Origin of the sequence: Ascidiimonas meishanensis, from assembly GCF_037782385.1 — a bacterium.
Classification (GTDB): Bacteria; Bacteroidota; Bacteroidia; order Flavobacteriales; family Flavobacteriaceae; genus Ascidiimonas; species Ascidiimonas meishanensis.
Window position 1 is genome coordinate 115,343 of record NZ_JBBEXD010000006.1, and the last position, 57,671, is coordinate 173,013.

At 32.5% G+C, this 57,671-nt stretch carries 30 protein-coding genes (2 of these 30 running past the window's edge); 16 read left to right on the plus strand and 14 right to left on the minus strand.

Annotated elements, in window-relative coordinates; genetic code table 11:
* Together WBG07_RS12665 and WBG07_RS12670 are read right to left on the minus strand one after the other, a co-directional pair.
* Positions 1 to 801, minus strand: the beginning of a protein-coding gene (locus WBG07_RS12665; protein ID WP_340201823.1) for a fibronectin type III domain-containing protein. It extends 4,281 nt beyond the left edge of the window; the window shows 801 of its 5,082 coding nt (coding positions 1-801); it begins with the start codon at positions 799 to 801; the stop codon falls past the left edge of the window.
* A gap of 8 nt (positions 802 to 809) precedes the next feature.
* Positions 810 to 3,248, minus strand: a complete 2,439-nt coding sequence (locus tag WBG07_RS12670) for a TonB-dependent receptor (protein ID WP_340201825.1) — start codon at positions 3,246 to 3,248, stop codon at positions 810 to 812.
* Between the two features lie 385 nt (positions 3,249 to 3,633).
* Here WBG07_RS12670 and WBG07_RS12675 point away from each other — a divergent pair, with 385 nt between their 5' ends.
* Positions 3,634 to 4,737, plus strand: a complete 1,104-nt coding sequence (locus WBG07_RS12675; RefSeq protein WP_340201827.1) for a glycoside hydrolase family 3 N-terminal domain-containing protein — start codon at positions 3,634 to 3,636, stop codon at positions 4,735 to 4,737.
* Between the two features lie 77 nt (positions 4,738 to 4,814).
* On the opposite strand, the gene WBG07_RS12680 is transcribed toward WBG07_RS12675, so the two are convergent.
* Complete coding sequence (locus WBG07_RS12680; RefSeq protein WP_340201829.1) at positions 4,815 to 5,849, minus strand: leucine-rich repeat domain-containing protein; 1,035 nt, start codon at positions 5,847 to 5,849, stop codon at positions 4,815 to 4,817.
* 385 nt (positions 5,850 to 6,234) lie between these two features.
* On the opposite strand from WBG07_RS12680, the gene WBG07_RS12685 reads away from it, so the two are divergent.
* The gene (locus WBG07_RS12685) at positions 6,235 to 7,758 is read left to right on the plus strand and encodes a GH3 family acyl-acid amido synthetase (protein ID WP_340201831.1); all 1,524 of its coding nucleotides are present in this window, start codon (positions 6,235 to 6,237) and stop codon (positions 7,756 to 7,758) included.
* Here WBG07_RS12685 and WBG07_RS12690 read toward each other — a convergent pair whose 3' ends face one another.
* Complete coding sequence (locus WBG07_RS12690) at positions 7,759 to 8,409, minus strand: hypothetical protein (RefSeq protein ID WP_340201833.1); 651 nt, start codon at positions 8,407 to 8,409, stop codon at positions 7,759 to 7,761. It lies immediately after the preceding gene.
* A gap of 138 nt (positions 8,410 to 8,547) precedes the next feature.
* Between WBG07_RS12690 and WBG07_RS12695 the strand changes: the two genes are divergently transcribed.
* Positions 8,548 to 8,952 carry an arsenate reductase family protein gene (locus WBG07_RS12695; RefSeq protein ID WP_340201835.1) on the plus strand — a complete coding sequence of 135 codons (405 nt, stop codon included), beginning with the start codon at positions 8,548 to 8,550 and terminating at the stop codon, positions 8,950 to 8,952.
* A 107-nt stretch (positions 8,953 to 9,059) separates the two neighbouring features.
* Here the strand turns inward: WBG07_RS12695 and WBG07_RS12700 are convergent, their stop codons facing one another.
* Complete coding sequence (locus WBG07_RS12700) at positions 9,060 to 9,224, minus strand: hypothetical protein (protein WP_340201837.1); 165 nt, start codon at positions 9,222 to 9,224, stop codon at positions 9,060 to 9,062.
* 34 nt (positions 9,225 to 9,258) lie between these two features.
* Positions 9,259 to 9,423, minus strand: a complete 165-nt coding sequence (locus WBG07_RS12705) for a DUF1328 family protein (RefSeq protein ID WP_340201839.1) — start codon at positions 9,421 to 9,423, stop codon at positions 9,259 to 9,261.
* Between the two features lie 197 nt (positions 9,424 to 9,620).
* Between WBG07_RS12705 and WBG07_RS12710 the strand changes: the two genes are divergently transcribed.
* On the plus strand, positions 9,621 to 10,664 hold the full coding sequence (locus WBG07_RS12710) for a helix-turn-helix domain-containing protein (RefSeq protein ID WP_340201841.1): 1,044 nt from the start codon (positions 9,621 to 9,623) through the stop codon (positions 10,662 to 10,664).
* A 162-nt stretch (positions 10,665 to 10,826) separates the two neighbouring features.
* Positions 10,827 to 11,837: a helix-turn-helix domain-containing protein gene (locus WBG07_RS12715; protein ID WP_340201843.1), complete on the plus strand. Its 1,011-nt coding sequence runs from the start codon at positions 10,827 to 10,829 to the stop codon at positions 11,835 to 11,837.
* Between the two features lie 6 nt (positions 11,838 to 11,843).
* Here the strand turns inward: WBG07_RS12715 and WBG07_RS12720 are convergent, their stop codons facing one another.
* The gene (locus tag WBG07_RS12720; protein ID WP_340201845.1) at positions 11,844 to 12,548 is read right to left on the minus strand and encodes an SOS response-associated peptidase; all 705 of its coding nucleotides are present in this window, start codon (positions 12,546 to 12,548) and stop codon (positions 11,844 to 11,846) included.
* Between the two features lie 264 nt (positions 12,549 to 12,812).
* On the opposite strand from WBG07_RS12720, the gene WBG07_RS12725 reads away from it, so the two are divergent.
* Entirely contained in the window at positions 12,813 to 13,859 is a 1,047-nt protein-coding gene (locus WBG07_RS12725) for an AraC family transcriptional regulator (protein WP_340201847.1), read from the plus strand.
* An 87-nt stretch (positions 13,860 to 13,946) separates the two neighbouring features.
* Here the strand turns inward: WBG07_RS12725 and WBG07_RS12730 are convergent, their stop codons facing one another.
* Together WBG07_RS12730 and WBG07_RS12735 are read right to left on the minus strand one after the other, a co-directional pair.
* Complete coding sequence (locus WBG07_RS12730; RefSeq protein WP_340201848.1) at positions 13,947 to 14,396, minus strand: ferritin-like domain-containing protein; 450 nt, start codon at positions 14,394 to 14,396, stop codon at positions 13,947 to 13,949.
* Between the two features lie 38 nt (positions 14,397 to 14,434).
* Positions 14,435 to 14,620: a hypothetical protein gene (locus tag WBG07_RS12735; RefSeq protein WP_340201849.1), complete on the minus strand. Its 186-nt coding sequence runs from the start codon at positions 14,618 to 14,620 to the stop codon at positions 14,435 to 14,437.
* 230 nt (positions 14,621 to 14,850) lie between these two features.
* Between WBG07_RS12735 and WBG07_RS12740 the strand changes: the two genes are divergently transcribed.
* Positions 14,851 to 15,063: a hypervirulence associated TUDOR domain-containing protein gene (locus tag WBG07_RS12740; RefSeq protein ID WP_340201850.1), complete on the plus strand. Its 213-nt coding sequence runs from the start codon at positions 14,851 to 14,853 to the stop codon at positions 15,061 to 15,063.
* A 63-nt stretch (positions 15,064 to 15,126) separates the two neighbouring features.
* Here WBG07_RS12740 and WBG07_RS12745 read toward each other — a convergent pair whose 3' ends face one another.
* Together WBG07_RS12745 and WBG07_RS12750 are read right to left on the minus strand one after the other, a co-directional pair.
* Positions 15,127 to 16,005 (minus strand): mechanosensitive ion channel family protein, encoded by an 879-nt coding sequence (locus WBG07_RS12745; protein WP_340201851.1) that lies wholly within the window; start codon positions 16,003 to 16,005, stop codon positions 15,127 to 15,129.
* A 47-nt stretch (positions 16,006 to 16,052) separates the two neighbouring features.
* Positions 16,053 to 17,147: a DNA topoisomerase IB gene (locus tag WBG07_RS12750; RefSeq protein WP_340201852.1), complete on the minus strand. Its 1,095-nt coding sequence runs from the start codon at positions 17,145 to 17,147 to the stop codon at positions 16,053 to 16,055.
* Between the two features lie 561 nt (positions 17,148 to 17,708).
* Here WBG07_RS12750 and WBG07_RS12755 point away from each other — a divergent pair.
* The 3 genes from WBG07_RS12755 to WBG07_RS12765 all read left to right on the plus strand — a co-directional run bounded on the left by WBG07_RS12755 (position 17,709) and on the right by WBG07_RS12765 (position 20,723).
* Positions 17,709 to 19,007 carry a DUF2254 domain-containing protein gene (locus WBG07_RS12755; protein WP_340201853.1) on the plus strand — a complete coding sequence of 433 codons (1,299 nt, stop codon included), beginning with the start codon at positions 17,709 to 17,711 and terminating at the stop codon, positions 19,005 to 19,007.
* An 11-nt stretch (positions 19,008 to 19,018) separates the two neighbouring features.
* Positions 19,019 to 19,621: a DUF2652 domain-containing protein gene (locus WBG07_RS12760; RefSeq protein ID WP_340201855.1), complete on the plus strand. Its 603-nt coding sequence runs from the start codon at positions 19,019 to 19,021 to the stop codon at positions 19,619 to 19,621.
* 79 nt (positions 19,622 to 19,700) lie between these two features.
* Positions 19,701 to 20,723, plus strand: a complete 1,023-nt coding sequence (locus WBG07_RS12765; protein ID WP_340201857.1) for a helix-turn-helix domain-containing protein — start codon at positions 19,701 to 19,703, stop codon at positions 20,721 to 20,723.
* Between the two features lie 54 nt (positions 20,724 to 20,777).
* On the opposite strand, the gene WBG07_RS12770 is transcribed toward WBG07_RS12765, so the two are convergent.
* The 3 genes from WBG07_RS12770 to WBG07_RS12780 are packed head-to-tail and all read right to left on the minus strand — an operon-like array spanning position 20,778 to position 21,662.
* On the minus strand, positions 20,778 to 20,978 hold the full coding sequence (locus WBG07_RS12770) for a DUF6327 family protein (RefSeq protein ID WP_340201858.1): 201 nt from the start codon (positions 20,976 to 20,978) through the stop codon (positions 20,778 to 20,780).
* A gap of 7 nt (positions 20,979 to 20,985) precedes the next feature.
* Positions 20,986 to 21,333 (minus strand): hypothetical protein, encoded by a 348-nt coding sequence (locus WBG07_RS12775; protein WP_340201859.1) that lies wholly within the window; start codon positions 21,331 to 21,333, stop codon positions 20,986 to 20,988.
* Positions 21,333 to 21,662: a YtxH domain-containing protein gene (locus WBG07_RS12780; protein WP_340201860.1), complete on the minus strand. Its 330-nt coding sequence runs from the start codon at positions 21,660 to 21,662 to the stop codon at positions 21,333 to 21,335. The genes WBG07_RS12775 and WBG07_RS12780 overlap by 1 nt, the downstream gene beginning before the upstream one ends.
* 169 nt (positions 21,663 to 21,831) lie before the next feature.
* Between WBG07_RS12780 and WBG07_RS12785 the strand changes: the two genes are divergently transcribed.
* The 6 genes from WBG07_RS12785 to WBG07_RS12810 all read left to right on the plus strand — a co-directional run.
* Positions 21,832 to 21,978, plus strand: coding sequence for a hypothetical protein (locus tag WBG07_RS12785; RefSeq protein ID WP_340201862.1), 147 nt, complete (start codon positions 21,832 to 21,834; stop codon positions 21,976 to 21,978).
* 334 nt (positions 21,979 to 22,312) lie between these two features.
* The gene (locus WBG07_RS12790; protein WP_340201863.1) at positions 22,313 to 22,564 is read left to right on the plus strand and encodes a hypothetical protein; all 252 of its coding nucleotides are present in this window, start codon (positions 22,313 to 22,315) and stop codon (positions 22,562 to 22,564) included.
* 504 nt (positions 22,565 to 23,068) lie between these two features.
* Positions 23,069 to 25,426 (plus strand): ACP S-malonyltransferase, encoded by a 2,358-nt coding sequence (gene fabD, locus WBG07_RS12795; RefSeq protein ID WP_340201865.1) that lies wholly within the window; start codon positions 23,069 to 23,071, stop codon positions 25,424 to 25,426.
* Positions 25,427 to 25,490: 64 nt separating this feature from the next.
* Positions 25,491 to 40,661 carry an SDR family NAD(P)-dependent oxidoreductase gene (locus WBG07_RS12800; RefSeq protein WP_340201867.1) on the plus strand — a complete coding sequence of 5,057 codons (15,171 nt, stop codon included), beginning with the start codon at positions 25,491 to 25,493 and terminating at the stop codon, positions 40,659 to 40,661.
* On the plus strand, positions 40,654 to 45,300 hold the full coding sequence (locus WBG07_RS12805; protein WP_340201869.1) for a beta-ketoacyl synthase N-terminal-like domain-containing protein: 4,647 nt from the start codon (positions 40,654 to 40,656) through the stop codon (positions 45,298 to 45,300). The genes WBG07_RS12800 and WBG07_RS12805 overlap by 8 nt, the downstream gene beginning before the upstream one ends.
* Positions 45,301 to 45,350: 50 nt before the next feature.
* Positions 45,351 to 57,671: the 5' portion of an SDR family NAD(P)-dependent oxidoreductase gene (locus WBG07_RS12810; RefSeq protein ID WP_340201871.1), read on the plus strand. Its footprint extends 5,979 nt past the window's final position; 12,321 of the gene's 18,300 nt are visible here — the first part of the coding sequence; the start codon lies at positions 45,351 to 45,353; its stop codon lies off the right edge, out of view.

The window sequence follows — 57,671 nt, forward strand, 5'->3', positions numbered from 1 at the left end:
AAGCCCTACTTCTTCGGCACCGTTGAGCGCCTTCGCCTGAACTCGCCACGCATAGCGTTTATTGCTTAATAGCAACGGATTGGCTGCGCCGTATAAATAAGAGGTATTGGTAGTGGTTACCTGAAATACCGGCGGTGATGATAGAAACGCTGCTTGCGGATCTACCGTATTATCCCAGATCTCTGCGATACTGAGTTCATATTGTACATTACTAACATTAATATGCCTTGGTGTCCATTGAAAAAATAAGTTGATCGGATTTTGCTCGGTAATATTTGATTGGTTAAACGGACTCACCAATAAAGGAGGTTCGTTTTGAAAAATATAGGTGGTCGCACAACTGCGTCTGGATAGCCTCGCACCGCTTAATACATCATAGACTTCAAAACAAAACTGGTAGGAACCTTCTGGAATAATTTGTCCGTATGCGGCAGGAGAGATGCCCGTAATATTTTCAAAAGCAAAGTATGGGGACAGTTCAGTTACTCCCAAATTAAGCGGCACCCCACCATCTAGAAAAAGAGCAGGTGCTCCAATTACGATATCATTACTTTGAAAGGCAATCCCATTTCCCTCAAAAAAGGCTCTGATTCTTACTTCCCGGTTGCTTACGGTGAGATCGTTTAAGGTTAGTTGTAACCTTAGCGGACCATTAATAATACTGGCGTCTGCATACGAAGTAAAATAAATAGGTGCGGGTGCGTTCACCTGAGGTACGGCTGTTACCGGAAATGTTTGCGCATTTGTATGGAGAACAAATAGCAAAAGCAAGCCAACGATATATTTCAAACGCTTGATCATAATTCTGGTTAGTTTTCTTTCTTTTCTATGTACTTAAGTTCAAACTTTTCTGGATCTACTTCCTTTAAGGACTTATGGTAATAGAAATCAATTATTTGGGATTCTAAATATAATTCAATTTTTTTAACATCGTTTTCTTTTTCGTACTTACGATAAGTACTGGCTGCTTCCATTTCTTTAAATTCTCTTAGAAATTTATCAGGGTTTTCTATCGAGTTAACCGAAGTATACTCTTCAAATTTTTGTTCCATCCAACGATGTCCCACCAATTTTTCCTGTCGGTTTCTTAGTTCTTTTTGTTGTTTTTTAATTTCTTCTCCCTGAATGTTGGGAGCTTTTATGACTTCATCCAAAGTAAATTTGGTTTCCAGAAATCGTTTTTCGAGAACAAAATCTATATCTGCCATATCTTCTTTAATTCGCTCTATTACGTTATAAACCAGTTGATCGTAGGTTTTAAGAAAATCATCAAAACTGTATAAAGCTTCCAGAAAAACCAGTGCTTTTTCCTTATAGTTTCCGGGTTTCTTCTGTGCTATCACATCTGCGTATAACAGGGTGAGTTCATCTTGTTTACCTAGTGGAATATTTATAAATTTACTGCTACGTCTAACATCGTTAAGTTGCTGATTCACTTGAGCAAATGTTCCGCTGTAAGTGACCGATCGATATCTGAATTGAACTGAAGGCAGCTGTTTTTTAAGTGCTGTATCTGAGGGGACTCTATTTCTTTTTTTGAATTTTAATCGGAAACTATCAAAAGCATATGAATAAGCTATCGTTGCCGTAAAATCAGTATTGCTTCCAGATGCTTCTGTACTTCTGAAAAGAGAAAGTAAATTGAGACTGAGGTTGTGAGTTTCTAGGAAAGTATAATTTCCACTCAGTCTAAAATTGTAAATATCATTCTGTTTGATTCCGTTATTAAAACCCGTATTGTACGAAGTGGAGAAATTCGTTCTCAGTTTTTTATCCAGAAACGATTTGGTGATTGCTAAGGTAGGTCCTGCAGTTAGATTTTTATCGGGTTCTATGGAGTTATAAGAAACGTTAGCCGCCAGTGAAACTGTCATGGCTCGTTGCGGGAAACCAAGAGCATAAGCGCTGGCGACATTATAGAAGTTAGAAAGACCACTTTCAATAGTTTCTCCGTTTTGTTGATTATTGGTGCCTTGATAGGTAAGATTAAGATTTAAGGATTGTACTTTTTTAGGTGTTTTTTTTAAAGCGTAGTTAATTCCGAGATTTGCATTCTGAGATATTTGCCGATAATTTAACGTATCAATATTATCAAAATCGGCTACCTGATTTATAAAGTCAAATTGATCTTGGATATTTGTATAAGATTGAAAATTGGAGTAGGCAGCATTTAAAGAAAGTTTGTCTGAGGCCGTATAACTCACGTTTATGGAACTTACAATTCTTTGTAATTCTGAACTCTTGCTATTATCTAAATTATCTCTTTGCAAGCCTGCATTTATACTTACGCTAACCTTATTGTCAAAGATGGTCTGTGAAGCATTTATGGTAATATTTTCAAGATCGTTATTAAAAAAGTAGGCACCAAACGTTTTATAATCTGGGTCTACCCGTTCATATCCTACACCTATTGCTCCATTACCGGCAGGATAAGAGAGGTCTGCACGAAGAGCGGTGTAATAATCTGTGGTTATATTAGTATTTAACAGAAATCCGGTGAGGCCTGTTCTTTGCGCTTCTTCGGTGGCTCTTGTATCTTCGGTAACGCCCGAAACCGCATATTCTAAAGAGAATTGAAGTTTATCAAACAGTCTAAAATTAGCCTGAGTACTTAACACCACATTTTCTTTGGGAGCCAGATTGATATCTGCAGGAAAGGGAATCTCAATAGAGTTTTCATCGTCTTTTGCGCGAAAAAAGATCAATCCAATTCTTGCAAAGTCAAATTCATAAGAAGCATTGAAGCCAAACCCCATTCGTTTATAAGCTGGAATGGAAGCAGGTTCTTCTGCATCGTATTCGGTAGCACGAAGAAAACGACCATACATGGCACTAAACTTAAACGGACCTTCCGGTGCGAGATCTACGCCGGCTCCGGTAAACTGATGTCCGTTTAACGTATACGGAGAAAAGGTCATGGCCACATCACCAATATGCGCTGTTACCCATTTATAGGAAGGATGAAGGCTTAACCGATTAAATTTAAACGGATTACTAAAATCGAATTCTTGATTTGAATAGGTAAATGATAATGGTATTGAATATAAGCCTGCTACCGAAAAATTGAGATTCCCACTCACAAAATAAGTGAAAGGATTTCTATTTGCGGTACCTTCATAATAAACTCCATTGGTGGATAAACCTCCCGTAACACGAAATAATTTATCTTGCCCTAAACGATCAAAATTGATGTTTTGGGCAGACATAAAAGTGCTCAAAAAAATAAACGGGATTATTTTTTTTAACAAAAAGTAGGTTATTTAAGTTCGGCTTAAATATAGAGAATAGGATTAAATAGAGGTAAACGTGTCTAAAATAATCGATTAACTGTATGAAAATTAGGAGAAAAAACCTTTTTTTCTCTGTCATAGTTAAGTGGTTTCAGTAGTTTATGCACTCATAATGAGAAGGTTTCTTTATTTAATGGAATTATAAACTATAAAATAGGGCTCTTGTCTACGTTTGTCTGAAACTTGCTTAGCAAGTTTGATTACAGAGAATGAATTGCAGAATGATTGTTTTCTTCAAAACAAAAAACTGCTTACAATTTTTATACTTTTACAGTTGTTAAGAGGAAAAGTATTAAGCCTAAAAAAATATTTTTCTACTGAATTGTAAATTTAATAGCTAGCTATGAATAAATTTTGCTTTATTTTTTTTGTAGGTGTATTGCTTACCGTACTGCCTATAACTTCACAAGAATTAAAAAAAGACAGTTTAGACATTAAAATAGGGCAGATGTTGATGTTGGGAATAGGCAATATAACAGAGACAGATACCTCTGATGTCATTTTAAAGTCGGTTTCTAAAGGTCACCTCGGGGGTATACTTTTGTATGAAAAAAATATTTCTAAAAACAACTCTAGTACTACTTTAAAGAATTTGATTGCTACTTACAAAAATAATTCAGAAATCCCTTTACTAGTTAGCATAGATGAAGAAGGAGGGATCGTAAATAGATTAAAGCCAAAATATGGGTTTCCAAAGACAGTTACTGCTAAATATTTAGGAGATCTTAATAGTATTGATTCTACAAAGCATTATTCAGATTTGATAGCTCATAATTTGTATCTATTGGGGATCAACGTAAATTATGCTCCTGTTATAGATTTGCATAACTCAGAGAATCCAGCTATCGGTAAAAATAAGAGAAGTTTTTCTATGGAACCAGAAATAGTAATTAAACACGCAAGAGAGGTCGTGAAGAGTCATCGCTATTTTGGGGTGAAAACAGTATTAAAACATTTTCCAGGACAGGGAAATGCCAATAAAGATTCGCATTACAACGTTACCGATGTTAGTAATACCTGGAAGGAAGAAGAACTATTTCCATACCTAAAACTTATGTACGAGGGAAATGTGGATGCTATTATGACAGCACATATTGTGAATAAAAATCTGGATGATGAAAAATTTCCGGCTACTTTATCAAAAAAGATCTTAAAAGGCTATTTGCGCAATCAATTAGGTTATGACGGAGTTATATTTTCTGATGATATGCAAATGCGCGCCATAAGTGATCATTTTGGATTTGAAACCGCTATCAAAATGGCTATTTTGGCAGGCGTAGATATTTTAATGTTTTCCAATCATATATACTCAAGGGATAGTAAACTTATTACTGCTGAAGACCTCATTGCAGTTATCAAAAAAATGGTTAACGACAAGGAAATTACCGAAGATAGAATTGATGCTTCTTATCGCCGAATTATGATTTTTAAAAAAACATTGTATTGAGGTGTTTGAGGAAGGTAAAATATAGAAAAACAGTATTAGTAATATTGTAAATACAAGATGTTTCTTAATTTTTGGAATTAAATAGATCTTCTTCTTTTTGTTTCTTTTTTAGAATTTGATTTATTCATTGAAGCATCCTCTTTTATAAGAGACTTATTAGTAGGTGATGCTTCTTTCTTAGAAGAATTCTCTGAATAACTGTTTATTTTAGTATGCCCTGCGAGTCTCTTAAGTTTTTCGAATACCAAACTTAATTCATCACTTTCTTTAGAGTCTTTAATATGGTTTTTTGTTAGGTTTTCAGTTGTCAAGCCTTGTACTCTAAGGTTGGGAATGTTTGATTCTAAACTCTCTAGTACTACTTTAGATCTAAAATCTAAATTATCTGTTGAATTCGTTAAATTTAATTCTCGAAGTTGACTTAGATTACCTGTGGTTTCTGGAATACTGCTAAGTGGTTGATTGCCCGATAAAATTAGTTGTCGAAGCTGATTTAGGTTTCCTATGGTTTCAGGGATGCTATTGATTTGATTATTAAATGCATACAACCGCCGAAGATTATTTAGATTTCCTATGGTTTCAGGGAGACTAGTGATTTGATTGTTTTGAAACGAAATTTCTAGAAGGCTATTTAAACTTCCAATACTATCTGGAATATTGGTAAGTTGATTGTCTCCTAAGTATAGGTTTTGAAGCTGACTTAGATTTCCTATGGTTTCAGGAATACTGGCGAGTTCATTCCTATTTAAAAAAATATTTAGAAGCTGATTTAGGTTTCCTATTGTTTCAGGAAGACTAGTGAGTTTATTGTTAGACAACATCAAATAGTTAAGCTCATTTATGTTTCCTATCGTTTCGGGGAGACTAGTGAGTTCATTATCATTTAACCACAACATATTTAGTTCATGCAGATTTCCAATAGTTTCAGGAATATTAGTTAGGTTGTTACCAGATAAATTTAAGTTAGTGAGATGGGGTAGTTTTTCAACTATTAACGGCATTAGTACCTTTAAATCATCATCTGTTAAATTAGAATTACTTAAATTTAAGTTGGTAAATCCATTTAACGAGGCTTCATTAATAGTATCTATTGCTTCAAGAACATTTCCCATAATGCTTTTTTTTCATGATAACATAATTAGTGATATAAACTATCTTAACCAAACGAATATGAATAAGTGTAACTTATATCTAAATATCTGTTTTAAGCAAAGACCTACTAAATGTATTAATGTCAATATATAGCATCTTTGATGAAGAGTTACGTTCTATAAATTAGGATCGCTTTTTATTGCTATTAGAGATGGGATTAGCTTTTAATGTTACTTTGAACTGTAAAAAGCAGATAAGTAAAAGCAGTAATTTTTTTATCAGAATTTATTTTGTGAATGCGTTTACATCTTCACCTTTAGAGCACTTAAATTCGCTAGATTAATCGCATTTTTGCTTCAATTTTTATTATTTGGGCAACAGTTGACTTTGAAAAATCAGAATTGTATGGCTATCATAGGAAGTTTAATAAAAGGGTTTATTGAAGCAAAGGATTTATTTACACGCCAGACAGACCATGTAGAGGCACAACAAAAAGTACTTAAAGAATTGCTGGAAAAGGCCTCAGAAACACAGTTTGGAAAACATTACAATTTCTCTAAAATCCTAAAATCAGACAAGGTAGAGAAAGCTTTTGCTACAAAGGTTCCCTATTTTGATTATCACCGTATTAATGATGCATGGTGGAAAAAATTACACGAAGGTGAAACAGATGTCACCTGGCCTGGAAGTCCTGATTATTATGCATTGAGTTCAGGTACCACCGGAAAAAAGAGTAAGCGAATACCCGTCACTGAAGAAATGATAGCATCTATAAGAAGAGCTGGGATAAAACAGGTTTTTGCCCTTAGTAATTTTGATTTACCTGCCGATTTCTTTGAAAAAGAGATCATGATGTTGGGAAGCTCAACCGATTTGATCGAGAAAGAAGATCATCTGGAAGGAGAGATTAGTGGAATAAGTGCCAGTAATATCCCGGAATGGTTTAGCGGATATTACAAACCGGGAAAAGAAATTGCAAAGATTGGTGATTGGGATCAAAGAGTTGAAAAAATTGCGAAAAAAGCGTCTGACTGGGATATTGGTGCATTAAGTGGTATACCTTCTTGGATGGAGCTAATGCTTCAAAAAGTAATTGAATATCACAATTTGAAAAATATTCATGAGATTTGGCCCAATCTTCAGGTGTACACTTCTGGTGGAGTAGCCTTTGATCCCTACAAAAAAAGTTTTAATACGCTCATGGGTAAACCTATTACTTTGATTGATACCTATTTAGCTTCTGAAGGATTCATAGCTTTTCAAAAAAGACCGGAAACAGATGCGATGCAATTGGTGACTGATAATGGGATATACTTTGAATTTGTTCCTTTTAAACCAGAATATATAAAATCTGATGGATCCCTTTCTGCGGAAGCTCCTTCGCTTACCATCGAAGAAGTGACCACTGATGAAGATTACGTTCTTATCATCAGTACTGTTTCAGGAGCGTGGCGTTATTTAATTGGCGACACCATCGCGTTTACCGATGTGGATCGCGCAGAAATCAAGATCACAGGAAGAACGAAATTCTTTTTAAATACAGTAGGTTCTCAGCTGTCTGTAAATAAACTAAATGACGCCATTCAGCATCTGGAAAATGAAATGGATATGGAAATATCAGAATATACGCTATGCGCTAAAAGATATGGAGAAGATTTCTATCACAGTTGGTATATTGGTACCACCACAAAGTTAGAGGAAAAGCACGTAGCAGAAATATTGGATGCATTTTTAAAAGACGCTAATAAAAACTACCGGGTAGCAAGATCAAAGGCGCTTGAAGGAGTTAAGGTGAAACTAATAGCGCCTTCTATTTTTCATGAATGGAGTGGGGCCAACAAGAAAAAAGGCGGTCAGGTAAAGATGGAACGCGTTATGGGCGAAGAAAAGTTTAAAGAATGGGAAGAATTTGTTGCACAAAATTCTTAATCATGAGCCGTCTCGCTCTTTAACCAGTTGCATAATGTCTTCAGGAGAAAGATAATACTTTTTGATACGATCGAGATAGGTGCCTGAAAGTCCAGCCTGACATAGAATAAAATTTTTAGTTGCCAAAATGTATTTTTCCATTCCGTGATTAATTGCATAAACATCTGCAGTTCTTTCTGCCTTTTTAATATGGTGTTGAAGAAAAATATAACGAATACCGAATAGAATCAAATTAAAGGAACTTCGCTCTTTATAATCCATTACATGTCCTAACTCATGTCCTAACCACCCTACCAGCACATCAAATGGTGCATCTTTTGTGTAAAATGTTTTTCCGTCGATCTTAAATTTTTCACTAATTAATATAACATATCTTCTTTTCTTCTTTGAATAAAAGAGCGTTTGCCAGACAGGCTGTGCCTGCATGGTTGATTTGGCAATTTCTTTTTTAAACTTAAAAATGACAGGCGTATTTCTTAATTGAGGATAAAAAGACAATGCTTTTTCTGCCTCCTCTTTTATTTCGTTGGGATATTTGTGACCATTAGAAGATTTATGGAAGATCATATAAATAAATAAAAGTATTAAAGCAGAAATTAATGTATTTAGTAGGGTGATTTTTTGAGGAGAGATACTCTTCTTTGTAAACAATAGTTGAAATATTTTGGTCTATCAAGTAAACTAACACTAAATTTATTAAAATTCAAACAAAATTGAATTTGAGTTAAACAAAAACTGATATGCATTCACATTAATATATAAAGAATATTATTTTTAAAATAAAAAATTATGTCACTTTTAGCAACTAGCAATAATTTAATCACATTAATTTACAATTCCAGTTCTTCTTTAGGCAAGCAAACATTGGCATATGTAAAAGCAAGTACAAAATCAATGAGGTTTATAGATGTTTTTAAAGAAAACATAACTGGTACACAATGGTTGGAAATTGCTGAAAAACTTAACATGAGTATTGGAGACCTTGTAGATAAAGAGCATGGCGATTTTAAAAAAGAAAATGTATCCAATCAACTAAATCTGGAAACTAATGATTGGTTAAAAATTCTAGATAAACAACCACAACTATTACAATATTCAATTCTTATTAAAGGAGAAGAATTCATTTTAATCAATACTCCATCCGAAGTAGCTAATCATATAAGTCCTGATAGTGGTGGTATAGATATTCCCTAAAACTAAGAGTTGATGTTTTGAGCTATTAAAAGCGGATAAATAATAACATATTTATCCGCTTTATCGATTAGCAATACTGCTAACCACCTAACAACTTCTACTGATTTTTAATCCACTTCGTCTTCAACATCTTCTACTGCATCTTCCACTTTATCACCTACTTCTTCTACACCATCTTCAATTTTTTCACTAGTAGACTTATCTTCCCGACATCCTGTAAAAGCTATTGCCATAATTAGCACAAGTGAAATAATGTATATAATTCTTTTCATAATATGTTGATTTTTGGTTAATTAAGAGTGTCTTTTATTTAGTTCTAAATTTCTTAGAAAAGAGAGATAATAAAAAGAGGAAAATAAAAATAAAAAACAAAATTTTTGCAATACTAGCTGCTCCCGCCGCAATACCACCAAATCCAAAAAGCGCAGCAACAATAGCAAGAATAATAAATGTAATGGTCCAACGTAACATAATTTTTTAATTTTTATTACTATTTAATTCCGTTCAAATATCCCTTTAACAGAGCTGATTCATTAACCATATCAATTTTATTCTTTACTCATATGCCATATTTAAATCATAGGGTAGTTTTTTTAAAACAGCTACTATCAAAATTGCTTAGGAATTTTATAAGTTTTACCTTAGTTACATTAAAATGTAATTAAGCTTTGGCGGAAGAAATAGAACTTAATGATGACAGTGTTGAAAATTATATAGCCAGCCTTGCCATATCTTTAAAAACTGATTATCAGACTGAAAATAATATTTACAGAATACAAATACCAGCAGCACATGGTTCAGGATATATTTCTGGTGTACAATTCGATAATGGTTTAGCGGTTATTGATCATGATTTTTTACTCAAAAAAGAATGGGTTTTACCCGTAAAGTCTGCTTTATCGCATCCATTAAAACTTATGTTCAATAGGGAGCATTCTTTTTATCATAAGTTTGAAAAGGAAGATGAGTTTTCGGAAATAAAACATTTGGAAAACGCAATAATTGCCAGCACCCCTGAAAATAACCATGTATTGCGTATTCCTGCAGAACATCCTATTTGTTTTTTTTCAATAGAAATTAATCGGAAGCTTTTTGAGTCTAAAGTCATTTCGTTCTTACCAGAAATGAATAAAAAATTGAGAGGAATGTTTAGAGATGTAAATGGTGTTAAGACTCTTAAACATACATCTTATTACAGTCTTGAAATTGCTAAGTTTATTAAGGAGTTTACGGAGTGTGAATTAGATCATTTTATGAAAGCGGTATATCAGGAAGGCAAAGCTTATGAGATTATTTCACATCAGTTTAAGCAATTTCTAGATGATCAGAACAATCCTGATAGGCGGAAAATCTTAAGACAGGTTACCATTAGGAGCATAGAAGATGCCGTAGAAATAATTCAAGAAGAAATTGAAAGTATGGAGAGTATAGCCAAGCTGGCTAAAAGAGTTGGTATAAATCAGAATACACTACAAAACGGGTTTAAACAACTTTATAAAACATCTGTAAACGAATATATTCGTAATTACAGAATTGAAAAAGCGAAGGAACTCTTAGAAAACTCTACACTAAACATTACCCAGATTACCTATAAGATTGGTATTAATTCAAGAAGTTATTTTTCTAAACTGTTTAAGGAAAAGTATGGTATTTCACCAAAAACGTATCTGGAACAAAGTAGAGGAAATAAAACTTCCAATCAGTCTGCGTAGACTTTTACTGAAATAAAATAAAATTGGTAAATAATTGATAAAGAACATTTATTTATCAATTAGATCAAAATTGTTAAACAAAATTTCAAAATTGTTAATCATTTTTTTTGCTTTCTAATTTCTTTGTAACATCTCAAAACGTAAATGTTATTTGTTATTTGCATGAAGGAAATTGAAATTAAGGATTCTGGTAATTCTAATTTATTGAAAGAGCTAAATGGATATTTCAATGGGTCATTAACTGATCAATTGGGGGAACAGGTTTTAAATTTTAAAAATAATTATGGTAAAGGGGTTGTAAGAAGTATATCTTTTGATTGGGGTGTACAACTTATTGATTATGATGTCTGTTTTAAAGAAGATGTAAGATTAACCTCTGTAACAGGGAATCAAACTCCAGTGGAGTTTATATTTATTTCTGAGGGTAGCATTAAGTTTTCTAATGATGCAGAGCGTATGTTAGACCTTAACCGCTATCAAAATATTATTATCTCTAATAAGAGAAAAACAAAGAATATTTTGGTTTTTCCCGGTGGAAAAGAAGTCAAAATAAATTTTATTCAAATAAACAAAGCTGCTTATGTGAAAAAAAAGCATTACAATCTTAATTATTTGAATGAAGTATTACATTCTGTATTTGAATCTACGTCAAATAGATCCACATTTAAACATTTTGGCAATTATAATCTTAAAATTGCAGACGAGGTTAAGTTACTCAATGATGCCCCTAAGGAGGGAATTGTAAGAGCGCTTTCAATTGAAGGAAGAATAAACCTTATTCTTGCAATGCAATTAATGGAGCACCATAATTTTGAGAATCGGGAGACGTTACCTGAATCGATTTCTAAAGGTGATATTAAAAAAATTCATAAGTTATCTGAATATATTTTTGATAATATTTCTGAACATATTACCATAGCTATTTTAGCTACCGAAGCTGGAATAAGTCCTAAAAAGCTTCAGGCGGGGTTTAAAGTATTATATGGAAAATCTGTAAACGAATATATACGGCAATTGAAATTAGAAATTGCGAGAGATTATCTCCAAAAAGGAGAAATGTCTATATCAGAAATTGTATATAATATAGGGTTTAAAAGCAGGAGTTATTTTTCTAAAATATTTTTTGATCAGTATGGTATGTTACCTACAGTTTACAAGAAAATGGTAAAGTAAATACTCCTATGTTCTTTTTGGAATATGGTCATAGAAAACGGGCTCTAACATAGAATCATAAGAAATATTATTTTTAAAAAACTCTTTAGCTATTGGGTGCGCTTTGAATGTTAAGGGAGGCAAATAGTCTATCCACTTTTTAATATTCATATCTGTTTTTGATGGGGATAGCCACTCTTTACTTAAATTTTTAGGAATATAAACAGGCATACTATCACTTAGGTGTTGTATTTTTTTAATTTGATTATTTGCGGGGCTAGTGAGCAATGAACAGGTAATAAAACCATCTTCTAATTTATTATAAATACCTGCTAAAAGAAAAGGTTCATTTTGAGGTAAATATACATAATAGGGATAAATAACGCCATTTTGAATATAATTGGTAAAGAAGCCAGTAACCATGATTAGGCATCTTCGTCTTAATAATGCTTCATACCACCATTTTTGACTAGAAATGTCATTAACATTAACATTAAGTGTATTGGTGATTTCTTGAAAAAAACGCCAATCGTCTTCATATTTTTCCGGAAGAATGCCCCAGATGGCTGGTTTAGCTACGTATGGAGTATTTTGTGTTATAACCGTTAATAATTCTTCATTCATTCCGTTTATGACATACGATTTGGTATAGAGTCTTGGAAATCGAAATTTCACTTCAAAGTTAGACTCTAGTTGGGTACGTTCTGCAATGTTTGAGAGTTTATAGTACATAAACAATTATTACCCTTGCAAGTAACAAAATATAAGTAATGATGATTACCCCATATCCATCAATTAGTAGCGCAAATGCTTGTGAAAATCTAAAGATTAATTTATGAGCAAATATTTTATAATTTATTGATATTTAAATATTTGTATGTATTGTTTAACTTTTTTGGGTAATATTTTAGTTTTATCCGTAAAACAGTAAACAAAAACTTGATAATGTTAATGGGCTGATATCCTTTGAAGTAGTTTTATCAAATAATTATTAAAATGAAGTTAATCAAAAAGGTTAATAATATGAATGATAGATTGATAAATGAAGAGTTAGGCAAGATAAGCAATCACTTAGCAGGAGATATTACAGAGTTAAATGGGATATTACAATGGTCTCCGTCTCCTTCTAAAGGAACTGGCAATATTAAATATGCAACACTGGAAAATGGGATAGATGCATTTGAAATGAGCTTGAAAATGTTTGAAAAGACCAATTTTTTATTTCGTTCTTTCCAAAAAGAAACAGTTCTCTTTGTCTATTGTTTGAAAGGAAAGTGTTTTCATTCCTTTTCAGAAGAACAAGAGGAAGTTCAATTGGAAGAGTACCAAACGGCTGTGATACTACAAAATAGGGACATAGAAAGTAACCTTATAATTCAGGCACAATCTGAAGTAATTTTAAGTGTAATAAGAATTGATAAGGCGTTATATTTTGAAAGGTTTAAAAATTCTCCGGATTCTGAAAATTTAAAAGTTTTAACGGATTTATTTGAAAAAAAAGAGATGCACTTGCATTTGGGAATGTCTAATCTAGAGATAGGAGAACAGGTTAAACTTTTAGAAAAAATAAAACATAAAACAAGTATGTCTTTATTATTGAGGTTTGGAGGTCTTTGTCAATTAATTCTAGCAAATCAAATAGATCAGTTTGTACAGGAAATACAGCAAAAATATAAACCAACTGGATTGACTAATAATGAGTTATCCAGATTAGAGAAGTTGAACGAGCACATCTTAAATCATCCAGAGTTACCGCATAGCCTAAGAAGCCTTTCACTATATTCTGGTTTATCTCCAATAAAACTTCAAGAAGGGTTTAAATTTCTACATGGAAGAACGGTTACAGATTGCATAAGAAATATGAGGCTGGAAAAAGCGGAGATGCTTATAAGAACAACTGATTTGAATATATCAGAAATTGTATATACAATAGGACTTACAAGCAGAAGTTACTTTTGCAAATGTTTCAAAGAAAAATACAAATTTAGTCCCAAACAATACAAAACAAGAATAAAGCAAAACAAAGAATTAAATTTATCTTAGTTTTCAACAAAAAAACAGATTAAAACTAAGTTTTGATCTGTTTTAGAAAAATTGAAATTTTAAGTTTAATAGAAGGGTTTCTCGAGACTATCTTAAATCTTCTAATCTTTTTATAGTATTTAGTCCCTTCTGGATACGTAATTTTTGGGCGGAAAGAATCGCTTTAGTACTCGATGGAAGAGAGGTTTCTGCTAAAACTTCATCATATTCTTCAATAGCGGCTTTTTCACCTCTGATGGCTTCCTCTAACATAGATTCTTCTGTTTCTAAAGAAAGGAATGCTTTGATATCCATCCAGGTTCTATGTGCATCACCTGTAATACTGCCACCTTTATCTATTTCACCTCCAAATGATTTAATTTCTTGTTTAAGTTCATGCCCAAAATCATAACGCTGTTGAGCTTTCTTTTCAAAGTAGTCTATAAGCCCTGCGTGTTTTACATTTTTTGCCGCTTTTTGAAAGCCTTTTTCTGCATCGTATGTTTTTTCAAGTAAATCATTTAATTTACCGGATACTTTTTCTGTGTAAGTTTCCATTTTTTAAGTGTTTAGATTATTAAAAAGACACAATGTTTTTACCATCTTTCGTTACGAGGGTCATAATGTGGTATTTCAAAATCATAATCAACTTCCATAGGTGTATTAGATTTTTTGTACTTTATAGTATTAAATTTTTGAGTTCTTATAATACCAATAATGGTAATTGTTGAAACTGCCCCTGCAAAGCCAACAGCCACTCCGAGAAAGAATTCCGTATACATTTTCTTTTTTTGTAAATTTATTTTACATCGCACATATTTAAGTGCTTGATCAAGGCAATACTGATCTCATTTACAAAAAACTAGTCTGAACAATTGGATTAAGGCAAAAACACTCATTATACAGCACAATTTAAATGAAATTCAAAGTTAATTTGTATTCATAAAAAGAAGTGAAATTAGTTATCGTATGATTTTAGAAAAATTTTAAATGATCTTAAAAGTAAAATGTGATGATAAGGGAAGGTACAAAAGTAAGTTGGAAATGGGGGCAAGGAGAGGCCTCGGGGACAGTAAAGGAGACGTATACCACAAAAATAACTAAAGTTATAAAAGGTACGGAGGTAACGAGAAATGGTGAAAATGGTAATAAGGCACTTTACATTGAGCAGGAAGATGGAGATTATGTCTTAAAAAGTGAGACAGAAGTTTCTGCAGTAAAATAAGATATAGCTGTTGCAAATACTGCAACAGCTATCATCTATTTTATATCTCATTTATAAGTACCATTAGGATTTATTTGAAACCGTTACACTATCTGGAAAATCTAAAGTTCTGATTGGGAACGGAATATTGATGCTATTCTTATCAAAGGCTTCCTTAATGAGAATAATTGCTTTGCTCCTAGCTTTTAAAACTTCAAGTCCAGAGGTAGAATTAATCCAAAATCTCAGTTGAAAATTAATCGAACTATCTCCAAATTCTTGAAACAAAAAAATCACATCTTTCTTGTCTTCAACTGCCTCAAAATTTTGGGTAATAGTTTCTATAGCTAGTTTTTGAACAAATCTTAAATCACTTTCATAGCCTACACCACATTCTAACATCACTCGAGACTGTGCGGTAGTAGAAAAGTTTTTAATTGGGTTTTCTACCACCATTTTGTTGGGTATATAAACCATGTTATTATCTGCTTGCCTAACTGTTAAGGCTCTTAAACCAATATCAGTCACTTCACCTGCATATCCATTAGATTCAATCCAATCTCCAAATTTAAGATGTTTTATATAAGAAAGAATTATTCCAGAATAGGTGTTGGCAAGTGCTCCTTGCAAAGCCAGACCAACAGCGAGACCCGCAACTCCTGCTCCCGCTAGAATGGTATTTAATGCCTTGTTGAGATTAAGAACTCCAAGTATAAGAAAAATACCCAATAATATAACGGTTACTGAAATAAGTTTAGAAATTAGGTTCTTCATTGATTTTTGTAAAGCACTTCTTTCCAATATTTTCATGGCAAGTTTGCTAATGTATTTTGAAGCAACTATTGAAATTGTGAAAACAACCAACGCAATAATAATATTTGGAAGATTAATTATTAGAGCATCCATCCATGAACTCAATTTTTCAAGCATTTTATTCCATGCTTCCAGTAATTTTAGATTCATATTTTTATTAATTTAATAGAGTTAATATATTAGTAGTTTGTACGATTTTATAAATTTTTTAAACTTTTAGGTTTGTATGTCCTAATAATTTGGTGTACTAATTTTTCAGAGGGAGAAAAATTTGCACTAACAGAATCAATGAATTTTAGTTTTTTAAAAGAATCTTTTAGAAGACCACTTTCGTAATGGCTAATTAACAAGGGATGAACATAATATTTTCTACACACATTTCTTGTATTACCAAGCTCTTTGGCTACTGCGTCAAGGCCTTTAAGGATATTTTTGTGAATCTGAGTAGAGTCTTCTGAGGGATCAAAATCCATTAATGTGTCAAAGAAAATAACCGATGCAGACCAGGTTCTGAAGTCTTTAGCGGTAAATATACAAGCACTTATCTCGTGCAAATAGGCATTTACTTCACTACTGTCTACTGTATTTTTTTTGCCATTTTCATCATAATATTGAAAAAGTTCCCAACCAGGAAGCTCTTCACATCTACATACTAACTTAATTAGTTTTTTATTACGTAAGGTAATTTTGTGTTCTTTACCTTTTTTTCCTTTAAATTCAAATTCTAATTTATCCTTATAAATATTTAGATGTTTGCTACGAAGTGTTGAAAGGCCATATGTCTTATTGCGTTTGGCATACTGCTCGTTACCGATGCGAATATGAGTTTCTTCCATTAGTTTAATAATTAGAGCGAGTACTTTTCTTTTAGGCCATCCTTCAAGTTGTAAATCTTTTTCAACAGTTTCTCTAATTTTAGGAAGTTTATCACCAAATATCCCCATTTTGTAAAATTTAGTCTGGTTTCTTACTTTCTTCCAAAATGAATGATAACGGTATTGTTTTCTGTTTTTCAAATCTTTTCCAGTAGCTTGTAAATGACCATTATGAATAGAGGCAATTTTAACATGTTTCCAAGCTGGTGGGATCACTAATTTTTCTATTCGTTCAAGATCTTCCAGATTTGTATAGGGTTTTCCTTTAAGAATGTATTTAAATCCCTCTTTTTCTTTTAGTCTTGTTATCGCAAGAAGATCATTGTTAACATATACCAAATTCAATTTTTCAATAACAACCTCTGGAGTTTTAAGCATTTTTTCTATAAAATCTTCTGAGATTTGGATATGAGACATTAATAAAATTATTTAGTTAAAGTTAGCAATACTTTGCAGGCGCTTATTCCTATAGAATTGTTAACCTATTGTGTGTTTTCTTTTTTGTTGGTTTATAAATGCTTTTGCTTTCATTTGAAAAAACTCATTTTTTTCTTTAAACCATAGTTTACCTTTTATCTATTTAATTATTTATAATTATACCAAATAATAATAAAAGGAGTTTTTATATTTTCATAAATTTGGCAATCCCAATCTTTGTGTTTTATCAGGGTAAATTAATTGTTTGTAAAAAAGATATGATCCATTTAACACAAACTCTCATTTTTTTAAATTGAAAAGTTTTATTAAGCTATACAAAGTTACTTTTAGCGTATGGTCAATAAGTGCTCTATTAAAACTTAGATTAGCTAATTTGCTATTTGAAATATAAGAATAAAGTATGGGTTCTTAAAAAATTTTAATGAGTTAAAAGTTTTAGCAATTATGGTACTGTTTTTAATCATTGACTTAGCTTTTTAGTTTTAATTTTACCAATGTTAATTTTGTCTTTGAAGAAAGATGAAATAAGAGAATTATATTTTGAAAATTATTATAAAGCTTTTAAAAAAAGTATACAGACGTATTACTAGAAGTATTGCATTTTATCCGGTACTTATAAGTTTCCTTTTTTTGATAATAGGATTGTTTGTTTTATATATTGAGCGCACAACTTTTTTAATAGAACTGAAACATCAGATACCAGATTTAGTAATTCAGGATAAAGATGCCGCACATTCTTTGCTTTCTGTCTTGATTGGAGGTGTTATTTCCTTAACTGTTTTTAGTTTTACTATGGTAATGGTAGTTCTTAACCAAGCTTCGTCTAACTTTTCTCCAAGGCTATTGCCAGGTCTTATTTCTAATAAAAAACATCAAGTTATTTTAGGTGTTTATACAGGCACCATTATATATTCATTATTTTTACTTACAGTATTGGGTACTTATACTGCTCAAGTTTCTGAGTTAGCAATTTCAATTATTCTAAGTGCTATTTCGGGTATGTCTTGTATTGCTTTATTTGTATATTTTATTCATAGTATATCTAGCGATATACAAATTCATAATATTATCCGTCGTATTTTCAACGTTGCTCAAACAAAAATCGATCAAGAGCTTAAAAAACAAAACAGTTCGGTTGAAGCTCTTGAAGTAGAAAAAGAAAATAAGTTTAGAATACGGACTAATAAAACAGGTTATTATAAAAGTTTTGATATAAATTTACTTTCTGCAGAACTTAAAAGTAAACTAAAAGTAATTGAAATTATTCCATATCCAGAATGCTATATCTGGCAAGGTGACACAATTGCTTTTACAGATGTAGATTTAAGTTATGACGAAAAGGAAGAGTTATTATTTAGTTTTCATATCGCATCAGAAAGGCAAGATGGAGAAGGATACTTAGAGGAACTCATTAAATTAATGGAAATTGCAGTTAAAGCGTTATCACCAGGGATTAATGATCCGGGAACAGCTAAGAATGCTATCGTTAAGTTAGGACAACTTACTTCAATACTATTGACTTTAAAACCAAAGATGGCACATACAATTGAAGGAAAACTAAGTGTCATTAGACAAAATGTTACATCTGATGTTTTGATAAATACTGTTTTTCAACCCATCAGAAACTATGGTAAAAATGATTTCACGGCTATTACTGAGTTATTAAATTGTTATAGGTACTTGTTGAATAACGAAAATATAAGTGCTTCAAATAAGAATTATATAAGATTAGAAGTAAAAGCATTAAAAGAAGATGTTTCAAATAATATTTCTAATCATATTGATAAATATTATTTGATGAGTAGTATTGAAGATGTACAATCTATTAAAAATTATTGATCATTAGAAAAATGAAAGCGATACCAACTTTATTATGTATTCCAGATATTAGCGGATTCACAGAATTTATGAGTGAAGTAAATTTTGATTTGGGATCTAAGGTGATTCCAGCCTTATTGAATGACATTATATATTCTAACAAAATTGATTTGAAAGTTTCTGAAATAGAAGGAGACGCAGTTCTTTTTTTTAGAACCGGCGATTTACCAGATTTTGATCTATTAATTCAACAATGTGAATTTTTTTATTTACAGTTTTATAAAAAGCTAAAAAACCTTAGGGAAAAGTATAAAAATAAGGAAGGTGCTTATTTGATTCCAGAAATTTTAGGACTTAAAATTATTTTACATTACAGTGAAGAAATTGGTTTGGTGCAAATAGACAAACGATTTAAGTTGATGGGTGAAGATGTGATTACTGCGCATAGAATGTTAAAAAATAATATTAATTTAGAAGAGTATATTCTGATTTCAAAAGAATTAATTGATCAATATGAAGTGAAAGCAAATAAGGCTACAATCAAAGAATTACAATTTTATAAAGGAGTGATGGAAATACCTCATATTGGTACTCTTGAATATTTTTATAAAGATTTAAGACCTTTATTAACTTGATTTTTTATTAAGAAGTTAGCGCTTGAAGCATCATTTAAATTAGAATTATTGGTGACTGAATTAATTAGTTCAAAACAGTATGAAAGAAATTAAAATTACTGCTGAAAGTACGGAGGGAATTGTTCAGGAATTAAAGAAAAATTTAGGAGGTGAAATAGAAGAAAATTGGGGAGAATATACACTTTCAATTAATAATGCAATAGCAAAGGGTACGGTAAGATATATTACGTTTGATTGGGGCGTAAGTCTTTTGGAGTATGATATTACTTTTTTTGAAGAAATAATATTAATTATGGATGCTTCAAAATACAATCCAATTCATTTTGCATATTGTCTCAAAGGCTATTGTGGTCATCGTTTTGGATATCAAGGCAAAACGGATGTAAAAATTTTAGAACAATATCAATCTGTTATTATAACAAGTAAGAAAGGAGGTTATAATTATGGTTATTTTCCGAAGGATTTAAAATTAGAAATCAATGTCATACAAATCTCTCGAAATAAATTTCTTAAAAAACGATTGAATAATATTTCTGGATTAAATAATAAATTGTACGAGGTTTTTTCAGATAAGGATCATCAAAATACTTTTGCTTTTTATGGTTCTTATGATTTGAAAATGGCAGACAAAATTGCTGCTTTGCACAAGGTAAAAGAAAAAGGAATCATTAGAATTTTACTTATTCAAGGATTGGTTTACCAAATACTCTCCTCACATATTAAAATGCATGATAAATTTCAGAACAACGAAAGAACGGAAACCTCTTTATTAAAAAGAGAGCTTCGAATAATTCGAAGTCTAGCAAATAAAATAATAAAAGAAGTAGCTAATCAGTATACACTTAATCAATTATCTGAAATCTCTAATTTATCTCAGGCAAAGTTGCAAGAAGGGTTTAAATTACTTTATGGTAAAACAGTTACAGAATATATAAGACATGTTAGATTGGAAGCCGCGAGAGATTATATGAATACGACAGATCTCAACATATCACAAATTGTCTATAGTGTAGGATTTAGCAGTAGAAGCTATTTTTCTAAAATCTTCAAGGAAAAGTATCAAATTAGCCCTAGCGATTTTAAGAAAAAAGTAATGGTGTAAAAAATCGCTACCATAGTTAATACAAGATAGCGATTGATAGTACATTTTTGTTTGTTATTTAAACATTCTCTTAATCAAAAAGAAAATACCGTATTTTTTTACAGCCTCTAGTGTTGTTAATATCCAATTATAAGGACTTAAACTTTCCTGAAAATGATATTTTAAACTAATCATTTGTTCTTTGGCAATTTGTCTTTCCAAATCTAACTTCTTCAAATCTCTTTCAATTTCTTCAAAAGAATTATATTTTCTCATAATTTCATTAATTGAAAAAGGTTAAAGATAATTTCCGAACAACTTTCGTGTCTATCATTTTACGTTTCCAATAAACAAGTAGCGCAAAAATTATTAAGATTCCCGCAATTATAAGGCAAGCCAATGCTGTGTTTTCTAGGTAATTTCCTAAAGCAATGGCACCAGCAGTAGCCATAAATATGAATGCTAAAAATATAAGCCCACCCACTAATGCTATTTTGCATAGCGCAGAAAATTGAATAGCTAATTGTTGAAATATCTTAAGCTGATAGTAATCACGAGAAGCTTTTAAATAATCTTCTCCAGTCTTAGTAGCTTTATTAGCGGTTTCGTTAACAGAATCAAAAACAGTCATTATTTTTTCTGTAATTTTTTATTCTGCAACTTTAACTGTGCTAATTTGTTCTCCAAACTAGTGATCACATCTTCGGTTTTGTAACTAACATCAGAAACAATAGTATCTAAATGAGTATCTAGTGTTTGTTTCTTATCAGTTACAGTGCTTAGCACTTTTTCTTTAAGATCTATAGCTGAGTCTGTTAAATGGTCTTTTGTATTTGCTGCTTGATCTGCTAACCTTTGTCTGGTTACAGAACCTCTTTCTGGTGCAAATAAAATTCCTAAAGCAGCACCAATAGCGGTTCCTGCTAAAATTCCTAAAAATGTATTTGAATCGTTACTCATAGTTTATGTTTTTTTGTTTTAACAAAGATGGTCATTCATATCTGATTTCTTTGACTCATTTCATGGAAACATTAGCTTAAAACATTTTATAAAGCTCTTTTTTTATTGAATAACATCTTGAAAAAAAATGCATACTTTTAAATTTGTATTTTCAAAATACAATAAAATTATGCTAATAAAAGAAGAAGACGAAAAAACTAACGATTATATACTGCAGAAGAATAAAAAAACAAAATTAGCAATAGGTATTATTCTAGCTACGCTTATCCTTATTACAATTGGTGTTATTTTCTCTGGAGTTTTTCTAGAAGCTTAGAACCCTATAGTACTTTTGAGCAAGTATTATATTGATAAGCCTTAAATTTTATTTCAAGACATTGCTAATTTTAGATGAATAACTTGATGGTTATAAATAGAATGAGATAGCATTGTTAGATTTCAATGGGTCAACATGTTAGACCCATTTTTCGTTTTTAATTTCATACAATAAGCAGTACAAAGGGTTTTTAACTATGGAATAACTTCAAGTGTATTTGGATAGGAATATGTTATGGTATCAATAATTTATTTAAATAGTTAATATTGTAATAATAATTCATAATTCTTAAGCCATTTGTACTAATTTCAAGGTGTAATTAAAAAAAAATTCTATGAAAAAGAAAAATTTTAACACTCTTAAATTGAACAAGAGTAAGATCGCAAATTTGAAAACTTCAAATTCAATTATAGGCGCTAGTGGAACCTGTAACGCAGAATCTAATATTATTTGTCCTGTAGGTGATAGTGATGGATGTACCGGCGGAGGCGGTGGTGGAGGAGCATTGACAATTACCTGTAATTGGATGTGCAATCCAACTCAAGATGTGTGCGGCATAACACAGGTTACTTGTGCTTGCGGTTAAAATTGATATCATATTGATGAGTCATATTTTTTTAGTGTTGTGATAATTAGCTAATAATAACAAGTCCGATAAAATTTTTATAGATAGCCCTATTTTATTAAATCAAAAGCAAGGTATAATGCAAAGCGGGGATTTCTAATATGGAAAACATTATTTGAAGATATTTATTAAGTGACAAATAGAAATATTAATTACGGTTCAGCCGTAGTTGTATGCTGGGAAAAACCCGAGCTTTAAATTCCTCTTTTTGCGAAAAGAGGAATTTTTTTTGCCGTAAAAAATGGACTAGACAAAAATTAGATTCATATTTTATATAGTCCATAATTCTGAATAGTTTATAACTTAAATTCTTACAATTAAATAGGAAATATGTTATATTTATGCGTAAGGAATGCACTTTTTGTTTGATTCATAATTTTTTATGTAATCATTTTGTAAATAAAATTTGAATAATAGATAAAATGCTCTGCATTGATATTTTAATTCCGAAACAGAAAAATTGATATGGAGCTACCAAAAAAAGCTTATTTATTTCCAGGTCAAGGTTCTCAGAGAGTGGGCATGGGAGAAGAATTATTTGATAAATTTCAAGAAGAAGTTGCCTTAACAGATAGCATATTAGGATATTCTATTAAACAGTTATGCCTTGAGTCAGATTTTAGAAAACTAGGGCAAACACAATTTACGCAACCAGCGCTTTACCTGGTAAATAGTTTACATTACCTAAATAGCATACAAAACAAAGGAAGTAAGCCTGATTTTGTAGCTGGGCATAGTTTGGGCGAGTATACAGCATTATTTGCGGCAGGCGTTTTTGATTTTGAAACAGGACTTCGTCTCGTAAAGAAAAGAGGAGAGTTAATGGCAAAAATTGATAATGGTGCGATGGCTGCCATTGTTGGAACGCCAATTACTGAAGTAAATGAATTTCTGAAGAATAATGATTTAGAAGATATTGATATTGCTAATATTAATTCTTTGACACAAATAGTGATCTCCGGTCTTAAAGATCGTCTAGCATTAGCCAATGAAATTTTCTTAAAAACATTTAATGATCCTAAGAAATCTTTTATACCATTAAATACAAGTGGAGCGTTTCATTCTCGTTATATGCAAGAAGTGCAAGAGGAATTTATTGAATATGTTGGTCAGTTTACATTTAACGAGCCTACAATTCCTATACTTTGTAATGCGGAGGCTTCATTTTTTCAAAAAAATGAAGTTGCTAATCTGCTAGCAAAGCAACTTGTCCAATCTGTGAAATGGGTAGAAATAATTCAACTTTTTAAAGCTATGGGAGTTGAAGAATTTGAAGAAAAAGGACCTGGTGATACCTTAACAAAGCTTACTGCTTCCATTTTAAAACATCCAATACCAGAAAAAATTAAAGATAAAGCTATTTCGCTTTTAACACCTAAAGGTTTTGTTGGTAACATAACGTCTCATTTAAATGAAGTTTTAATAGAAAAAAGTCCAAAAAATCAAGAAAATTTTGGTGCTAAATCAAGAGCGATGTCTTTAGGTAATTCAGATTTTAGAAAGAAGTATCATTTGCGATATGCCTATTTAGTCTCAGGATTACAAGGAGGAATTGTTTCTCCCCAAATGCTAAAAGAGTTACGTTCAAACAATATTTTGTGTTTTATTGGAACTTCCTTTATTTCTATAGGTGAAATTGAAAATATCATTAAGACATCAAAAGAAAATAAATTTAGTACACCCTATGGGCTCACCATAATGTTTGATCAATTAATCAATTTTAAAGAAAGGGAAATACTTAAACTTGCTACTGAGTATCATATTCATCATATTGAGGCTATTGGTTACTTACAACCTAGTATTGATTTAGTACGATATAAATTAAGCCAGATTAGTGAAACGGACGAAGGGCTTATAGTTTCAAAAAATAAGATATTTGCTAGAGTTTCAAGACCAGAAATAGCCAAATTATATTTAGCCCCACCTTCCTCTGAAATTATAGATCAATTACTCGAAGAAGGTAGCATAACTCAAAAGCAAGCAAATCAAGCTTCTCGTATCGCTATCGCAGATGAGTTGATCATAGAGAATAATTCTGGTTGGAATTATATAGAGTATTCTACTGAAGTACTTTTGCCTTTGATAACCCAGTTGCGAGATGAGCTTTATCAAAAGCACCGGTTTGGTTATAAGGCAGGTATTGGTGTAGCGGGGGATATAGGAACTTCTTATTCTGCTTCAACTGCTTTTTTGCTGGGGGCAGATTTTATTGTAACAGATACAATTAATTTTTGCTCCAAAGAATCAAATTTAAGTCCGAATGCTAAACAATTACTTCAAGAAGTAAGTATCCAAGATATAGAATTTGCACCTTCATTCAATCAATTTGAAATAGGGGGTAAAATAAAAACTTTAAGAAAAGGAGTGTTTTTTCCGGCGCGAGCAAATATTTTATATGACTTATATAAAAATAATCAATCCATTCTAGATATTGATGAAAAAACCAAGGAGAAATTAGAAAATAGATATTTTGGAAAATCGCTAGATGAAGTTTGGCATGAAGCACAATCATGTATATGTTTCAATAATACATCTCTTATAAAAAAGGCTGAAAATAATCCAAAATATAAAATGGCACTAATTTTTAGATGGTATTCTTGGAAGGGTTGGACCTCAGCAATAAACGGTGACCATGCACACAAAGTAAATTATCAAATATTTTGTAGCCCCGCCTTAGGAGCCTTTAACCAGTGGGTAAGTAATACAGAAATGGAAAAATGGGATGAACGGAGCAGTTCATCAATAGCAGAAAAAATCATGATAGAGGCGACTGTTTTAATCGATCAAAGATTACAAGAGTTGCATATGGAATTGAATTATTAATAGGTAAAAGACCAGTTTACATAGGTTACATTTATTTCTTTAATCGCTAGATGAATCATTAGGTATGAGCAAAAATAGTATTGCAATAATTGGTATAGGATGTCGCTTTCCTGATGCAAAAGATGAATACGAATTTTTTGATAATATATGCAAAGGAGTCAATTCAGTAAAAGAAGTAACTCCTAATCGTTGGGATATTAACAAAGTATTTAACACCGATATAAAGAATAGGAATAAAAGTATTTCTAAATGGTGTGCGATGTTAGAAGACATAGAAGGTTTTGACAATCGCTTCTTCAATCTATCTCCAAAGGAGGTTTTCCAAATGGATCCTGAACAACGCATTCTATTGGAATGTGCTTATCATAGTATTGAAAATGCGGGATTACCTTTTAAAAAACTAAAAGAAGAAAAAACGTCTGTATTTATTGGAGCCTATGCTCAGGATTTCTTGCATAGCTCTACAGTAAACCATGCTGAGGTAAATAGTTACTCCGGAATAGGAACTTTTAAATGCATGCACGCTAATCGTATTTCACATGTTTTTGGACTTACGGGGAAAAGTTTAACTATTGATACTGCATGTGCCTCATCAATGGTTGCAATTCATGAAGCGTGCCAATCTTTAATAAGTAAGGAAAGTGAGTTTTCAATTGCAGGCGGTGTTGGACTGGCATATTCTCCATGGCATCATATGGTATTTTCTGAAGCAAGAATGTTAAGTCCTGATGGGCAGTGCAAAACTTTTGATAAAGACGCTAATGGTTTTGTTCCAGGTGAAGGAGCCGGTTTATTAATATTGCAACGATTAGAGGATGCAATTTTAGAAAATAACCAGATCTATGGAGTCATAAAAGGATCTGCCGTTAATCACGTAGGCAGTACAAGATCAATTACCGCACCCGATGCAAAGATTCAAGCAGGTTTAATAAATAGCGTATATCAAAAAGCAAATGTAAAGACAGATACCATTTCTTTTATAGAAGCGCATGGTACAGGAACTTCTTTAGGAGATCCTATAGAAGTTGAAGCCTTGACTACTGCTTTTCGAAAAGATACAGAAACCACTCAATTTTGTCATATAGGTTCCGTAAAGACCAATATAGGGCATCTAGAAGCAGCTTCGGGTATTGCAGGAATCATTAAGGTGTTGATGATGATGCGGTATCAAAAAATTCCTCCTTCTATTAATATCAATACCGTAAATCCCTTAATAGATTTTGAAAATTCTCCTTTTAAAATTTCAGATAGTTTGCAAAACTGGGAATCAGGAAGTAATTATAATTTGCGAAGAGCCGGAGTTACTTCACTAGGTATGGGCGGTGTAAATTCACATTTACTTATTGAAGAGTTTCCAAATAAAAATAACAATGACGGAGGGCAAGATAGAGATCATGTTTTTATGTTATCTGCTAAAACCGAAAATAGTCTCATAGGGATTTTAAACAAATGGGATGAATTTATCAAAAAGCCAGATATAGCAACGTATACTTTAGATGATATTTGTGCAACATTAGCACAAAGAGAACATTATAAGTTTCGATTTGGAGTAGTATTATCTAATGAACAACAGTTAGTTGAAGCTATTAAACACCGCAAAGAATTACAGCTTCCTGAAGAATATCAAAAGATTGCCCTTAAGATTAGTGAATTCAGTTGGAATGGTTATGATGAAATTAAGCCACTCTGTGATAAATTCCCGCAGCTGAAGGAAAAAATTGCCAGCTTCAAAAATTATTTCACTAATTTTTTAGGAATTAATACTTTTTCATTCCAGTTTGAGCAAAAAAAATGGAAAAAAAATAAAAAAATATTCTCCTTTATTACCGCATATTCATATTTGAAACTGCTCGAAGAATGGGGCTTTTATCCTGATATAGTTACTGCTGATAAAGATGGAGTTTACCTAGCTGCTGTCTACAGCGGAATGATTTCTGTAAAAGATGCTTTACTCTTATTAAAAAATAAAAAGCAACTAGAAAGATTAAATATGCAGCGGCCACGAATCTCTTTTCTTGATCAATCTTCAGATCAAATTATTATGCCATATGCATATTCTGTAGATTTTGTCAAAAGACTAATTCAGGTACAAAAATTAGATGCATCAACGGTCAATTTATTATTAAATAAAGCCGTAACCCTTATAGAAAATCAGTATACGTTTAAAAAATTTATAGAAGAATGGGATACTTATTTAGAGGCCTATAATCTTGATGTTAAAACCATGATATCATCTGCGGTTTCTTTAGATTGGGAAAACACCGTAACTACAAAAGAGCTTTTATTAACCATCCTAATAGCGAATAATTCTATCAATAGGCTGAATGATAGATGGAAATTAAGCAATAAGTTTAAAATAAATAATAAGGAGTATGAACAGCTATTATTTCTCATCAAATCTGGATCAATCTCCAAAGAAAATTTAATAAATATTTGTCTTAGTGACGATGCAAACTGGTCTGAAATTGCAGCGAGCATATCTAAAAAACAGGAAAAAGAAAATTTTGAAGGAGTCAAACAACATTTTAGTAAGAATTACTTTCCAGAGATAAAAAATCCATTAGAATGGATACATACATATGCACAAGAAATTACACATGTAGACTGGCCTGTTGATAAGGTGTCAATTATTGATTTTAATCAAAATGGAAATTTAGATAGTATACACACAGTAATTCAACCCCCTAGTTGCAAAAAAGAGGTCTATGCAGATATATTAAAACTATATATGCTTGGGATTAATATGCGTTGGGAAAAAGTTTATGATAGTAAGTTTAATAAGTTAGCATTACCAACCTATTTTTTTGAGAGAAAGAAATTCCCTATTAATAAATCTCAAGATTTCTCTTCAATAGCTGCTGATCAAACACAAATTAGCACTTCTTTAAATAACGACAATGGCTTGGTCTATTGTCCTGATTGGGAAATAAGTACTGACATTAATACTTTTCAGGGGAATAAAAATGTTTTGGTCTTAAGTAAAGAAAAAGACATTTTAAAACAAGCAGAATTATATTTTGAAGATTCTTTAAAGACAGATAATAGTACTAGTTTAATTAAGCTAACATATAAAGAATTATTAGATTATTCGTTTTTGGAAAGTGAGATTCCCGATCAGATACTAATAATATCGAGTAATAAAAATAATAGTCAATCTTTAGATAATGTTCTAGACCAAAGTATTAAAACAGCTTTTGAAATCCTAAATGAGTTCGTACTTAACAAAAGTAAAAAACCTGTTGAAATACTATTTATTGTGCCTTCAAAGAATACTAAGGATACTCCATTTTACACGGCATTAAGTGCTTTTGGAAAAACAATAAATTTAGAAAATCCAAAATTATTTGTTAGAACTGTTTGTATAGAACAAGAAAATATCCAACAAGAAGTATTCGCATGTATATGGAAAGAATTACAGTATCACATAGGTTTTAAGCATTCCGTTGTATATCGAAATCAAATTAGATATAATCGCAAAAGAGTAATCAAGAAATTAACAGCATCCTCTATTTCTTTAAATAACGGCACTTATTTGATTACTGGCGGGTTTGGAGGATTAGGTTTGTTACTGGCTCAAAACTTTTTCCCTAAAAAATCATCAATTAATGTAATATTAGTGGGTAGGTCTTTATTAGCAAAAGATCAAGAAGAGTTCCTTCAAACGCTTACTAGTAATTTGCTAAATGTAACTTATAAAAGAGCAGATATAAGTGATGAAAAAGAAGTAGCACAACTACTTCATAATATTAGAAAAGAATTTGGTCTTTTAAGAGGTGTTTTTCATGGAGCAGGAGTTTTACAAGATTCTTTTTTTACACAAAAGAGGGTACAAGATATACAGAAAGTTCTGGAACCAAAGGTACAAGGAACTATATACCTTGATAAATATACTAAAGAGGATACTTTAGACTTCTTTGTCTGTTTTTCTTCTGTAGTAGCCGAATTTGGTAATTCAGGACAATGTGACTATGCATATGCCAATAGTTTTATGGATAATTTCATAATACAACGAGAACAATTAGAAAAAGAAGGAAAGCGAAGGGGTAAAAGTTATTCTATAAACTGGCCTCTATGGGAGCAAGGGGGTATGAAAGTAATTGGTCAAGGGTCAATTTTTAACGATAAGACCGGCTTAAAAGCAATGCCAACAAAAGAGGGTGTTCAAATTCTAGAAACAATTTTACAACAACCATCAGGTCAGTATATGTACTGCTATGGAGATGTTGAAAAAATAAAGGATTTTATAGAAAAAGAAGAAGAGCCATCAAAAAGTAACTTTCCTATAGCAAAAGAAATAGAAAATATCTCGATAGAACAGGTAAAGCAAGTGTTAACAGAAATTTTTTCTGAGATATTAGAACTATCAATAGAAGAGCTAGAAGATCATACAAACTTTGAAGAATATGGTATAGATTCTATAATGATAAACCAATTTAATATCCGTTTGGAAAAGAAAATAGGACAAGTATCAAAAACACTTCTTTACGAATACCATACGATTAACGAACTCTCAGAATATCTCTTTAATGAAAATAAGAACGCTTTTCAATATTTATTAAAAGAGCCATCTCAGAATACAAAGAACAAAGAGGGGGCCGTAAAGGAAAAAGAATTTGAAGTAAATAAAATATTTACACAAGAAGAACAGAGTGATGATCGTACTACAAAAAATGTACAATCTGATATTGCTATTATAGGTGTAAGCGGGCGATATCCAAAAGCTCCAAACCTTGATATATTTTGGAAGAATTTAGAAGAAGGAAAAGATTGTGTAATTGAAATTCCAAAAGAGCGTTGGGATTTTGAAAAAGAATATGAAGCATCAGAAGGGAAATCCTATTGCGCTTGGGGTGGTTTTTTAGAAGACGCAGATAAATTTGATCCTTTATTTTTTCGAATCTCTCCTAATGAAGCAGAGTTAATGGATCCCCAGGAAAGGATATTTCTAGAAACTGCTTGGCATACTATTGAAGATGCGAAATATACGCCAGAACAATTATCAGGTAAAAATGAAGATGGGAGTATAAAAAAGGTAGGGGTTTTTGCCGGAGTTACTACGCTTACTCATTCTTTATGGGGTCCAGAAGCCTGGAGACAAGGTAATAGGTCTGTACCCAAAGATTTACCTTGGTCCATAGCTAATAGAGTCTCCTATACGTTAGGTTTTGAGGGACCTAGTATGGCAGTAGATACGGCATGTGCTTCTTCTTTAACAGCAATACATCTTGCATGTGAAAGTATTAAAAATAGGGAATGTACAACTGCTATTGCAGGAGGCGTTAATCTATATCTTCATCCTTCTAAATATGAATGGCTTTGCCATATGAATATGCTTTCTAAAAAAGGAAGATGCCACACTTTTGGAGATCAGGCAGATGGCTTTGTTCCTGGTGAAGGGGTAGGTGCTATCCTCTTAAAACCGCTAGAAGAAGCTAAAAGAGATGGAGACTATATTTATGCGGTAATTAAAGGCACTTCTGTCAATCATGGAGGTCATACACACGGGTATACCGTGCCTAACCCGAATGCCCAAACGGATTTAATCGTAGAAGCAATAAAAAAAGCAAAAATTGATCCCTCAGAAATCACTTATTTTGAAGCTCATGGTACAGGAACATCTTTAGGAGATCCAATTGAAATATCAGGATTAGACAATGCATTAAAAACAGCTTTAGGTAAAACCAATTATCAGGAAGGAAAAAAATATGCTACTGTAGGTTCTGTGAAATCTAATATAGGGCATTTAGAAGCTGCTGCAGGAATAGCTGGAGTAACAAAGATTTTATTGCAAATGAAGCATAAAACTTTAGTTCCCTCCATACACAGTCAAAACCTAAACCCTAAAATTGATTTTGAAGGCTCTTGCTATACCGTTCAAAAAGAAAAAACTCCTTGGAATACAGAAAAAGCGGTAGCAGGTATTAGTTCATTTGGTGCAGGTGGTGCAAATGCACATGCTATTTTATGCGAGTATAAGAATTTCGCCCTAACACCAAGAGAGCATGGTTACCCGCTGTTATTTATCATGTCTGCTAAAAATAAAGAGCAACTTATAGTCTATATAAAATCTATGATTGAGTTTGTTAAAAACTCATCAGATTCACTGGTAGATATTATTTACTCACTGCAGGTATCCAGAACGGACATGGAAGAGCGTATTGCTTTTATGACTAATGATAAAGATAGCTTGGTAAGACAATTATCTTTATTTGTTGAACAGGATAGTAATGCGCCTAAAAGTAATCATATCAAAACAGGCGTTGGCTTAAAAGATATTCTATACACTAAAGAAGCATTAAATACAGCTCTAAGCAATAAAGATTGGAAACAAATAGCTTATTTCTGGCTACATGGAGTAAAAATAAATTGGGGAGAATTAGTTGTTACAACAGGCAATAGAATCAGATTACCACTATATCCGTTTTCAAGAGAACGTTACTGGTTTAAGGATCAAATTTCATCCGTATTAGATACAAAAACGGTTGTCAAAGAAGACAGAATACATCCATTAATTCATTCTAATGTTTCTGAGCCTACAATTGTGAAATTTGAAAGTGAATTGCTTAGTGCAGAATTTTATTTAGATGATCATTTCGTTATAAACCAACCTATTCTTCCGGCAGTTGCATATATAGAAATGGCAAGAGTTGCGGTAGCGCAAGCAACTGGGAAGAAAGTAGTTAAAATTAATAATAATGCTTGGCCTAATCCCATTATTGGAAATAAAGAGAGAATTAAAGTAGAAACTGTCTTAAAAGAAACGCCTAAAGGATGGGGTTATGAGATCAGTGCAAACGGAAAAATATGTGGACAAGGTATAGTAGTACTGCAAAATGAAGATGAAAAATCAGTCTCAGAAGTTATAGATACAGCCTCTATTAAAAGTCGTTGTAAGGATTCAGTAGCGCCTTCCGATTTTTATCAGAAAATAATCCATAAAGGACTTAAACTAGGAAAAAGCTTTCAACTGCTACAAGAAATTAATTTTGGGGAGGTAGAGGCTTTATCTTATATAGAATTATCAAAACATTTAGAGCACGAATATGAAGCGTATTGTTTGCATCCAGCCCTTATGGATTCAGCCTTACAAACATTATTGGGGCTTTTAGATAGACATGGTTTATTAAAGACACTTAATATTCCATTCAGTATAAATCAAGTAGAAATCTTATCTCCAAGCATACCAAAAAAATGCATTACCTATGTAAAAATGGTACATGGAGCCGTAAGTTCTCTCAAAAAATTTCAAATCACACTATTAGATTTAGAAGGTAATGTATTGGTTAAAATAAAGGATCTTATTCCGCGGCCTTTTATAAAACCTCCAATGGAGACACCAAATTTTCATACCAACCTCCTTTTAACTCCGGTTTGGCAAGAAACAAGTGTGGCTGTTATAAACAGTCCGGCTCCCAAAAGAGTGTTGCTGTTTGATGAGAGTATTCAATTAAAACAAGAATTGCTAAGCCATCTGAACAACTCTTATATAGGAGAAACAAAGATTGTACTAGTAAAAAAGGGAACAGATTTTAAACGCACTGATGCCTATAATTATATCATAAATCATAAAAACCCTGATGATTATGGTAGACTAATTGATCATTTGAAATCAGATGACCTAATACCTGAGAAAATTGTTCATTGTTGGTCTAATCAATCGCCAGATTGTGATTTAGCTTTGAGTAATGGTTTTTACCCAGCATTATTTTTATTACAAAACATATTGGTCTTTAACCGTAAAAAAAGAATTAAATGGATATGGGTTTATGAGTCAACGAGCAAAGAATCAAATCCTTATGGCGCTGCTTTTTATGGATTGTCTAAAGCAATATCTAAAGAGTACTCAAATCAACATTTCAAAACCCTTGGTATTGATAACCATACAAAACGAGGTGCTGTTATTGCTGCCGAACTTAGAAATGAAGAAAAAGAAGTATGGGATGTGCGTTATGCTAATCACCAAAGATTGGAAAGAAAATGGGAGCAAATGGATACCTCCCTTTTGGTTTCATCGCAAATCAACTTAAAAAATAATGGAATAATATTAATTACGGGTGGTGCTGGCGCTATTGGTCTGAAGGTTGCTGAATGGATAGCTAATGAAAACTCAAATCATATAGTATTGTTAGGAAGGTCTATTCTCAGTAAAGAAAAACAAGACCAGATAGCTTTTATGAATGCTAAAAATTCTTCATTCATAGAATATATTCAAACAGATGTGAGTGATAAAAAGCAGATAGAGGAAGTATTTAAAAGCTTAAAACAGACATCTAAAATACAAGGTGTTATACACTCAGCAGGCGTACTGCGGGACGCTTATCTCCCTAATAAAGAACAAGCGGATTGTGAATCAGTTTTTGAAACCAAAATAAAAGGATTAAATGTTCTGGATGAAATACTTGCCAGTGAACCGTTAGAATTTTTTCTTTTATTTTCTGCGGCCGCTGCTATTTTAGGAAATGCCGGACAATCAGATTATGCTTATGCCAATTCATATATGGATGCTTTTGCAACAAGACGAAATGGCGAAGTAGCAAATGGAACTCGTTTCGGAAAAACAACCACTATAAATTGGTCATTGTGGGAAAATGGTGGGATGGGGTTAGAAGAGAACACCATAGCACTTATGGAGCGAACTCTTGGAATTACTCCAATGTCTGATCATTCTGCAAAAAGGATAGTAGCATATGCATTAACTACTGATAAAGATCAAATAGCATATATAGAGGGGTATACTGCAAAACTCTCTAAATATATAGAGTTGGCAGCACCTATTCCTGTAAATGAGAAACAGGAAATTACCAAACAAGAAGTAGAGATTGAAAAAGTACATAAATCTATGTCAGAGCAAGAAACAATAACACCAGATCCAGATGAAATAAACAATCTTTTTCAGCAAGCGTTGCTATCCTTGGTTTCTTCCATCATTAAACTTGATGTTGAAAAAATAAATATCAAAAATGAATTTTCAGCTTATGGATTCGATTCGGTGTCATTTACCAAATTAACCAACCAACTTAATGAGACTTTTGATTTGGATATTACTCCTGCTGTATTTTTTGAATATCAAACTATAGCATCATTAGTAGAACATGTTATGGAGGAACATGAGGAAACTTTAAACAAATTTTATAAGAAGAAGCTTGAAATACCAAATCTGGAAGCTAAAGAAAATTCAATTTTATCATCAACATCAAACGAAACTATTAATTACGATAAATTTCTGCAAGAAACCCTTATAAAACAGGTGTCTACCATTTTAAAATTGGATGAAAATCGTATTAATGTAAAATCTAGTTTAAGTGATTATGGTTTTGATTCTATCAAATTCACAGAACTGGCTAACGAACTTAATAATACTTTTAGTTTAGACCTTACACCTGCAATATTCTTTGAATATGCTTCAATTATAGAAGTTCAACAGCACCTAATAGAAGAATATAAAGATTTATTGCGTAGCTATTTTGTAGCAAATAACACTGATAAAACAATTTCAGAAGAAAAAATAAAAATAAATGGTAGCGCGCCATCAATTTCAAATATTCCAGTTGCTACCAAAATCTCCAACCCTTCATTTACAGAACAAAACAGAATTGATGAGGTAGATAAAGACGCTATTGCTATAATTGGAATGGCCGCTAAATTACCACAATCTAGTAGTTTGGATGAGTTTTGGGAAAATATTTTAAATGAAAAAGATCTAATTACAGAAATACCAAAAAGCAGATGGGATTGGGAGAAATATTATGGAGATCCGCAAAAAGAACCTAACAAAACCAATATAAAATGGGGAGGATTTATTAAAGAAGATGCTGGTTGGTTTGACGCAAGTTTTTTTGGGATTTCACCAAGAGAAGCAGCACTTATGGATCCTCAGCAAAGATATTTTTTACAGATTGTTTATCAAACTATAGAAGATGCAGGTTATAAACCATCGGATTTAGTAGATAGTAAAACAGGAATGTATGTAGGAGTCTCTGCGCATGATTATTATGATTTAATGCAGGAACAAAAGCTAGATATAGAGGCATATACTACCACCGGTTACTTTCACTCAATCTTAGCGAATCGCGTTTCTTATTTGTTAAACCTTCAAGGGCCTAGTTTTCCTATAGATACTGCCTGTTCTAGTTCTTTAGTGGCCATAAGGTCTGCGATAGAATCCATTCGAACAGGAGGTTGTGAGATGGCAGTAGTAGGAGCTGTGAGTTTGTTATTAAGTCCCACAATTTTTATTTCTTTCAACAGAGCTGGGATGCTCAGTCAAGATGGTAGATGCAAAACTTTTGATGAAAGTGCAAATGGATATGTAAGAGGAGAAGGAATAGGAGCCGTTCTTTTAAAGCCGCTTCACAAAGCTATTGCAGATAGAGACAACATTCAAGGTATTATAAGAGGAAGTTCTGTAAATCACGGCGGAAAAGTCAATACAATGACATCCCCTAACCCCAATGCGCAATCTGAACTTATTAAGATGGCATTTAAAGAAGGTAATATAGACCCATCTACTGTTTCTTATATGGAGGCTCATGGTACGGGCACTAGTTTAGGAGACCCTATTGAAGTTAATGGATTAAAGAAGGCATTTAAAGATTTATATAAGGAGAAGGGGATTTCTTTACCAAAAAACCCTACCTGTGGTATAGGGTCTGTTAAAACAAATATAGGGCATTTAGAAACTTGTGCTGGTTTGGCAGGAATATTTAAAGCTCTTTTGGCAATGAAGCATGAAAAACTGCCAGGAACATTACATATTAATACTATAAATCCTTATCTAAAGCTGGAGGGAAGCCCTTTTTATATCGTTCAAAAAACACAAGACTGGGAGCGGTTAAAAGATGAAAATAATAACGATATACCACGAAGAGCAGGTGTGAGTTCATTTGGTTTTGGTGGTACTAACGCTCATGTTTTATTAGAAGAATTTAACTGGAAGGATGATCAAAGAACTACAAAGACCTTAGAACCTACACTTTTTGTTTTATCTGCCAAGACAAAAGAACAGTTGCGAGTTTATGTGAGGGATTATATTGATTTTCTAGAGAAAAGAAAAAAATCAACGCAACCACTAGATGAAGCATCTACTGCTGCTTTTAATAAAAATATACGTGAAAAAATAGCTAAATATATTGGAGTTGTAGCAGACGATATTAATCCCGATGATACCTTAGAAGATCTTGGAATAGATCTAATACATTTTGAATATTTAATTAATGATCTCAAAAAAAATGAGAATATGGTTATTGATAATAGTATTCTAGACAATACTATTTCCATAAAAAAGCTTACAATTCAAATTTCTGATAAATTATCGCAAAAAGAAATAACTAAAGATGTAACCCCTTCATTAAACGAAATAACCTACACTTTACAGGTAGGTAGAGCTGAGCTAGATGAAAGACTAGCCATTATAACGAGTACAGATGACGAATTACTAGCATCGTTATATGCCTATTCAAGTAAAGATCCACAGAGTTCTGTATATGAAGGTTCTGTAGATATGGATCTTCCCACTATGTTTTCCGATAAAGAGTTAGAAGAAATAACGCTGCTTACAGAGGAAAAGAGATTAGAAGAATTGGCACGTTTTTGGGTAAGGGGAGCTTCTATTGACTGGACTAAATTATATAAAACTAAAAAACCAATAAAAGTATCTATTCCAACATATCCATTTGCTAAGATACGTCATTGGTTACCTACTCCTAAAAAGAAAGAACAGCCATTGCCATCAACGAGTTCTCATCCACTTTTAAACCGTTTGGTAACAGAAGATTCTTTAAAAGATGGGTTGGTTTTTGAAACAATCTTGAAAAAGTCAGATGCTATAGTAATGGATCATCACGTTGCTGGTAATCCTGTATTGCCAGGGGTTGCTTATCTTGAAATGGCGCGAGCAGCTTTAAATTATCTTGGAGAAGAAAAGAAGTATTTAGTTACAAATGTGGTATGGTTAAAGACGCTTAAATTAGCAGAGGACACTAAAGTTTATATTAAATTAAACAAACAAAAAGGCGTGTATGCTTTTGAAATATACACATTACACTCCAACCAAAATATAGTATACTGCCAAGGAAATTTCGTTGATCAAAAGAAAAGTGTTTCTCAACATTTTAATGTTGAAGCTATAAAAGTAAAGGCCTCAAAAAAATTAGAACAATCTAAAGTGTACGATGAATTTGAACGAATTCATTTGCAATATGGAAATTATTACAGAGGTATAAAAGAAGTTTTAATAGGTAAAAAAGAAGCCTTAGCCAGTATAGATGTCGCAGCAATTGATATGCAAGAAATCAATACATTGGTTTGGCATCCAACGGTAATGGATGCCGCTTTACAAACCATAGCTACTTTGGAGATGCCCTATCAAATACCAAAAACAAGGCTTCCTTATTATGTTGAAAAAATAGAACATTATAAAAGTCTTGATAATGTAGCTTACGTTTATGTAAGAACTGATGATTCTGATAAGTTTGAGGTACACTTGCTGAATCTACAAGGGAAATCGGTTTTATATCTCTTAGGTGTTCGGATTAGAAAATTAGAAGAAAACACAGATTTAAGTAAATTCTTCTACACACCTCAGTGGTTCAAAGCTCCATTAAAAAAAGATTTTGCAGCAAATATCTCATCTAAAAACACCTTGATAGTATATGCTGAACATGAAGAATTCATTGCGAAAGAGCTGCTAGGAAAACTTAGAAAACAGACTCCTTTTTTGATTAAAATTGGAACCAAAAACCAAAGAATAAATACCAATCATCAAGAAGTAAATTATAATACTCCAGAAGCATTAAATGACTTTTTACAACATATTTCAAATTTAGGTGAAGTGTATTTTTTAGGGAAAAGCAGGTCTAAAGATTTGATGGCTACTTCTTCAGGGGAATTTATACAACAACAAGAAGAAGGTATCTATTTCTTTTTTAAACTAATTAAAGCCTTAGGTCAATTCAATCAAATACAAGAAATAAAACAGATTAAAATTTTAGTACACAATACGCAATCTGGAGTAGGTAATACAACAATAGATCCAGTAAATAGTGATTTAATTGGTTTTTCAAAAACACTAGCCAAAGAATATAAACATATAGGAGTGAGCTGTATAACCCTATGCGCAGCGCAAAGCGAATTAAATGCTTCAGAATTTTTAGCAGAGGTATGCAATCAGCTAATACTAGAACCACCACATAAAAAAGGAGAAGAAATTGTCTATTATCAAGGACATAGATTAATCAAAAAGATAAAAGAGATAACCTTAGAAAGTCCAGAACAATCCAAATTCAGACAAGGGGGAGTTTACCTTATTATTGGAGGTGTTGGAGGTATTGGCTTTGCTTTAAGTAAATATTTATCAGAAAAATACAAAGCAAAAATAGTACTTACAGGTCGTCGTCAACAAAATCAAGAAATAACAAGCAAAATTCAAGAAATAGAATCTTTGGGGGGTGAGGCTTTATACTCTGCGGCAGACATTAGTGATATAAAAAGTACTAAAGAAGTGATAGAGAAAGCGAAACACGCTTTTTCAACCATACATGGGATTATTCATTCTGCTATTATTTTGGAGGATAAGATTATAGAAAGAATGGAAACGGATGATTTACAAAAGGTATTGGCTCCAAAAGGTATAGGTAGTTTTAATCTATTCAAAGCAATTGAAAATGAGATACTTGATTTTGTATTGTTCTTTTCATCGGTCCAATCATTCACAGGATCTTTAGGTCAAAGCAGTTATGCAGCAGCCAGTACTCTAAAAGATAGTATAGGAATGGCAATAGGTCAATATCCCACTATGAATGCAAAAATAATTAATTGGGGATACTGGGGTAGTGTAGGTATAGTGTCAGGAGAAAAATACAAAAATAGTATAAAGGCTCAGGGTTATGAATCTATTCAAGTAACCCAAGGCATAGAGGCTATTGAACGTGCACTGGCTTCTACTTATAAACAGATTATTGCTATAAAATCTAATGATAAGGTTTTGCAGGAAATTGGTTTAGTTACAACTAATGATTCTTGGAAACAAAATCATCTCCAGGTTAAATCAATTCAAGAATTGCTTCCCGAAGTATCCCTTATGCCTCAGGCAATAGCATTTGATAAGGGGTTGCGAAACCTTGAAAAATATGGATGGTTTTTACTCTTGAAAACATTTCAGAAAATGGGTGTTTTTAAACAGGCCGGAGAAAAATATTTCATTAAGGACTTAATAGCGGGATTACAAGTTCAAGATGAATATAAGAATTTGTTTCTTAATGTATTGAAAATGTTGAATCGTGCAAAATTTATAAAAGCAAATAAGGATCAGCTAATAACCACCAAACAAATTGATAATCCATCTGTAAAGAAAATTTTAGTAGCACTAGAATCTAAGGAAGAAGAATTTATTAGACAATTTCCTTTTTTGAAACCCTTTATAAGGTTACAAACAACGTGTATAAAACATTATCCAGAAATATTAACCGGTAAAATGCTTGCCACTGATATTATTTTCCCTAATGCCAGTATGGATCTGGTAAAGGATGTCTACAAGAATAATCCACTGGCAGATTATAGTAATGAAAATGTGGGGAAGGCAATCAAAGTCTTCATAGAAGATAAGATACCTAGACTTAAAAAGAATGAAAAAATTAAAATTCTTGAAATAGGTGCAGGTACTGGGGGAACCACAGAAAATATATTAAAAGTGATACAAGAGTATCATCAATATATAACCTATGTATATTCAGATATATCACCGCGATTCTTAGCTTATGGAAAAGAAAATTATGAGCCTACATATTCGTTTTTAGAATTTAATCTATTAGATATAGAAAAACCAATAGAGTCTCAAGGGTTTGAGGAATCTGATTTTGATCTTATTATTGGGGCTAATGTCTTACACGCTACTAACGATATCCAATACACGCTAGGCAATGTTAATTTTTTACTCAAAAATAACGGTTGGTTAGTTCTTAATGAAGCTACTACATTAATGGAATTTCATTCTCTTGTCTTTGGTTTGCTAAAAGGATGGTGGTTGCATAAAAATGATTCTACTCGAATTACAGGCTCTCCACTATTAACGTTAAATTCTTGGAAAGATCATCTTCTAAAACAAGGTTTTGAAGAGCTTACAACTCTTGGAAAAGCCCCAAATGATCTTTATCTAGTGCATAATGTAATTATTGGTAAAAAATCAAATGCCATAATTAAAGAAAAGATAATCCATCAAAAAAACATGAGTCATGTCTAAGAATAGTGAAATTAAAAAAGTTATCATAGCCAAGACTGCACAAGTTCTCAGTCTAGACCCAAATACTATTTCATTAACTAAACCATTTTCAAGCTACGGATTAGATTCTATTATAGGAGTAGAATTAATAAGTAGAATTAATGAAGCTTTAGGTATTGTTCTTAAAACGATTATTATTTTTGATTATCCTTCCATAGAGCAACTTACCACATATATCACAGATAATTTTGCAGAAAAGATTCATACAGATGAACAACCTGTTCTCTCAGAAACCGTAGATCAAGATTCTTTAGTTACATCTGAAAATTTATTTGTTACGGAGCCTGTTGAATTTGAAGCAAAAGAAAGTACTAATACTACTCAATCTTTATTAGAAAGCGTTCAAGAGATAGTGCTGGAGAGTATATCTAAAACACTTACTATTTCTATAGAGGAGATATCTCTGAAGAAATCTTTTTCTTCTTATGGAATAGATTCTATTATAGGAGTAGAATTAATAAATCTTCTTAACAATAAATTAGGTATCATACTAAAGACCATAGTAATTTTTGACTATACAAATGTTACTAGTTTAGTTGATTTTATCGTAGCTAATTATGAAGATCAGTTGCATTTTTTATCAAACAATGAAAAAGCATTAGTACAAGAACCAACAATACAGTCAGAAATAACTGCTTTATTTGAAACAGAAGATGTATTAGAAGATGCTACAAGCGATTTTTTTTCTACGAATGTGGATTCTCAGAATGGTTTATTTGAAGATTACTTTGATAATTTAGATCAACAACATCCCGAAGAGCAAGAAAAATGGGATAATTTTTTGGATATTGATACCAATGAAATTCAAGAGAATGAAAAAGGTTTTCAAGCAGTTGTCATTAAAAAACCCGTAATTAATGGAGATATATCTGTAGCAAAAATAGAACCGGTAAATCCTGAACCTAATGAGGTACAGGTACTGGTTAAAGCTTTTCCTATAAATTTTTCAGACTTTCTTTTGTTAAAAGGGTTGTATCCTATTATGCCTGATTTCCCTTTTATCCCTGGGGTAGAGGTTTCTGGGGTAGTTCAAAAAATTGGTGCTGGAGTAACTCATGTAAAACCAGGAGACGAAATAATCGCACTTACTCGACCTGAGATGGGAGGTCAAGCTAGTATTGTTAATACAGATGCTAATTTTGTAGTTAAAAAACCTAGCAATATTAGTCATGTAGAAGCTGGAGGTATTGCAGTACCTTTTTTAAGTACGTATGTAGCCATAGAAAAGGCAACATTACAAAAAGGTGAAAAAATTCTAATTCAAACGGGAACAGGAAATAATGGGTTAATAGCCATACAACTGGCTATGCTCGTAGGGGCAGAAATTATTACCACTGTGAGCTCTAAAGAAAAAGAGACTTACCTTAGAAAACTTGGAGTAGCGCATATTATCAATCATGAAATTGAAGATTTTGAAGACCGCGTTAAGGCAATAACAAATAACCGAGGCGTTGATGTAGTTTTAAATACGGTAGCGGGAAAGGCGATCCAAAAAGGAATAAATCTTCTTGCTCCAAATGGGCGCTATGTAGAATTGGCGGTATTTGGTTTACAAACTAGCAAAGCCTTAAATCTTTCCAACCTTATTCATAACCAGACTTTTTATAGCTTAAACATTAAAAAATTCTTTTTAGATGCTCCTGAAAAAAGGCAAAAATATTTAAATATTTTGGCAACCTACCTTAAAGAAGATAAGGTTAAAGCCACTGTGCATAAAACGTATCCTTTTTCTAAAATCAAAGAAGCCTATCAAGAAAAAGAAAAAAGAGAAGTAATAGGGAGAATTATGGTGGAAATGCCGGAGATTTCTTTGGCAGATGAAACAAAGGTGCAAATACCAATATCTCAAGAATATCAAAAAAAGGATATCGCTATTATAGGGTACTCAGGCAGATTTCCAGATGCTGCCAATGCAGAAGAATTATGGAAAAACCTCTGTAATGAAAAGGATTCTATTATAGAAGTTCCAGAAGAAAGATGGAGTAATGAAGAATACTATGATCCGAATCCTGAAAATATGGAAAAAACCTATTGTAAGTGGGGAGGATTTATGAAAGATATTGACAAATTTGATGCTAACTTCTTTAATATTTCTCCCAAGGAAGCGATTCAAACAGATCCTCAACAAAGAATTTTTTTACAAGAAAGTTATAGAGCCATAGAACATGCGGGCTATGGAGAAACAAAAATGACTGGAAAACGCTGTGGGGTATTTGTAGGGGTAGGTCCGGGAGGATATCTCAAACGCATGGAAGAAGGAGGAGTTACAAAACAGGCTCAATCTTTTTGGGGGAATGAAACATCAGTGCTCGCAGCACGTATTTCATATTACCTCAATCTTAAAGGACCAAGTATAGCTATCAATACAGCATGTTCCTCATCACTCGTAGCAACTCATCTTGCTTGTTCTAGCATTTTGTCAGGAGAATCAGAAATGGCAATTGCCGGTGGGGTCTTTATTTCTATAGATCCCGACTATTATTTAGTAGCTAGCAACGGTAATATGTTATCTCCAGAAGGGAAATGTAAGACTTTTGATAATAGTGCTAATGGGTTTGGACCAGGAGAAGCCGTAGGGGCAATTGTATTAAAGCCTTACGATGCTGCTATAAGGGATGGTGATTATATTCATGGAGTTATTAAGGGTAGTAGTATCAATCAAGATGGAAAAACTAATGGGATTACAGCACCGAGTACTATATCACAAACAGCTGTAGAATTAGAAGCCTACAAGAATGCAGGTATCAATCCCGAAACCATTAGCTATATAGAAGCTCATGGCACTGGAACTAAGTTAGGAGATCCAATTGAAGTAGAAGCGTTAACTACCGCTTTCAAAAAATATACAGATAAGAAACAGTTTTGTAATATAGGCTCTATTAAAACGAATATTGGGCATACAGCCGCGGCTGCGGGTATTTCGGGTATTATAAAAATAATGCTCTCTTTTAAATACCAAACAATACCTGCATCAATTAATTTTCAAGAACCAAATAAATTAATTGATTTCCAAAATTCACCTTTTAAAGTCAATCAAAAATTAGCTAATTGGACTTCTCCACATTATCCGTTAAGAAGGGCAGCTATTAGTTCTTTTGGGTTTAGTGGTACTAATGCTCATATGGTTTTAGAAGAACCACCTGCTTATAAAAAGGAGACAAGAATGCTAAAACCCTACTATTTGATCCCATTGTCTGCAGAAAATGAAAAAGTGTTAGCACGCCTAAAAAAACAAGTATTAAAATGGCTTGAAAAAGAACCAGTATTTCACCTAGAAGATATTGCCTATACCTTCCAGCAAAGGCGAGAACATTTTAGTTGTAGAGAAATCTTTGTAGTAGAGAGTATACAAGAACTCGTGGAAAAGATAAATAAAGGTGAAGCACTACCTTCTATGGAACCTGTACAAATAGATTTGGAAGAGACCTACATAAAATTAAATACTTCATTAACCGATAAGTCCAATTATAAAAAGAACCTTGAATCCATTGCAGCGCATTATTTACAAGGAAAATATATCAATTGGGAATGCATATTAATAAATATAGAAAAGAAATATTGTACTGTTCCTTTACCTACCTATCCTTTTATTGGAGAGCGTTATTGGATAGAAGAAAATAAGGGTTCTACCCATAAAAAAGGGTTCGAAAATCAATTACACCCATTAGTCCACAAGAATATTTCTACTCTGGACGGATATAGGTTTGAAAGTACTTTTACTGGAAAAGAATTTTACCTAAAAAATCATATAGTAAACGGTCAACCTATGTTTCCGGGAGCCGCTTATATTGAAATGGGACTAATTGCTGCTAGACTAATTAATACTCAAAAAAATATTATTATCAAAGAGGTTAGTTGGATACGACCATTTACTGTGGAGGAGGTACGAAAATTATATGTTGATTTCAGTATTTCTACTCAAGATAGTTTTAAAATTCAGTTTGTTGATGAAGATAATTTGGTCTACGCTTCGTTGGAAGGAAATTATGTTTCTACTCAAGGAGAATTTAATAAAACATTACAATTGGAACAAGGCGTTCAATTGGAGGTAGATTTATTATATAAAAAGTTTACAACTTATGGTTTAGAATATGGAAAAGAATTTCGTTTGATCAAATCTATTTGGTTACAAGAGGATGAAGCAACTGCATTGATAGAAGTGAATGATCCATTGCAAAAAACATTAGATCCTTTTATTTTACATCCAGCTATACTTGATGCTGCATTCCAATCGCTTATTGCATTCTATGGCTTTGGAGATGAAGAATTAGATGGTCAATATCTTCCTTTTAGTATAGCAGAAATTAAAGTTTTCAAAGCACTATCTCCTTCGTGCTATCTACAAATTAGAAATGTGACCAATGAGAAAAAAGTGCTACAAGGAATCAAGTATTTTGACATTTTCTTAGTGAATGAAAATGAACAGTTATTAGTTGAAATCAAATCATTTGCAATCAAAAAAATCCGGAATATCAATAAGAGTAATCAGGAAGAACATCAATTAAGTGCTCAAGATATTTTTCAACAATTACAAGAGGGTCAAATTTCAGAAGAAGAGGCAGAAAAAGAATTAGATAAATTACTTATTTCTTCCACGTAAAGATTCAATGATGAATCTCGATTATTTTGACTAAAGAAAACCTATTAGCTATGAATTTGGATAAGAAAGCAATAATCACAAAACTAAAAAATAAGGAAATAACGCCTCAACAGGCAAGTAAATTATTTCATGAGCTTGCAGAGAAGCCAAAAGATTTATCTAAGCAAGATGAGCATAAAACCATTCATAACGCATCGTTCAAAAATGCTAAAGAACAATTTATCTGGTTATTGCAACAAGCCTTAAGCCAGGAAATAGAAATGCCTATAGATCGAATCAAAGCACACGTGTCCTTTGAAAAATACGGTCTAGACTCTGTGATGATTTTAAATATAACTCGAAAATTAGAAGATCAATTTGGAGAATTGCCAAAAACTTTATTTTTTGAGTATCTAAACCTAGATAGCTTATCTGATTATTTTGTAGATAATTTTGAAAGTAAATTATCCACTATTTTTCCGGAGAAAGAATCTAATACTTCAGACACCCTTAAAAAAGAAAAAACTGTTTCAAAAAAGAAGGTATCAGACAAGCAAAGTGGTGACGTAGCAATTATAGGAATGAACTGCCGTTTTCCTCAGGCAGAAAACCCTCAAATGTTTTGGGAAAACCTAAAAAATGGAAAAGATTGCATAACAGAAATCCCTATAGAAAGATGGGATCATTCTTTCTACTATGATCCAGACAAAGAGAAAGAAGGTACAGCTTACTCCAAATGGGGAGGATTTATAAGTGATTATGATAAATTTGACGCTTCCTTTTTTAATATCACACCACGGGAAGCAGAGTTAATGGATCCACAAGAACGGATTTTCTTAGAGTCTGTATGGCATACGATGGAAGATTCTGGATATACAAGAGAAACATTAGCAAATTCAAAAGTAGGTGTTTTTGTTGGTGTGATGTATTCACATTATCAACTTTATGGGGCAGAAGCTATACAAAACGGTACTCGCATCGTACCGGGATCATCTTATGCAACCATAGCGAATCGTGTGTCTTATTACTGCAATTTTAACGGCCCTAGTATCGCACTGGATACGATGTGTTCTTCATCATTAACTGCTATTCATTTGGCTATTGATAGTTTAATGAAATCAGAATCTGATGTGGCTATTGCAGGTGGAGTTAACCTAACCTTACATCCTGCAAAACACTTATACTTAAGTCAGGGCAAATTTGCTTCTAGTGAAGGGAAATGTCGCGCATTTGGAGCAGATGGAGATGGGTATGTTCCAGGAGAGGGCGTAGGAGCTGTAATGCTTAAACCTATAGAAAAAGCTATTCAAGACGGAGATCAAATTTATGCTGTAATTAAATCTTCACGTATTAATCATGGAGGTAAAACAAATGGATATACCGTACCTAGTCCGACAGCACAAGGGAAATTGATTTCGGAAGCAATTGAAAGTGCTGGAATTGATATAAAAACACTTAGTTACTTGGAAGCCCATGGCACTGGAACATCACTTGGTGATCCAATTGAAATTAAAGGATTGAAAAACGCATTTAACAGGTATGACGTAAAGAAACAGTTTTGTCCAATAGGGTCTGTAAAATCAAATATTGGACATCTGGAATCTGCAGCTGGAATATCTGGAGTAATAAAGATTCTGTTACAAATGAAATACAGAAAACTAGTGCCCTCTATTCATTCCGAAAATCTGAATCCTAATATAAAATTTGAAGATTCTTTTTTCTTTGTTCAGCAAAAATTAGAAAACTGGGAACAACCCTTTTTAGATAATACCTACCATCCCAGACGTGCAGGCATTAGTTCTTTTGGGGCAGGAGGAGCCAACGCTCATATTATTTTAGAAGAATTTGAAGATAGCTTAGGAGAATATGATTCAGATTCAGAGCAACTTATAGTGCTTTCTGCAAAAACAGAAGAAGCACTCAAAAAGTATGTGCAAAATTTCATCAAATTTTTATCACATAAACAAGAAATAGTTTCTGCTGATTATTTAGCTGATTTGTCATATACGCTTCGTGTTGGTAGAGAACCTATGAAATATAGACTCGCTTTTCTATGTTCAACGCTTGAAGAATGTTTAGATAGACTTAATGCCTATAACGCTGGATTGTTTGATGGATGCCACCATGGGAAGTTGAAAAACAATATGTTACCAGATACAACGATGGATTTATCAGGTATGAATAAGAATGATATCGCAGACTTATGGGCTAAAGGAGAAATTGATCTTCTTGCATGGGAAAGCTTAAGACCTACAAAACGAAATAAAGTAAGTGCTCCAGTGTACCCTTTTGAAAGAGAAAGATATTGGATCTCCTACGATTCAAAAAATAGCTTAAAAGTTGAAAAAAAATTAGATTTTTCAAAAGTTTACACATTTATAGAGGAAAGTGCACATGCTAAAACAATTTCTGAGGTAAAGCTTCCTGAACAGTTATTATTATTTGATCAAGATGTAACCAACTTACAATGGATTAATAAAAATTATCCTGAAATATATGTAATACTAATAACTAGAGGAAAGGAATTTAAACAACTTTCTGATGAGATGTTTGAACTCAATCCAATTCAAAAAGATCAATTTATTACATTATTAGAAGTACTCCAAAAACAAAACAAACAACCCTCTAAAGTTTTAAATTTATGGGGATTAAAGGAACTATATAATGATGAAGAACAAAAAGCGGAGCACTTTTTTATAGAGACCTTTAATTTTATTCAATCTGGCGCCTTAAAAAGAATTTTCAAAGGAGGTTTTTCTTTTATAAACCTTTTTTCTTCTAAAGAACAAGAAAATTCAATACCTACTTATCAAGCTGCAGATGCCCTATTTAAAAGTGTTGAACTAGAAATCCCTGAATTTACAGGTAAAACAATTGAAACTTCGTATTCAGATATTAGTCAATTCTTTCCACAAGTTATTCAGGAATTTAGTAGTACTAAAAACCATCACTCTATAAAGCTATCTAATCAAGAAAGAACTTTTAATACCTTAAGAGAGACCAAAACTATTATAAGAGAAAATTGTAAGCCTTTCAAAGAAAACGGAGTATATCTAATCACAGGAGGAGCAGGTAGTTTGGGTTTAATTATGACAGAATATATTAGCAAGGAAACTAATGCTAATATTATTGTAACAGGAAGATCTGCGCTAGAAGGGAAGAAATTACAAAATATAGAAGCACTCAAATCAAAAGGTGCAAAAATCACATATATACAATCAGATATTACCAATGAAAAACAAGTAGTTCAACTTTATGAAACAATACTCCAAGAGTTTGAGCATCTTAACGGAATTATACATAGTGCAGGAACCTTAAGAGATTCCCTGCTAATCAATAAAACACAAGAAGATATCCACGCCGTTTTACGTCCTAAGATTTCAGGTGCTATTTTGTTAGATCGGGTGATGCAAAAACAAAATCTTGACTTTTTTGTCATGTTTTCTTCTGCCGTGGGAATGATAGGAAATATAGGACAAGTAGATTATGCATTTGCAAATAGTTATTTGAACCACTTTGCAAGATGGAGAGACGAATTAGTTAAGATGGACAAACGGAAAGGAAAAACGATATCTATTTGTTGGCCATTTTGGGAAGGCGGTGGCATGACATTGAATCTTGATTCCAAAAAATGGATGGCAGAACATCTTGGATGGGAAGGGTTATCAAATGATTTAGGGTTTATCATATTTAAAAATATTCTGGAACAGGGAACCACAGTAAGTATGATTTTGCATGGAGATCATACAAAAATCATCAATTCTTTAGGACTTGATAATTCGTCAAATAAAGAAACCCTCAAACCAGCTAGCGATACTAAAGAAGTTGTTTTTGATCTAGAACAAATGGAAGTATTTCTAAAACAACTTTTTGCAAAAGAAACTAAACTCCCGATCCATAAAATTGAAACAGATACTTTTTTTGAAGATTATGGCATAGAATCTGTGATGATTGTGAATATTACCAGAGATTTAGAAAACACTTTTGGGAAACTCTCAAAGACCTTATTATTTGAATACCGTAGTATTGATCAACTAATAACGTATCTAATTGATAATCATTTAGATGAAGTGCATAAGAAATTTAAAACTAAACAATCTGAAAAACATATTTCTACTGCTGAAACTAGCCCATATAACTCAATTAAAAAGGAAGCCGTTAAAAGATGGGATACACCAGACAATAAGATTGTAAATAAAAAAGAACCTATAGCAATAGTTGGATTACATGGTATATATCCTGGCGCTAACTCAATAGATGAATTTTGGGAGCTATTAAAGAATGGAGTAGATGCAATAACGGAAATTCCAAAAAATAGATGGGATTTAAAGAATTTCTTTGACCCTGAAAAAGGGAAAAATGGGAAAAGCTATACGAAATGGGGAGGTTTTATTGAAGATATTGATAAGTTTGATTCGCTTTTTTTCAATATATCACCATTGGAAGCTAAATTATTAGACCCCCAAGAAAGACTGTTTTTAGAAACCTCTTATCACGCACTACAAGACGCTGGGTATACCAGAAATCAGTTAAAAGACCAAGAAGTAGGTGTTTTTGTTGGAGCAATGTATACTCAATATCAAATGTATGGGGCTCAGGAAAGCTTTAGTGAAAAAGGATTTATACCTAATTCAATAACTTCTTCTATTGCAAACAGAGTATCTTATTATTTTGATTTAAACGGGCCAAGTCTAGCGATAGATACCATGTGTTCATCCTCGCATACGGCAATTCATCTTGCGTGTAAAAGTTTACAGAACGGAGAATGTAATATGGCCATAGCCGGAGGAGTCAATATAACCTCTCATCCCTATAAGTATCTTCAGTTAAGTCATAATCTCTTTGCCTCAACAGATGGTAAATGCAGGGCTTTTGGAGAAGGGGGTGATGGGTACGTACCAGGTGAAGGAGTCGGTGCGCTTATTCTAAAACCTCTTAGCCAAGCACTTTCAGACAAAGACCGTATTTATGGAACTATTATTGGAACCGCAATTAATCATGGCGGAAGAACAAATGGATATAGTGTTCCTAATCCATTAATACAATCCAAAGTAATAGAAGAAGCTTTAAATGACGCAAAGATAGCATCAGGAGATATCAATTATATTGAAGCCCATGGAACGGGTACGTCTCTTGGTGATCCCATTGAAATAGAAGGACTTAATAAGGTTTTCTCTAATAAGAATGGCAATTTTCCGGTAGGATCTGTAAAATCAAATATTGGACATCTTGAATCTGCTGCAGGAATAGCCGCAATTACAAAAGTGCTATTGCAATTAAAACATAAACAAATTGCACCTTCTATCCATTCAAAAAAATTAAACCCTAATCTGGATATAGAAAAATCGCCATTTTATATTCCTCAGTCGCTAGAAGATTGGAAGCAACCAGAGACTCATGGAGTCAATGCTCCAAGAAGAGCGGGAATTAGTTCTTTTGGAGCTGGTGGAGCCAATGCTCATATTATTATTGAAGAATATGAGCAGCATATGGAATCTTTAGATATAACTGTCTCACCTCAAATAATTGTACTCTCTGCAAAGTCTGAAAAAAAATTAAAAGAGTGTACTCAAAACCTTTTAAATCAGCTTAAAAATTCTACCGATGATAATGTTGATGATCTATTAGAAATTAATTTTTTAAAAGAGGAAGTAAAAGAGATAATCAGCAACTTTACAAAAATTCCAAAGGAAAATATTTTAGAAAATGAATCTTTAATTGAATTTGGATTTGATATCATAAGTCTCAAGCAAATATTTTCTTTACTAGCAACTCATTTCTCTATAGATGAAGGGGATTTAAATTTTTTAGACGATTCAGATTCAGTTTATACCATTTCTCGTTTTTTACACGAGCGAAAAATTCAGCCGTCAAAAAATAAAAAATTACCATATTCTTTACAAACGCTTTCCTATAATCTGCAACTCAATAGAGAACAAATGGAGGTTAGATTAGCATTTATTGCGAAAGACTTCAAAGAAGTTCAATTGAAATTGGCCAAATATTTGGAAGGCCATACAGAAGGATTGTATCTAGGGAGTAAGCAAAATAAAAAGCCTAAAAATAAAAAAAATAGCAATCAAATTGAAGAATGGATACAAGGAGAAGAATGGTTACAAATAATTTCCTTGTGGACTTCTGGTATACACATAGACTGGTCATTATTATATGACAAACCATTGCCAAAAATTTCAATGCCTTTATACCCATTTGAAAAACGAATTTGTTGGATACCAGAGGTTTCAGAAAGGAAAAAAACACAACACCATTCCCACACAGATACATTTATTTCACAAGGTATTAATTTTGATAAGGAAGTAGCTTTTCTTCATAAAATAGATATAACAAAAGCATATTTCACAGATCATCGCGTAAAGGGTGTTAGTGTAATGCCAGGAGTTGGACATATAGAAATGGCAATTCAAGCCATGCAAAAAATACATCCGGAAAAATTATTTGAAATTCATAATTTGGTTTGGGCTAATATATGGAGTGCAGAAAATGAAGATGTATTTATAAAGATAGCTAAAACAAATGGGGAAGAATTTGAATTTGAAATAGCAGGAAAGGATACAACATTGAGTCGTGGGCAATTCATTGAAAACGTAGGAAACCATAATTTTTCTATTGACACACACTTTATTAAATCAAACACCACGAAGCATTTAAATTCAGAAGTGATTTACAAAACTTTTAATGAAATAGGTCTCAATTATGGGATGTACTATCAAGGCGTCAAAGAAGTTCATTTAGGAACCAAATTTGCATATGGAAAAATTAAATTACCCATAGTAAGTTATCAAGATCAGTTTGATTTCAAGCTTCATCCTTCTATGGCCGATGCTGCTTTGCAAGTAGCCGCCTGTATGGAGTTAGAGCAAGCTTCAAAAAACAATCTAAGGTTACCATACGCTATAAGTAACATTGTAGTTTTAAAAAGAATTCCTGAAGAGGCATTTGTGTATGCAGAAAAAGTTAATAATGATCAGTATGATATTTTTGTATTAGATGACCAAGAAAATACGTGTGTTATTTTTAAAGGGCTAACAGTTAAATCTCTAAATCCGGTTTCAAAGGAGGAGGAGTTAGCTGATTTTTTCTATAAAGAAGAATGGGTTAAGTTGACACCAATACTTGTAGAAGAAAAGTCAAAAGTTAATAATATTCTTGTTATTAAACCCCATACATTAAACAAGGCTGTTACTTTTTTTAAAGAAGTTTTTCAGGATGCAAGAATGACTTTTGCCGAACCAATGTATAGCGCAAAATCAAATGTGAGTAATAATTGTTATCCAATAGATAGTAAACAGAAGGATTCATGGATTAATTTTTTGACTAAAACCTCAGAGAAGTTTGATACAATTTGTTTTGTTTCTAATGGGTATTCTACAGATACTCAAGAAGGTGATATAGAATTTGATTCAACTAATTACCACGAAGAAATAGTACTATTCTATAGGCTTATTAAAGCCTTGTTTATTAAAGATTATAGCAATAGTGCGTTAAATATTTTTGTATTAACCTTTCAAACAAAAGATGTTTTTAATGAGCCGGTTCTATCTCCAGTAGGCTCAGAACTGTTTGGTTTCTGCCATAGTTTGTCAAAGGAACAAGAGTCATGGAATGTTAAAGTAATAGATCTGGAAAAAGAAAAAAATATTTTCGGGGATACAGAATTATTTAGAAAAGCACTATTCCAAACGTCAACTTTAGAAATTGCCATAAGAAAAGAAAATTTATACCAAAAGATATTATCCTCCGTAGCTTTAGAAAATAAGCCCAATATGAGTATACGTAAAAATGGCACGTATTTAATATTAGGAGGAACAGGTGGTATTGGATTTGAATATGCTTGCCATCTTTCAAGAACATATAATGCTAATATTATCTTATTAGGTCGTACCCCCGAAAATGAAAATATTCAGGAGAAAATACATATTATTGATAGTTTAGGAGGAAAAGCGCTTTATTGTACTGCGGATGCTTCAGATTATATCAGTATGCAAAGTGCAGTTGATATAGCTAAGAGAAATTTCGGGAATATCCATGGAGCCATACATTCGGCATTAGTGCTGCGTGATATGACAATTCAACAAATGGAAGAAAAAGATTTGATAGCTGTATTATCTCCAAAGACAATAGGAGCCATTAATCTTTATCAATCTTTAAAATATGAAACATTAGATTTTCTTTTGTTCTTTTCTTCTGCACAATCCATAACAGGAAATAGAGGTCAGGCAAATTACGCTGCAGCATGTACGTTTAAAGACGCTTTTGCTTTATACTTAGATAAAATAGTACCGTATCCAGTAAAGATTATTAATTGGGGATTTTGGGGAAGTATAGGTATTGTTGCAACAAAAGCATATCGTGAACAACTTAAAGCGCAAGGTGTTTATTCTATTGAACCAGCGGAAGGTATGCAAGCTATTTCTCTCGTTTTACAGAATCATTTTAATAAAATAGTAGCTATAAAAGCGGAAACCCACTTATTAGAACAGATAGGTTTAAAAACTAAAGAGAATTTTTCTTTGCAAGAAAATGATTCACTAGTTAAAAAAATAGTACCAAATGTAAACATAGAACCTTTTAATTCCAGTGTCAAAGACCAAAATATAAAAGCTTCTGAAAAACTGGAATATCTAGGTGCATTATTAGTGCTAAAAGCACTTCAGGCGGAAAATGTTTTTAGAACCAGCCAACCATCTTTTAGCGTTCAAGAGTTAAAAAATCAATTAGGTGTTATTCCTTTTTATGAACGTTTATTCAGTGCCATTTTAGATATTTTAGAAACTTACAAATTCTGCACGCAACAAAACCAAATAATCAAAATAATTGATATATCAATAGAAACTCAAAAGCAGCTAGACAAACTAGAAGTTTTAAAGCAAGATTTTGTAATACAACACCCTAATTATGAGTCACACATTAATTTGTTAGATGCTTGTGTTACTAATATATTTTCAGTGCTTAGGGGAGAAGCAATTGCTACAGATATAATGTTTCCAAATTCTTCTATGCATCTGGTAGAAGGCTTATACAAAGGCAATGCAATAGCAGATAGAGCCAATCAAGTAACCTCAGAATTTATTAAAAATGCTGTAGTAGAAATTCTTAAAAAATCTCCAGAAAATAAAAAAATTAGAATTTTAGAAGTTGGAGCAGGAACAGGTGGTACCAGTAACTCTGTGCTAAAAGCTTTAAGACCTTTTACTGCGCAAATAGAGTATATATACACTGACGTTTCTTCTGGATTTTTAAGCGCTGCTAAACAAAAATTTGGGAAGCTATATGATTTTATTACTTTCCAGACCTTAGACATAGAAAAATCTATAGCCTTACAAGGAATAGAACAAGAGAGTATTGATTTGGTATTTGGATCTAATGTCTTTCACGCTACTGAAAATATCAATAATACACTTCATAATTGCAAAGAGTTATTAACTCAAGATGGTATTATTTTACTCAACGAGTTAATGGAGGTTAAAATTCTAACTACACTAACATTTGGGTTGCTAAATGGATGGTGGAAATATGAAGATCCTAAACAGCGTCTTATGCATGCACCTTTATTAGATGAGAAACTTTGGTCTGCATCGTTAAGAGAAGCTAACTTTCAGTCAGTCATTATTTTAGATGAAGATAATGCATTTAGTCAAAAAGTAATAGTTGCTCAAAAAAATGAAACAACAACCAGTATAGAAGAAAAATTAAGAACGTCAAAAACCATATCCACTTTTGATAAAAAGATGAGACCTATTGCCATGGTTAAAAAGAAAACCAACACTTCTGCAAGTAAAATCGAGAATATTGTTGTTAATTCTATTTCTATTGTTTTAGATATTGAAAAAGAACTCCTCGATTACGATCGGGCATTTTCTGAATATGGAGTTGATTCAATAACAGGAGTAAGTCTTATAAATGAGATTAATGAAAAACTAGGGTTGGTATTAAAAACAACTACCTTATTTGATTATCCTAATATAAATAATCTGGTAGATTTTATAGTTCAAAATTACAGTAATACGATTACCCTAGAGGAAGAAGAAGAATCAATAAACTCAGAAAGCATAGGGCTATCAAAAGAATCTTTTAAAGAGCATTCTATTTCTGATCATACAGATTCTAATAAGTTAGATTTTAAAGATAACTCTGAGTATAATAGAATAAAACCAATTTCAGAACATACGAAGTTAAATACTCATGTAATTACGCCCAGCGCAAATAAACTATCTCATCATCAGCGTATTAAAATTACCAAGCCAGGTACTATAGAAAGTATTCAGGTAGAAACTTTTATACCAGAATTGCCAAGCGAGGATGAGGTTCAGATACAGGTAAAAGCTTTTTCTCTTAATTTTGGAGATTTGCTTTGTGTTAAGGGGTTATATCCAACAATGCCTCCTTACCCTTTTTCTCCTGGATTTGAAATTGCTGGTATCGTTACTCAGATAGGAGCCAATGTTTCTAATTTTCAGGCAGGTGATGAAGTTATCGCCATAATGGGAGAAGCAATGGGAGGACAAAGTACCATTGTTAACTGTAAAGAAATTGTAGTAACTCCCAAACCTTTTAACATTAGTTTTGAAGAAGCCTGTGGATTCCCAATTGTTTTCCTTACCATGTATCATGCGTTTAAACTATCCAATGTTAAAAAAGGAGAAAAAGTACTTATTCAAACGGCAGCCGGAGGTACAGGACTTATCTCTGTGCAACTAGCCCAAATGTTTGGAGCAGAAATTTATGCAACGGCAGGTTCTCAAGAAAAATTAGATTATCTAAAAAACATGGGGGTTCCGCATCTTATCAATTATAGAGAAGATGAGTTTGATAAACAAATTAGAGAACTTACCAACGGTAAAGGAGTAGATGTAGTTTTAAATACGTTATCTGGCGATGCTATTCAAAAAGGAATTGAAGTACTTGCTTCTGGTGGCAGATATGTAGAAATAGCCATGACAGGTCTAAAAAATGCGGTCAATATAGATATCTCAAGTATGACAGATAATCAACATTTTATAAGTGTTGATTTAAGAAAATTAATGCTTAGATCTCCTGAGATTGGAAGTTCTTATATGGCAGAAATGGTAGAGATATTAGAACAAAAAATTATTACTCCCACCATATCTAAAATTTTTCCTTTTAATCAGATAAAAGAAGCATACTACCATCTAGAGGGTAGATCTAATATTGGGAAAGTTGTAGTAAGTGTGCCTGATTTTGATCTAAGCAACAATAAGGATCAAGAAGAAAATAAGGATAATTCAATTCAAGAAAAAAAATCAAGAGATATTGCCATTATAGGAATGGCGGGTCATTTTCCCGGTGCAAAAAACATCACCGAATTTTGGAATAACATTGCTAATGGTATCAATTCGGTTAAAAAAGTACCAACTGACCGTTGGGATGCAGATGCCCTTTTTAATATAGACTATCGCAAAACAGATAGTATTCACAGCACGAAGGGAGGCTTTCTAGACGATGTTGATCAGTTTGATGCCGCTTTTTTTAATATTTCGGGTAGAGAAGCACTATTGACCGATCCGCAGCAAAGATTGTTTCTTGAACAATCATGGTTGGCATTAGAGGACGCAGGATATGCTAATAATAAAATCTCAGATATTTCTTGTAGTGTTTTTGCAGGAGCAGGCGGAGGGGATTATATGGAGCGAATTCTAAAAGCAGGATTACAACCTGAACCACAAGCTTTCTGGGGGAATAATGCCTCCGTTACCGTGTCTAGACTTTCTTATTTCCTCAATCTAAAAGGAACTGCTATAGCTATGAACACAGCTTGTTCTTCTTCTTTAGTAGCTACTCATATGGCTTGCCAAAGTATATTTTCTGGAGAAAGTGATATGGCTATTGCAGGAGGTGCGTTTGTAATGACTATGCCCAGTTTCTATCTTCTCAACAGCAATGCTAATATGCTTTCTCCAGATGGTCAATGTAAATCTTTTGACAATAGCGCAAACGGATATGTACCAGGAGAAGGAGTGGCTGCTATTATATTAAAATCATTAGATAAAGCATTAGAGGATGGAGATAACATCCACGGAGTTATTAAAGCAAGTAGCAGCAATCAAGACGGAAGAACAAATGGAATTACAGCTCCTAGTTCACTTGCACAAACAGATGTAGAGCTGGCAACGTATAAGAAAGCCAATATTAACCCAGAAACGATCTCTTATATTGAAACACATGGAACAGGGACAAAATTAGGAGATCCTATTGAAATAGATGCCTTAACGAATGCATTTAGAGAACATACAGATAAAAAACAATTTTGTGCTATAGGATCAGTGAAAACAAATATAGGTCACACTGTTACTTGTGCCGGAGTAGCTAGTATAATAAAAGCTGTTATGGCATTGAAAAACAAGCAAATTCCA

Excerpts from the sequence above, each read along its gene's own strand:
- WBG07_RS12695 (WP_340201835.1), top strand. The coding sequence starts at position 8,548 with ATGTCACTTTTAGCAACTAGCAATAATTTAATCACATTAATTTACAAT.
- WBG07_RS12745 (WP_340201851.1), bottom strand. The coding sequence starts at position 16,005 with ATGAATCTAAAATTACTGGAAGCATGGAATAAAATGCTTGAAAAATTG.
- WBG07_RS12685 (WP_340201831.1), top strand. The coding sequence starts at position 6,235 with ATGGCTATCATAGGAAGTTTAATAAAAGGGTTTATTGAAGCAAAGGAT.
- WBG07_RS12760 (WP_340201855.1), top strand. The coding sequence starts at position 19,019 with ATGAAAGCGATACCAACTTTATTATGTATTCCAGATATTAGCGGATTC.
- WBG07_RS12790 (WP_340201863.1), top strand. The coding sequence starts at position 22,313 with ATGAAAAAGAAAAATTTTAACACTCTTAAATTGAACAAGAGTAAGATC.
- WBG07_RS12775 (WP_340201859.1), bottom strand. The coding sequence starts at position 21,333 with ATGACTGTTTTTGATTCTGTTAACGAAACCGCTAATAAAGCTACTAAG.
- WBG07_RS12740 (WP_340201850.1), top strand. The coding sequence starts at position 14,851 with ATGATAAGGGAAGGTACAAAAGTAAGTTGGAAATGGGGGCAAGGAGAG.
- fabD (WP_340201865.1), top strand. The coding sequence starts at position 23,069 with ATGGAGCTACCAAAAAAAGCTTATTTATTTCCAGGTCAAGGTTCTCAG.
- WBG07_RS12765 (WP_340201857.1), top strand. The coding sequence starts at position 19,701 with ATGAAAGAAATTAAAATTACTGCTGAAAGTACGGAGGGAATTGTTCAG.
- WBG07_RS12780 (WP_340201860.1), bottom strand. The coding sequence starts at position 21,662 with ATGAGTAACGATTCAAATACATTTTTAGGAATTTTAGCAGGAACCGCT.
- WBG07_RS12735 (WP_340201849.1), bottom strand. The coding sequence starts at position 14,620 with ATGTATACGGAATTCTTTCTCGGAGTGGCTGTTGGCTTTGCAGGGGCA.
- WBG07_RS12680 (WP_340201829.1), bottom strand. The coding sequence starts at position 5,849 with ATGGGAAATGTTCTTGAAGCAATAGATACTATTAATGAAGCCTCGTTA.
- WBG07_RS12750 (WP_340201852.1), bottom strand. The coding sequence starts at position 17,147 with ATGTCTCATATCCAAATCTCAGAAGATTTTATAGAAAAAATGCTTAAA.
- WBG07_RS12720 (WP_340201845.1), bottom strand. The coding sequence starts at position 12,548 with ATGTACTATAAACTCTCAAACATTGCAGAACGTACCCAACTAGAGTCT.
- WBG07_RS12725 (WP_340201847.1), top strand. The coding sequence starts at position 12,813 with ATGAAGTTAATCAAAAAGGTTAATAATATGAATGATAGATTGATAAAT.
- WBG07_RS12785 (WP_340201862.1), top strand. The coding sequence starts at position 21,832 with ATGCTAATAAAAGAAGAAGACGAAAAAACTAACGATTATATACTGCAG.
- WBG07_RS12705 (WP_340201839.1), bottom strand. The coding sequence starts at position 9,423 with ATGTTACGTTGGACCATTACATTTATTATTCTTGCTATTGTTGCTGCG.
- WBG07_RS12805 (WP_340201869.1), top strand. The coding sequence starts at position 40,654 with ATGTCTAAGAATAGTGAAATTAAAAAAGTTATCATAGCCAAGACTGCA.
- WBG07_RS12700 (WP_340201837.1), bottom strand. The coding sequence starts at position 9,224 with ATGAAAAGAATTATATACATTATTTCACTTGTGCTAATTATGGCAATA.
- WBG07_RS12715 (WP_340201843.1), top strand. The coding sequence starts at position 10,827 with ATGAAGGAAATTGAAATTAAGGATTCTGGTAATTCTAATTTATTGAAA.
- WBG07_RS12800 (WP_340201867.1), top strand. The coding sequence starts at position 25,491 with ATGAGCAAAAATAGTATTGCAATAATTGGTATAGGATGTCGCTTTCCT.
- WBG07_RS12675 (WP_340201827.1), top strand. The coding sequence starts at position 3,634 with ATGAATAAATTTTGCTTTATTTTTTTTGTAGGTGTATTGCTTACCGTA.
- WBG07_RS12770 (WP_340201858.1), bottom strand. The coding sequence starts at position 20,978 with ATGAGAAAATATAATTCTTTTGAAGAAATTGAAAGAGATTTGAAGAAG.
- WBG07_RS12730 (WP_340201848.1), bottom strand. The coding sequence starts at position 14,396 with ATGGAAACTTACACAGAAAAAGTATCCGGTAAATTAAATGATTTACTT.